The organism is Corallococcus sp. Z5C101001, from assembly GCF_007352635.1.
Taxonomy (GTDB): domain Bacteria; phylum Myxococcota; class Myxococcia; order Myxococcales; family Myxococcaceae; genus Corallococcus; species Corallococcus silvisoli.
The window spans coordinates 230,686-284,205 of sequence record NZ_VKLU01000012.1 but is presented as its reverse complement, the minus strand read 5'-3'; the positions used below and the strand labels follow the sequence as shown (position 1 = coordinate 284,205).

The following is a 53,520-nucleotide window of genomic DNA, read 5'->3' as shown; positions in this document are numbered from 1 at the left end:
CATCGACTCCGAGCACAAGAACACCTTCGACGACGTGGACCGCGCGGCGCTGGAGGACCTGATGACCTGGTTCCAGCACCGCGCATCCTGAGCAGGGCTCGGACCTCAGCGCTTCGCGAGCCGGGCGTAGGCCACGGCCAGCGCCCCCGCGAAGCGCGCGTTGTTCTCCAGCAGCGCCAGGTTCGTCTGGAGGCTCTTGCCGCCCGTGCGCTTCGCCATCTCCCCCAGCAGGAACGGCGTCACGGCCTTGCCACGCACGCCCTGCCGCTCCGCGTCCGCGAGCGCCGAGGCGATGTGCAGCTCCACGTCATTGCGCGGCAGCGCGGCCTCCACCGGCGGCGGCACGGTGTAGAGCACTCCGCCCTGGCCCAGCGTCTCGAAGCGAGCGTGCGCGATGCGCGCGGCGGCCTCCGCGTCATCCGCGCGGTGCTCCAGCGAGAGGCCGGACTCGCGGCTGTAGAAGGACGGGAGCTCGTGGGTGCCCACGCCGATGACGGGCACACCCGCCGTCTCCAGCAGCTCCATGGTCTTGGGCAGATCCAACACGGACTTGGCGCCGGCGCAGACCACGGCGACGGGGTAGCGCGACAGCGCGGCGATGTCCTGGGAGATGTCCCAGTGCTCGGAGGCCCCGCGGTGCACGCCGCCGATGCCGCCCGTGGAGAAGACGCGGATGCCCGCCGCCGCGGCCAGCTCGCAGGTGGCGCTCACGGTGGTGCCGCCGCTGGCGCGCGTGGCCACCGCCACGGCCAGGTCGCGCGAGCCCAGCTTGAGCAGCTTCTCCTTGCCCTCGGCCAGCCGGCGCAGCGTCGCGTCCTCCAGGCCGATCCACACCTCGCCATCCACGACGGCGATGGGCGCGGGCACGGCGCCCGCGCGGCGCACCGCCTCCTCGCAGGCGCGAGCCGCGGTCAGGTTGTTGGGGTACGGCAGGCCTTGCGCGACGACGCTCGTCTCCAGCGCCACCAGCGGCTGCCCGGAGTCCTTCGCGCGCCGCACCTCGTCCGAATAGCGGAAGTCCATGGGCAGGCATTTACGCCATGGGCGGGGCGCCCGGACAAGCGCGGGCGTGGGGAAACGTCGCCGGGGTCTCCGCCCGAGCCAGGGGCAGGAGCTCCGCGCCCGCCCGGCTCCTCTCCCTTCGTTGCAGCCCCGCCGGTTGCATCCGGAGTCGCGCCGCCCTATGCCCCGCGGCCGTGAGCACCTCGTCGCCCGCGGTCGCAGCGCCTGCCCGTCTCCTGTCCGCCTCCGACCTGGCGATGATCGCCGTGGTCGTCATCTGGGGGACGAACTACACCCTCGTGAAGGACGCACTGGACGGCATGCCGCCCCGGGCCTTCATGGCGTTGCGCTTCGCGCTCGCGGCGCTCGCGATGGGCGGAGTGCTCTGGGCGGTGGAGGGTCACAAGCCGCTGCCGTGGAAGGTGTTCCTGCGACTCACCGCGCTGGGGTTCGTGGGCAACACGCTGTACCAGCTGTGCTTCATCGAAGGCCTCGCGCGGACGACCGCGGCCAACAGCGGCATGCTCACCGCGGTGAGCCCGGTGGTGACGGCGGCCCTGGGCGCGGCGCTGGGCATCGAACGGCTGCGGCGCCCGGTCGTGATCGGGCTCTCGCTCGCGGTGGTGGGGACGCTGCTGGTGGTGGGAGCGCGGGGCCCGGACCTGGGCGCGGCGACGTGGACGGGCAACGCGCTGATCGTCGGAAGCTCGCTCTGCTGGTCCATCTACACGGTGGGGACGCGAGCGGTGGGCGCGGAGGTCTCCCCGCTGCGCATCACCGCCATCACCATGCTCACGGGAGCGCCGGGCGTGGTGCTGGCGGGGGCCTCCCAGGTCATCGCGATGGACGCATCCCGAGTGAGCGCCGCGGGCTGGCTGGCGCTCGTGTATTCGGCGCTGGTGCCGCTGGTGCTCGCGTACTTCGTCTGGTTCCGCAGCGTGCAGCAGGTGGGCACCAACCGCACGACGCTCTACGGCACCGGCATCCCCGTGGTCGCGGCCCTCACCGCCTGGGCCGTCCGGGGCGAGCGCCCCACCCTGCTCCAGGCGCTCGGAACGGCGCTCATCCTCGCGGGCGTGCTGCTCAGCCGCCGCAAGGACGCGGCCATCACCAAGGCCTAACCTCGGCCCCCCCGCTCCAGCGTCAGCCCGTACTCCTCCATCTTCCGGTCGAGCGTGGGCCGGCTGATGCCCAGGAGCTCCGCCGCGCGGACCTTCTTCCAGCCGGACTCGCGCAGCGCCTCCGCGATGGCGTCGCGCTCCAGCCGGGCCACCTGCTCCTGCAGCGTGCGCGGCGCCCGCCCCACCGCGCCCTCGCGGACCTCCGGCGGAAGCTGCGGGATGCCCACGTGCCCCGCCGCGTAGACGCGCCCCAGCCGCTCCGCGACCAGCTCCAGCTCGCGCACGTTCTGCGGCCACGGGTACTCCGCCAGCAGACGCCGGGCCTCCGGTCCCAGCACCGGCGCCTCCCGCCCGCATTGCCGGGCGCCACGCAACGCGAAGTGCTCCAGCAACACCGGCACATCGCCCCGGCGCTCGCGCAACGGAGGAACCTCCATCTCGAAGCCCGCGAGCCCCCGCGCGAGCGCGGCGTCGAACTCCCCTCGAGCCATCAGCCGGGACACCGGCGCGGCGCTGGTCGCGACGATCCGCACATCCACGGGCTCCTCGCCTCCCTGCCGGGCCGGCGCCGCACGCCGAGCGAGCATCCGCGCCAGCCGCTCCGCCGCGGGCTTCGGGAGTGCATCGACGTGGCGCAAGAGCAGCGTGCCCGCATCCGCGCGCAGCACCGCGGACGTCACTGGAGGCTGTCCGGGCGCCCCGGCGCGGCCGAAGAGCGCCACCTCCACCGCCTCCAGGGGCTGGCGGCACTCCACCACCACCCAGGGCCCCAGCGCGCGCGGTGAACGGCCATGGAGATGGTGCGACAGCAGCGCCTTGCCCGTCCCCGGCTCGCCATGGAGGACCACCGGCGCGGCACTGCCCGCCGCCCGCCGCGCCTCGTCCAGCACGCCGCGAAACCCGCGGGAGGTGCCCAGCGGCGCCACCCACGGGAGCTCCGTGGCCTCCGCCTCGCCACGCGAGCGCACCGCCGTATAGGCCTCGCCTCCCAGGCGCCCCAGCGACGCGAGCAGCTGGCCCTCGCCCTCGGTGAACGGCGACTCCTCGCGCTCCACGTACAGCACGCCGAAGGGCATGCCACCCGACGCCACCAGCGGCGAGCACATCGCCGTGTCCGTGCGTCCCAGCTCCTTGCGCTCCAGCGCGACCTGCAACAGCGCGCGAGGCACCTCCACGGACGCGGCCCCGGACACCGCCGCCGTGCGCAGCCCCTCCGGTCCGCTCAACAGCGCCGCGGAGCGATCCGCGTTGAGCGCGTGCGCGGTCTCCTCCGCCAGGCGCCGAAGCACCATCGCCTCGCTGGTGGCCCCCAGCAACGCCGTCCCCGCCGAGTACATCGCCGCGGCCGCGCCCACGTGCGGCAGCACCTCTTCGATGGGGACGTGTCCCGGTGGCTCCTGGGCGGACGCGCCGGAGGGCTCGTCGACGATGGACACCGGCGGCGGCTCGAACACCGCGATGGTGCCGCCCACGCGCATCCGGTCGCCCGGCCGCAGCACCGCCTCTTCCTGGAGCGCCAGCCGCTGGCCGTTGAGCAGCGTGCCGTTGGTGGAGCCCAGGTCGCGCAGCCGCACCTGCCCCGCGAGCGTGTCCAGGAACACCTGCGCGTGCCGGCGCGACACCTGGTCGTCTTCCAGCGGGATGTCACACGAGGGGCTGCGCCCGAGGGTCAGCTGAGAGACGACGTCGTACCGGCGCCCCGCGGACGGGCCCGTGAGCAGCAGGAGTGCCGGCATGCGGACCGCAAGCCTAGCAGCGCCCCTCGGGGCGCCCGCAAGACGCGGGCGGCTACATGGGGCGTTCGGCGGTCAGCAGGGCCCGCAGCTCGCCTTCGTTGAGCGCGCGGCCTTCCCGGGCGATGGCCAGGGCGTTGATCTGCTTCTCCTCGACCTCCACGTGGGCGCCCTTGCGCCACTCCGTGGTGTGCACCGCGCCATCGACCAGGCGGCCCACCACGGATCCCTCATCCCGGGCCACCGCCTCCAGCCACAGGTTCTCCACCACCACCTCGCCCTCCGGGTGCGTCTCGAAGGGGGCGCGCACCAGGAACGTCAGGGGCTCCATCAACCCCTTGCGCTGGAAGCGCGCCAGGAACGCCGGCAGCAGCGCCTGCGCCTCCTCGTGCATGGCCTGGGTCTGCTCCGCGGGCTCCTTGGCGAACCGCTCCCGGTACGTCGCCAGCAACTCCGCCGTGTTGTGCCGCCCCAGCGGCGACACCACGGTGAGGAACAGCCCCTCGTGGCCCTCGAAGGCGTCCAGCGGCACGCCCAGCAGGTTGGCGCGAGCCTCCTCGGACGGCACCAGCGTGAAGCTCTGACCCTCGCTGGTGGACACCTCCGCGCGCAGCGCCGGCCCCTGCGCGAACGCCAGGTCCGTGCACAGCTCGTGAAGGAAGCTCTCCGCGGCCAGCAGGTCGCCCTCGCCCAGGTGGAAGATCTCCACGTCGCGTGCGCCGAACTTCTCCATGCCGTGCGAGTGCACCCACAGTGGAGTCTCACCCTCGGCCAGTTCAATCGCGTGCAGGTGCACGTGGTCGCGGATGTCGAAGTCCAGCTCGGTGATTTCGACCACGTCCTCGGGTTCGTGCAGCTTGAACGCCGTCACGTCCACGAGCACGCCCTGCGTCTGCTCCATCAGCGTGCGCACGGTCCACAGCGCCTCGAAGACGGGCAGCGTGGGCTGCGTGCCCCCCGGCTCCAGCAGGAAGGCGTAGCAGGCCTGGGCCTTCTCCACGCGCGCGAAGGCCTCCGGGCTGCCGCTGAACAGCTCCGGGTTCACGCGCGGACGGCCGTCGCTCAGGGGCTTGAGCACCACCTTCACTTCCGAACCATCCGCGCGCACGGTGAAGCCCCAGGCGCCCTCGTGCGGCACGAACTCCACCTCGTCCGTCGCGAACGCCGCCCGCAGGGTCTCCAGCGATGGCGGCTCCGGCGGCTCGGTGGCCAGGACGTAGACCTCCTTCACAGGTGCTTCTCGATCTGCCGGAACAGGTCCACGCGGTCCACCAGGTTGGTGAGGTAGTCCAGCTTGTCCGTCCCCAGCACCAGCACCGGCGACAGCGAGTAGCCCTCGAACCACTCCTCGTAGAGGGCGTTGAGGCGCTTGAGGTACGCGGTCGGGATGTCCTTCTCCATGGACCGGCCCCGCAGGCGGATGCGCTCCTTGAGCGTGGCCACCGGACACCGCAGGTAGATCATCAGGTCCGGCGGCGTGAGCGACTGGGACAGGGTCTGATACAGCTCCCAGTAGGTCCCCCAGTCGCGCTTGTCGATGAGCCGCTGCCGGTGGAGGTTCTTGGCGAAGATCTCCGCGTCCTCGTAGAGCGTGCGATCCTGGAGCACCGTGCCCGGCGTGCGCTCCAGTTCCCGCTGCAGGCGGAACTTGTGCGTCAGGAAGAAGAGCTGCGAGCGGAACGCCCACGTCTTCATGTCCTTGTAGAAATCCGCGAGATAGGGGTTCTGGTCATTGGGCTCGAAGGACGGCGTGAGGCCGTACTTCCGGCACAGGAAGGACGTGAGCTCCGTCTTTCCGGCCCCGATGTTGCCCGCGATGGCGATGAACTTTTTCCTGGCCACGCCACCCTTGCTTGTAACCCCAGCGAGCGGCATTCACCAGAAACAATGGCGAGGGGAGCCATGGTAGATAAAGTGCATGCCCCCGCCCCGGTCCGCACGTCCAGGAGCCCGCGCCGCCGCCGTCGCCGCGCTGCCTGGCTGCTGCCCGACCGGTGGGAGGCACCCCCGGGGCCTGTCCGGCGCTCGAGCCCCCCGGTAGGAGGAAAGGCGACGCATGCTGCGCAAGCTGTGGTGCATTGTCGTGGTCACGGTGTGGTCGGCGGTCTGTTTCCCCCTCGCCATCCTCGCCATGCTGGTGACGCTCAACTCCTCGCGCTCCGTGTGGGTCGTCCGGACGCTCTGGTCGCCCGTCCTGTTGTGGGCCGGTGGCGCGCAGCTGGAGGTCATCGGCGGGGAGAACGTGGATCCGAAGCGGCCCACCATCTACGTGGGCAACCACCAGTCCACGCTGGACATCCCGGCGCACTTCGTGGCCGTGGCGGTGGACTTCCGCTTCGTCGCCAAGAGCCAGCTGCGCTTCGTGCCCCTCATCGGCTGGTATCTCTGGCTGGCGGGCCACATCTTCATCGACCGAGGGGACCGCTCCTCCGCCATCGCCTCGCTGGAGAAAGCCGCCCGGAAGATCCGCTCGGGCACCAGCATCTTCCTGTACCCGGAGGGCACGCGCTCCGAGGACGGCAGCGTGCTGCCCTTCAAGAAGGGCCCCTTCGCGCTCGCGCTCAAGGCGCGGGTCCCCATCTGCCCCGTCACCATCGAGGGCACCTCCACCGTCATGCCCAAGAACTCGTGGAACATCAGGCCGGGCCCGGTGCGCGTGAAGATTGGCCGCCCCATCGACACCACCGGCTTCGCGGACAATGACCGGGAGGGCCTGGCTCGCGCCGTCCGCGCGCAGATCCTCGCCGACAGCCTCTCCCTGGGCGGCAAGGGCGGCGACCCGGACCTGGCCGTCGCCGCGCCCCACCGCGAGGGCGCCGCGCGGCACGACGCCTCCATCTCCTCCAAGGCCTCCTGAGCTCCCCGTGCCCCTGCTGACGCCGCCCCTGAAGCGCCTCCCCAAGCTCCGCCGCGCCTCCGCCGTCCTCCTGGGGCTCGGACTGGGACTGCTCGCCACTGGCTGCGGCCACGGCAACGCCTCGGCCCCCGCGCTGTCGCCCCAGGCCCAGGCCCGCGCCTACCTGGATGGGAACCAGCCGGAGGAGGCGGTGACGCTCCTGAGGCAGCTGCACGCGCGGACGCCGGACGACGTGGACGTGGCCCGGGCCCTCACGGAGGCCCAGGTGAAGGCGGGCCACGCGGACGCCTGGACGGAGGAGCTGCGCCAGGCCATCGCCAAGAACGAGCGGGCGGTGGACCAGTACATGCTGGGCCTGACGCTCTTCTCGAGGGCACGGGACGCGGGCGCCCCCACGGTGGCGGCCTTCGAGCGCGCCATCGTCATGTCCCCCACCACCGCTGAGTTCCACTACCGGCTGGGCGTCGCGCGCCTGGAGTCGGAGCAGTACGCCGCCGCGCTGGGCCCGCTGCGCAAGGCCGCGGAGCTGGCCCCGGAGCGCGCGGGATGGAGGCTGCCGCTCGCCAAGGCCCTGGCCCGCACCGGAGATGCACCGGGCGCCGTGGAGGCCCTGGGCACCGTCGTGCGCGGCAACCCCACCCAGGGGGAGGTCGCTACCGCGCGCGCGCTGATGAACCAGCTGGCGGACCCCTTCCAGGACTTCCCCAAGGTGGCGAGCGCGAAGCTCGAGGAGGGCATGCGCTACCTGCACGAGCTGGACGCGCCCCAGCATGCGCTCATCGCCTTCGAGGAGATCCTCCACGACTACCCGGACCTGGCGGTGGTGCACGCCCTGCTGGGGCTGGCCTACCAGCGCCTGGACGACGCCGGCCGCGCCGTGGACGAGTTCAAGCAGGCCATCGAACGCGCCCCCCGGGACGGCAAGAACCAGCTCTACCTGGGCGAGCTGTACATGTCGCGCCAGCGCACGGACGCGGCGCGCGCCGCCTTCGAGAAGGCCGTGGCGCTCAACCCGCTGTTGGATCTCGCCTGGTTCCGCCTGGGTGACCTGCGCCTCGACGCCCGCGAGCTGGCCACCGCGAAGGACGCCTTCCGGGTGGCGGTGACGCTGCAGCCGGACTCGGCGCCCGCCCGGGGCAAGCTGTCGCTCGTTTACCAGCTGGAAGGTGACTTCGCGGCCGCGCAGCGGGAGCTGAAGATCGTGGCGGAGAAGGACCCGGAGAACACCGAGTTCGCCCTCCGCCTGGGTCTGCTCTACACCGACGAGGCCCAGAAGGCCCGCCGCCCCGAGGAGCGCCAGAAGGCCGCGAACGAGGCGGAGCGCTGGCTGGGCAAGGTGCTGGAGACCCAGCCCGACAACGCGGTGGCCAGCAAGGCGCTGCAGGTCCTCAAGGGCCAGTAGCCACCGGAGCACCGCGCCTTCTACACTCCGCTTCCGATGAGCGACGCACGCAAACCCGCCCCCCCGAGCACCTCGCAGCCCAGGGCGCCGTCCAATCCCGGCCCCCAGCCCCGCGCGGCCACGAGTTCTGGCATGCGCGCCGTGAGCGCCGCGCGCACGGCCCCCTTGGAGAAGCCGAAGGTGGAGGGCCCGCTGGGCAAGCGCGTCGCGGCGGAGACCTCCAACGTCCTGCTCAACACCTTCTCCATCCTCAAGGAGCAGCTGGCGGACTTCCGCGCGAGCAACCGCTTCTTCAAGTACAAGGCCGGCATCGTCGCGGGCTGGGTGGTGCTGTCCGTCGCCAGTTTCGCCATCGCATGTCCCGGACGCTCGCTGGAGACAGGTGACATGGACGCGCGCCTGGTGCTCAGCGACAAGCTGGACCGGCCCTCCGTGACCATCTGGAACGAGAGCAAGGACGTCTGGCGCGACGTCACCATCATCGTGAACGAGCAGTACCGGGCGGCGGTGGCGGAGGTGCAGCCGGGGAACTTCGTCACCATCACCCCCAAGCAGCTGCTGGGCGCGGACGGCGTCACCGCGCCGGCGGACCTGCGCTTCCAGTCGCTGAAGATGCGAAGCCCAAGCGACAACGCCGACCTCACGCCCTCCCTCCAGGAGGAGTGGCAGCGGCTGCTCGCGCCGAAGAAGTAGCCCCGGCTTCCACCTAGGGGCCTCCTGCGGCCCCAGGAAACACGAAGGGCGCCATCCCCTGCGGGAAGGCGCCCTGGGTGCTGCTTCAGCCCGACCGGGCCTCCCCCACAGGAGAGGCCCGCTCAGGGGAACGGCTCAACCCTCGGACTTCGCCTCGGCGGGAGCCTCGGTCTCAGCGGCGGCCGGAGCCTTCGCGGGCCGATCCACCAGCTCGATGAGGGCCATCTCCGCGGCGTCGCCCCGACGGAAGCCCAGGCGCACGATGCGGGTGTAGCCACCCGGACGGGCGGCGTAACGCTCCTTGTACTCGCTGAACACCTTCTGGAGGACCGTGCGGTCCTTCACGGTGCGAGCAGCAAGGCGCACGTTGGACAGCCCACCGCGCTTGGCCAGCGTGATGATGCGCTCCGCCAGCGGACGGACTTCCTTCGCCTTGGGAACGGTGGTGCGGATGGCCCCGTGCTCCAGGAGCGACGTGACCATGTTGTTGAGCATCGCGAGCCGGTGGCTCGTGGTGCGGTGCAGCTTCCTTTGTCCGACCTTGTGGCGCATGCGCGTGCTCCGGGGCCTCTGATGAGAACCCCACCACTCCGGCCGTATCAGGTACCGGGTGGGAAGGACGGCCCCGACACCAGGGGCCGCCGTTGAATCGGGCCCTGTGTACCAGGGCCCCCTGCCTCGCGCCACCGTGAAGCCGTGTCGGTGGGATGCGAGGCAGGTGCTGCGGGGACAACGGGAAGGCTAGGCCTTCGGCGCGGCGGGAGCCGGCGCGTTCTTCGGCGGCCAGTTCTCCAGCTTCATGCCCAGCGAGAGCCCCATCTCCGCGAGGATCTCCTTGATCTCCTTCAAGGACTTGCGGCCGAAGTTCTTCGTCTTGAGCATCTCCGCCTCGGTGCGCTGAACCAGGTCACCGATGGACTTGATGTTCGCCTGCTGCAGGCAGTTGGCCGAACGCACCGACAGCTCCAGCTCGTCCACCGAACGGAACAGGTTCTCGTTGAGCTTCGCCTCTTCCTTCGGCGCCTCGGCGACGACCGGCTCCTCGGTCTCGTCGAAGTTCACGAACACCGTGAGCTGCTCCTTGATGATCTTCGCCGCGTACGCCACCGCGTCCTGCGGCACCACGGAGCCGTCCGTCCAGACCTCGAGCGACAGCTTGTCGAAGTCCGTGACCTGGCCGACGCGCGCGTTGGTGACCTGGTAGTTCACCTTGCGGATGGGCGAGAACAGCGAGTCGATGGGGATGGTCCCGATGGGCGCGCCCGCCACCTTGTTGGTGGACGCCGGCACGTAGCCCCGGCCGCGGCGGCACGTCAGCTCCATGCGCACCTTGCCGCCCTCGGACACGGTGCAGATGTGGTGACCCGGGTTGAGGATCTCCACGTCCTGGTCCGCGATGAGGTCGCCCGCCTTCACTTCCTTGGGCCCTTCCACCTCGATGCGAAGCGTCTTCGTCTCGTTCGTGTGCATCCGGAGGAGGACCTCCTTCAGGTTCAACACGACGTCCGTGACGTCCTCGGCCACCTCGGGGATGGTCGTGAACTCGTGGTCCACGCCTTCAATCTTCACGGAGGTGATGGCCGCGCCCTGCAGCGACGACAGCAGCACCCGCCGCAGCGAGTTGCCCAGCGTCGTCCCGAAGCCGCGCTCCAGCGGCTCCGCCACGAACTTGCCGTACGTGGGGCTCAGCGAGTCCTGGTCCACTTCCATGCGGCGCGGCTTGATGAGGTCGCGCCAGTTCTTCGCAACAAACGTGTCGGCCATGGGGACTGCTCCTCGGAGCGTGCGCCATCACCCACATCCCCGCCAAAGTGGCGGGAGGACGGGCACGCGGGGAACTGCGTAACACCGCCGCCCGGTGCGCGCAGGACGCGCCCTCCAGACGACAAAGCAACGACGCCCCGGCCTCGTCGGCCAGGGCGTCCACTGCGGGAGGAGCCCGCGCGAAGCGGGCCCGGCACCCAGGACTACTTCGAGTACAACTCGACGATCAGCTGCTCCTGGATCGGCATGGTCAGGTCCTCGCGGTTCGGGACCGTCTTCACCGTGCCCTTGAACGCCTTCTTGTCCAGGTCGATCCACTGCGGAACGCCACGGCGATCCACGGTCTCCAGCGCCTCGGAGATGCGCAGCACCTTGCGGCTCTTCTCCACCACTTCCACGGCGCTGCCCGGCTTCACGGAGAACGACGGGATGTTCACCCGGCGACCGTTGACCTGGAAGTGACCGTGACGCACCAGCTGGCGCGCCTCGTTGCGCGTGTCCGCGAAACCCATGCGGAACACCACGTTGTCCAGGCGGAGCTCCAGCTGCTGCAGCAGGTTCTCACCCGTCTTGCCCTTGGCCGCGGACGCGCGGTGGTAGTACCCGCGGAACTGGTTCTCGAGCAGGCCGTACATGCGCTTGACCTTCTGCTTCTCGCGCAGCTGCACGCCGTAGCCGGAGAACTTCACGCGGCCCTGGCCGTGCTGACCGGGGGGATAGGGGCGGCGCTCGATGGCGCACTTGTCCGTGTAGCAACGGTCGCCCTTGAGGTACATCTTCAGGTTCTCGCGCCGGCAGATACGGCAGGCGCTCGCGGTATAACGAGCCACGGAAACTCTCCTTGCAGATGGTCTGGAGCCGGGCCCGCGAAGACGCGGGGCCCCGGCCCGAAGCGGTGATTAGACGCGGCGGCGCTTGGGCTGACGGCAGCCGTTGTGCGGGATGGGCGTCACGTCGCGGATGAGGCTGATCTTCAGACCGGCGGCGGCCAGCGCGCGCAGGGCCGACTCACGGCCCGCGCCCGGGCCCTTCACGAACACCGTCACGGTCTTCAGGCCGTGCTCCATCGCCTTCGCCGCGGCGTCGCCAGCGGCCACCTGCGCCGCGAACGGCGTGGACTTGCGGCTGCCCTTGAAGCCGCGCGCCCCGGCCGACGACCAGGAGATCACGTTCCCGGACACGTCCGTGATCGTGATGATGGTGTTGTTGAACGTGGACTGGATGTGGACCACGCCGTTGAGGATGTTCTTCTTGCCCTTGCGCTTGTTCTTCTTCGCCGCAGGGGTCTCGCCACCCTCGGCACCGGCCGGCGCCGCGGCGGTATTGATCTCGTCAGCCATGTGAATCGCTGCTCCTGGGAGTAGGTGATCAACGCCCGCGCCTCAGCGATGAGGCGGCGGGCGCCAGAGGGTTTAGCGGGCCGGAGCGGCCGGCTTCGCGCGAACGATGCCGCGCTTGGGACCCTTGCGGGTACGCGCGTTGGTGTGGGTGCGCTGACCGCGGACCGGAAGACCCTTGCGGTGACGCAGGCCCCGGTAGCAACCCAGGTCCATCAACCGCTTGATGTTCATGGTCACTTCGCGCCGGAGGTCACCCTCGACCTTGTAGTTGGCCTCGATGATCTCGCGGATCTTTCGAGCCTGGTCCTCGGTGAGGTCCTTGGTCCGGGTGGTGAGATCGATGCCCGCCGCCTCGATGATGTCGTGCGCGGTCTTGTTACCGATCCCGTAGATGTACTGGAGCGAGATCACCGCACGCTTGTTGGGCGGCAGATCGATGCCGGCGATACGAGCCATCTTCGGTCTTCCTTCGTTGTGGAGTTGGTCTGAGGCTTAGAGAGTCCCTGGGGACTCTCAGCCCTGGCGCTGCTTGTGCCGGGGGTTGGAAGCGCAAATGACGCGCACGATACCCTTACGGCGGACAACCTTGCACTTGTCGCAGATCTTCTTGACGGACGCCCGAACCTTCATGGAGCGAACTTCCTTCCTTCAGCGGAGAAAAGCACAACAGCCGGACCGCACAGGCGGCCGGCCCGAATTACTTGGCCCGGTACGTGATCCGTCCACGGGTCAGGTCATACGGCGACAACTCGACCTTCACCTTGTCGCCCGGGAGGATACGGATGAAGTGCATCCGCATCTTGCCCGAGATGTGCGCGAGGACCTTGTGGCCGTTGTCCAGCACCACGCGGAACATCGCGTTCGGTAGGGGCTCCATAACGGTCCCCTCGACTTCGATGGAATCATCCTTCGGCAAGCGTCAACCTTCTTCCCGGACCACGAACCTTCTGGAAGCGCGGCGGGATAACACTTTGGTCCGTAAGTAGCAAGCGCCGCGCGATCTGAAATCTGGACCTCTATCAACACCCTCTGACATCACCCTATTTCACCCCGGGTCTTGGGCCCTCAGGAGCACCGAGTCAAGACTTCCGGTCCCCGCTCGGAGATCAGGATGGTGTGCTCGAAGTGCGCGGACAACTTGCCGTCCACGGTGACGGCCGTCCACTCGTCCTCCAGCACCTCCACGTCCGCCGTCCCCAGGTTCACCATCGGTTCCACCGCCAGGACCATGCCCGGCCGCAGCTTCATCCCCGCCCCTGCCTGTCCGTAGTTGGGCACCTGAGGGGGTTCATGCAGCTTCCGTCCGATACCGTGTCCCACGAAATCCCGGACCACGGAGAAGCCCCGGGCCTCCACGTGGCGCTGCACGGCATGGCCAATGTCGCCAATCCGGTTGCCCGGCCGCATCACCCGGATGGCCTTCTCCAGGGACTGCCGGGTGGCATCCACCAGGGCCTGGGCTTCGGGAGCCACCTTCCCCACCGTCACTGTCCGCGCCGAGTCTCCAAAATAGCCCCGGTAAGCCACCCCGAAGTCCAGCTTCAGCAGGTCGCCGTCCGCCAACCGGCGCTTCCGGTCGGGGAGGCCGTGGACGACCTCGTGGTTCACCGAAGCACAGAGGACGGCCGGGAAGCCGTGGTGGCCCTTGAACGCCGGCCGGGCCCCCTTCTGAGCGATCAGCTTCTCCGCCAGCGCGTCGAGCTCCCAGGTGGACACCCCAGGCGCCACGGCCTTCTCCAATGCGTCCAGTATCTCACAGACGATCCGCCCCGCTTCCCGCATCAGGGCGATCTCATCCGGGCTCTTGATCTCCAGCGGATTCATGCGCCCCCTGCCGGTCTGCTGCTTCGGGAACTCGCGACCGGAGGGGCGGCAGTCCGCACCGCCCCTGTCCCGCGGCCTGCCGCGGACTCAGGCAGGACGGCCAGCGGCCTTCTTGATCTCCTCGTAGATGCCCTCGGGAGAACCCACGCCATCCACGCTCTTGAGCAGCCCCTTCTTCCCGTAGAAGTCCTTCAGCGGTGACGTCTCCGCGTCGTACTTCTGCAGGCGCCGCTCGATGACGTCGGGCTTGTCGTCGTCGCGCTGGACGAGCTCGGCACCGCACTTGTCGCAGAGACCCGCGCGCTTCGGGGGGCTCTGGGTGACGTGGTACACGGACCCGTCATTGGGGCACACGCGGCGGCCCGACCCACGCTCCACGAGCGTTGAGTGCGGCACCTCCAGCGAGACCACCGCATCCAGTTGGCGGCCCAACCGGGTGAGCATCTGGTCCAGCGCGTCCGCCTGGCCCGGGGTGCGCGGGAAGCCGTCCAGGACGAAGCCCTTGGCCACGTCCGGCTCCTTCAGCCGCTCCTCCACGATGCCGATGACGACGTCGTCGGGAACATACTGTCCCGCGGCCATCAAGGGACCCGCCACCTTGCCCAGCGGCGTGCCATCCTTCACGGCCTTGCGCAGAATGTCCCCGGTGGAGATCTGCGGGATCTGGAAGTCCGCGTAGAGCTTCTTCGCCTGGGTTCCCTTCCCGGCGTTCGGCGGCCCCAAGAGGATGAGGTTCATGTCGCTCCTTTGCACCTGCGTCCACCCTTGAACGACGAGGCGCCCCTCCCCACCATTGGGGAGAGGCGCCCGGAACACTACCGATCCACGTCAGGCCGCCACACGAACCCGACCGCGGATGCGCGGACCGCGCGGACCCGCGAAGCCTTCGTAGTTGCGGCTGATGAGGTGACCCTCGATCTGCTGCACCGTGTCCAGCGCCACGCCCACCACGATGAGCAGCGCCGTGCCACCGAAGGTGAAGCGCACACCCAGCACGCTGCTGATGACCGACGGAATCACGCAGATGATGGCCAGGTAGATGGCGCCACCGAACGTGAGGCGGTTGAGCACGCGCTCGATGAACTCCGCCGTCTGGCGGCCCGGACGAATGCCCGGGATGTAGCCGCCCTGCTTCTTGATGTTGTCCGCCACGTCATCCGGCCGGAAGGTCAACGCCGTGTAGAAGTAGGAGAAGAACACCACCAGCAGCACGAAGAGCCCGTTGTAGACCCAGAGGTTGCCCTCGATGCTGCGCTGGAAGCCCTGCAGGAACGGGAACCACGCGCCCAGCGTCGCGGGGAACGACAGCACCGCGCCGGCGAAGATGGGGGGAATCACGCCCGAGGCGTTCACCTTCATGGGGAAGTAGGTCGCCTGGCCCGCGAACATGCGCCGGCCCGCCATGCGCTTGGCGTACTGGATGGGCACACGCCGCATGCCCCGCTCCACGTAGACCACCACCCCAATGATGAGGAGCATGAAGAACAGCAGGCCCAGTACCGCCGCCACGTTCACCACTTCCTGCGTCGTCAGGTCCAGGAGCGTCTTCGCGCCGGGCAGCACTCGCGCCACGATGCCCGCGAAGATGATGAGCGAGATGCCGTTGCCGATGCCGCGCTCGGTGATGCGCTCACCCAGCCACATGATGAAGGCCGTGCCCGCCGTCAGGCTGACCACCGTCATGAAGGTGAACCAGACGTTGTCGTTGGGCACGACGACCTGGTTGAAGCCGCCCTGTCCCGCGTCCGAGCGGCCCAGCGAGGCCAGCCACCGCGAGATGCCCACGCCCTGCACGACCGACAGCACGATGCTGCCGTAGCGCGTGTATTGGTTGATCTTCTGGCGGCCCGCGGCGCCTTCCTTCTGCAGGCGCTCCAGGCTGGGCACCACCACCGCCAGGAGCTGGATGATGATGGAGGCGCTCACGTACGGCATGATGCCCAGACCGAAAATGGACATCTGCTCCAGCGCGCCGCCGGAGAAGAGATTGAACAGCGACACCAGGCCGCCCGATTGTTTCTGGGCGTCCATGAACGCGTTCATCGCGGAGCGGTCCACGCCCGGCGTGTTGATGAAGATGCCGATGCGGTAGACGGACAGCAGCACGAGCGTGTACGCAAGCCGGCTGCGCAGCTCCGCGATGCGGAAGACGTTGGCGAAGGCGTTCAAGGCCACGGTAATGCCATCCTCTTCAAGAGGTTCTGCCAGCAACAACAAACGCCCCTCTCCGGTTCCGGAAAGGGGCGCGGAAGCCTACACAAGGCTGGGGGCGCGCACCACATCGCCGTGATGCGCGCCGTTCACGCCTACGCCCGGGGCTGGCGAGGAGCCTTGACGCCCTTGCCGGCGTGGGCCTTGGAGGCCGACTCCGGCTTGTGCGCCACCAGCGGAAGCTCTTCCACCGAGCCGCCCGCCTTCTCGATGTTCTCGCGAGCCGCCGCGGACACCTTGTTCACGCGCACGGTGAGCTTCTTGGCGAGCTCCCCGTGGGCCAGAACCTTCACGCCGTCATAACGGCCCTTGACCAGGCCCGCATCCTTCAGCGCGGCCTCGTCCACCGTGGCACCCGCGTCGAACAGGTGCTCCAGGTCGCCCAGGTTCACCACCGCGTAGGTGGTGCGGTTGGGCGGATTGAAGCCGAACTTCGGCAGGCGACGCTGCAGCGGGCTCTGACCGCCTTCGAAGCCCTCGAACCGCATGTTGCCAGAGCGGGCCTTCTGGCCCTTGCCACCGCGACCGGCCGTCTTGCCCAGGCCGCTACCCTGGCCACGGCCAACGCGCTTCTTGCGGTGCCAGGAGCCCTGGGGACGCTTCAGGTTTGTCAGGATGCTCATGTTGGATCCTCGTTCCTCAGGCCTGGGCCTTGGCGGCCAGGCGCTCCAGGGCGCGGTCCCGGGCGACAATCTTCCGGGGCTTGCGGCGCTTGGACGCCGGGGCCTCCTGGCTGACCGTCTCCAGGGAGACCAGGTGCTTCACCTTGAACACCATGCCGCGCACCGCCGGGGTGTCCTTCAACAGCCGCTCGTCGCCGAACTTCTTCAGACCGAGGCCCTTGATGGTGGCCAGCATGTCCTCGGAAGAACCCGAGAAGCTCTTCGTCAGCTTAACCTTGAGCGCCATGACTTAGCCCCTCGCCTCGCCCGCGAGCTTCTGGGTCTCGACGTCCTTGCCACGCAGCCGAGCGACCTGCTCCGCGCTGCGCAGGAGCTTCAGGCCCGCGACCGTGGCCTTCAGCACGTTGTGCGGATTCCGCGACCCCTGGCTCTTGGTCAGGATGTTGCGGATGCCCGCCGCCTCCAGGACCGCGCGCACCGCACCACCGGCGATGACGCCCGTACCTTCGCTGGCCGGCTTCAGGAGCACCCAGCCGGCACCGAAGTGCCCCAGGATCTCATGCGGAATGGTGTGACCCATGCGCGGAACGCGGAACAGGTTCTTCTTCGCGTTCTCGCCGCCCTTGCGGATGGCCTCGGGGACTTCGTTGGCCTTGCCCAGGCCCACGCCCACGTGCCCGTTGCCATCGCCCACCACGACGAGCGCGGCGAACGAGAAACGGCGGCCACCCTTCACCACCTTGGCCACGCGGTTGATGTTCACCACGCGGTCGGTCAGGTCCAGATCGTTCGGATTGATCGGAGTTGCCACTTGAGGAATTCCTTTCTGGTACCTAGAACTTCAGGCCGGCCTCGCGCGCGGCGTCAGCCACGGCAGCGATGCGCCCATGGTAGGGGAAGCCGTTGCGGTCGAACACCACCGCATCGACGTTGGCGGCCTTGCACTTCTCCGCGATGAGGGAGCCCACGCGCTTCGCGTCGGCCTTCTTGTCGCCCTCGTCCTTGCCCTTCAGCTCCTTGGACAGGGACGACGCATACGCCAGCGTGCGGCCGGTGGAGTCGTCCACCACCTGCGCGTAGATGTGCTTGAGGCTCTTGTACACCGTAAGCCGCGGGCGCTCGGTGGTTCCCGAGAGCTTCTTGCGGATGCGGTTCTTCCTCTTGAGGCGCTGATCGACAGTCTTGGACATGGCTGCTTCCTTTTCCGTCCGGCGGCGATGCGGCCTTCCGCCGCCGGATGAGTCCGCCAGGCATCAAGGCCCGGCGGGGTTGAATGCTCGGCGAAGACGCGGCGACGACTAGGTCGTACCGGTCTTGCCCTCCTTGCGACGGATGCGCTCCTCGGCGTACTTGATGCCCTTGCCCTTGTAGGGCTCCGGCGGACGCAGCGAGCGGATGTTGACCGCCGTGGCGCCCAGGACTTCCTTGTCCGCCGAGCGGAGCGTGAGCCCCACCGTGGGAAGGCTGTCCTCGGTACGGGAGGTCTTGTCGACTTCCGCCGTCACACCCTCCGGCAGGTTGAACACCACCGGGTGGGAGTAGCCGAGCGAGAAGTGGATGGCCTTGCCCTTCACTTCCGCGCGGAAACCGACGCCGCGGATGTCCAGGCGCTTCTCGAAGCCCGTGGACACACCCTTCGCCGCGTTCGCGAGGATGGTGCGCGTCAGGCCGTGGAGGCTGCGGGCCTCGCGAGAGTCATCCTCGCGCTGCACCGTCACCTGGCCGTCCTTCACCTCCACCTTCACCTTGGCGGGGAGCTTGACGGACAGCTTGCCCTTGGGCCCATCGAAGTTGACCTGCTGGTTGGCGACGTTCACCTTCGTCTTGTCGCCAAGCTTGATCGCCAGTTTTCCAATCCGACTCATGATTGCCTCGTGCTGTCGTCGCTCGGGGCGCGCTCCTCGCGGGGCGCTTCACCCGGGCTCCTGGCTAGTAGACCGTGCAGAGCAGCTCGCCGCCGACCTTCTGCTTCCGGGCCTCGGTGTCCACCAGGATGCCGCGCGAGGTGGAGAGAATGGAGATGCCCATGCCGCCGAGCACCGGCTGGATGTCGCGAACCGCGACATAGCGGCGCAGGCCGGGCTTGGACACGCGGCGCAGGCCGGTGATGGCGGGGCTGCGATCCGGGCCGTACTTCAGCTGAACGGTGATCTCGTTCTGCGGCGCGACCTCGTGGATGGCGAAATCCCCGATGTAGCCCTCGTCCTTGAGGACCTTGATGATCTCCACCTTGAGCTTCGAGTGGGGGATGACGACCTTGTCGTGCCGCGCACGCGAGGCGTTGCGCAGGCGGGTCAGCATGTCGCCGACGGGATCATTGACCGGCATGAAGCACCTTCAAGCAAAGCGGCGTCCCCTTCCGGGTGACCCGCGTTCGCAACCACCACGCCTGCCGGGCCCATCCCGGGGGTTCGCGGTGACTGCCACTTCCCTTCTACTTCAGCGGAACCGCCGCCCTGCCCTCTTCAAGGCAGGGACAGCGTCCCGGGTCCAGCGTCTACCAGGACGACTTGGTGACGCCGGTGATCTCACCGCGCAGCGCGCGGTGGCGCAGGCAGATACGGCACATCTTGAACTTGCGCAGGAAGGCGCGAGGACGACCGCACAGACCGCAGCGGTTGTACTGACGCACGGGGAACTTCAGCTTGCGCTTCGCCTGGGCAATCTTGGAGAGCTTGGCCATGATCGATGGGAGTCCTGGGCTCGGTCCTACTGACGGAACGGCATGCCGAAGTGACGCATCAGCGCCAGTCCCTGCTCGTCGTTCGGGGCGGTGGTGACGAAGCTGATGTTGAGCCCCTTCACCTTCTCGATCTGATCGTAGTTGATTTCAGGGAAGATGATCTGCTCGCGCACGCCGAGCGTGTAGTTGCCCTTCCCGTCAAAAGCCTTCGGGGACACGCCCTTGAAGTCACGCACGCGCGGCAGCGCGACGGTGATGAGGCGGTCCATGAACTCGAACATGCGGTCGCCGCGCAGCGTGACCGCGGCACCGATGGCCTGGCCCTGGCGCAGCTTGAAGTTCGCGATGGACTTGCGCGCGCGCGTCACGACCGGCTTCTGACCGGTGATGGCAGCCAGCTGGTCCACCGCCGACTCCAGGATCTTGTTGTTGGCGAGCGCCTCGCCCAGACCCATGTTGACGACGATCTTCTCCAGCCGCGGCACTTCCATGGGGTTCTTGAGCCCCAGTTCCTTCATGAGCGCGGGGACGCCTTCCGCACGGAAGCGGTCCTTGAGGCGCGCCGAGCGGGCCTTCAGGCCCTCCTCGATGTTCGCGGCGAAGCCAACCTTCTTGGCTTCTTCCTTGCCGCGCTTCTTGCTCTTCTTTTCCTTCTGCTCGGCCTTCTTCTCGTCAGCCATCTGTCATTCCCCTGCTTCGGGGCGCCGTCATGGACCCAGCGCGTCCGATCAGTCCTGCGTCTAGAACGTGGAAACACCCGGAGGGCTCAACCATTTCAGCCCTCTGGACGTGCACGCCCGCTTGCCCCACCACTGGGTGGGGCAAGGGGCGCGCATACATGCCCGAACCTGGACCCCTAGTCAATCAGGGCGTCACACTGCTTGCAGAACCGCTTGGAGGATTCCCCCTCCTTGCGGATGCCGACGCGGGTCGGCTTGTCACACTTGGCGCACACCACCTGGACGTTCGAGAGCGCGATGGTGCCCGGCTTCTCGATGATGCCGCCCTCGGGGCTCTGCGGCGTCTTGCGCATGTGGCGCTTGACCAGGCGCAGGCCTTCGACCGTCACCCGGCCCGCCTCGCGGTCAACCTTCAGCACCTTGCCGCGCTTCGTCGCCGGCGTCTTCTCCGAGCGCTCGGACCCGGAGATGACCTGGATCGTGTCACCGACTTTCAGCTTCTGCATGGCTTCCTCACTCTGGCTGTTCGCCGTCAGGCCTGCGTCCTCTTAGAGGACCTCGGGCGCCAGCGAGATGATCTTCATGAACTTGCGGGCACGCAGCTCACGGGCGACCGGCCCAAAGATGCGCGTCCCGATGGGCTCCAGGTCCTTGTTGATGAGGACCGCCGAGTTGCCGTCGAACTTGATGTAGCTGCCATCCGCACGACCCACCTCGCGACGGGTGCGGACGATGACGGCCTTCGCGACGTCACCCTTCTTCACCTTGGAGTTGGGCAGGGCCTCGCGGATCGACACGACGATCACGTCGCCGATGGAGGCGTACTTGCGCTTGGAGCCGCCGAGAACCTTGATGCAAAACACCTTCTTGGCGCCCGAGTTGTCGGCCACATCGAGCACACTCTGCATCTGAATCATGTGAAGTCTCCTCTTGCTCGAACCCGTCCACGCGCTTCATGGCGCACGGACGCGGTGTGGCCTACCTAGACGTTCTTGCTCTTCTCCAACACCTCGACCACGCGCCAACGCTTGTCCTTCGAAGCGGGCTTGGTCTCGGCGATGCGCACCCGGTCACCTTCGTTGATGGTGACCTTCTTCGGGTAGTCGTGATCCTCGACGTGCGCCTTGTACTTCTCGCGCAGGCTCATGATCTTCCCGTACTTCGGGTGGGGAGCACGACGCTGGACGGTGACGACCACCGTCTTCTGCATCTTGTTGGAGGTGACGATGCCCACGCGGGTCTTGGGACGACCCCGGGTGGAGGTCTCGGCAGCGGGCGTTTCGGTCGCTTCAGCCATGTTGGTTCTCACTGTCTGTCATGCACCCGGGCCCTCTGCCCGGATGGCCACGGACACCCGGGTGAGCCCGGATGCCCGCGGATGCACTTCTACAACTACCCCGCCTTGGCCGCCCGGGCCTTCTCGCCCAGGACGGTGAGGATGCGGGCCAGATCGCGGCGGTGCTGCACGCCCTCGGCGGGGCTGTCCAGCGAGCCGGTCCGACGCTTGAGCCGATCCTGGACCAGCGTGTCGCGCAGCTCCTTCGCGCGATTCTGCAGGTCGTCCGTCGACAGTTCCTTCAGTTCCTTCGCAGTCGCCATCTTGGTCTCCTCGGCGCGGGATGCGGGCGCCCTCCCCTGTCACCAGGTGGAGCGCCCGTCCCGGCGGTGCGTGACTACAGCGAGAGCTCGCTGCGGCGCACGATCTTGGTGAGCACCGGCAGCTTCGCCTGCGCCAGCTTCAGCGCACCGGTGGCGATCTCCTGCGTCATGCCCTCCATCTCGTAGAGGACGCGTCCCGGCTTCACCACCGCGACGTAGTACTCCACGCCGCCCTTACCGGTACCCATACGGGTTTCGGCGGGCTTCTTCGTGATGGGCTTGTCCGGGAAGATCCGGATCCAGATCTTGCCGCCGCGCTTCACGTGACGGGTCATCGCGATACGAGCCGCCTCGATCTGGCGCGAGGTGATCCAGCCCGGCTGGAGGCTCACCAGGCCGAACTCACCGTAGGTGAGGTCGCTGCCGCGGTGGGCCGAGCCGAACATGCGGCCCTTCTGCATCTTTCGGTATTTGGTTCGAGCAGGCTGAAGCATCGTCGCAGTCCTTCGTGCCTCGCGTGCAGGGCGGGCTTTTAGACCCGCCCCGCAGGGGGCGTCTTACCGGTTGGTGGGCATGGGGGCCTGGCCACCCTTGCCCGGGAGGACCTCGCCCTTGCAGATCCAGACCTTGCAGCCAATCTTGCCGTAGGTCGTCTTGGCCTCGGCGAAGCCGAAGTCGATGTCCGCGCGGAGGGTGTGCAGGGGCACGCGGCCCTCGCGGTACCACTCGTAGCGGGCCATCTCGGCGCCACCCAGACGGCCCGAGCAGGCGACGCGGATGCCCTTGGCCCCGAACTTCATCGCGGTCTGCAGCGCCTTCTTCATGGCGCGGCGGAAGGCGATGCGGCGCTCGAGCTGCGTGGCGATGTTCTCCGCCACGAGCTGCGCGTCGGTCTCGGCCTTGCGGACCTCGACGATGTTCAGGAAGACCTCGTTCTTGGTGAACTGCTGCAGGTCCTTCTTGACGGTCTCGATGCCAGCGCCGCGCTTGCCGATGACGATGCCCGGACGCGCGGTGTGGACGTTGACCTTCACCTTGTTGGCGGCGCGCTCAATCTCCACCTTCGAGACGCCCGCGTGGTTCAGCGACTTCTTCACGAACTCGCGGATGCGAATGTCCTCGTGGAGCCACTGGGCGTAGTTCTTGTGCTCGAACCACTTGGAGTCCCAGGTCTTGATGACGCCGAGCCGGAACCCGATCGGATGTACTTTCTGTCCCAAACTGATTCTCCTTGGTGCGTCCGGGCGGGGCCCGACGGGTCCTACTTCTTGGCCTCGGCCAGCACGACGTGGACGTGGGCAGACTTCTTCTGGATGGGCGTCGCGCGCCCCATGGCGCGCGGCATGAACCGGCGCTGGGTGGCGGCCTGGTCCACGGAGATGGTCTTGACGTAGAGGGTATCCACGTCGACCTGCCCCTTGGACAGGTCCGTCGCGTTAGCGACGGCGCTCTTGATGAGCTTCTCCACCGGCCGCGCGGCAGCGCGCGGGGTGAACTTCAGGATGTTCAGGGCGGCCTCGACAGGCTTGCCCCGGATGAGCGCCGCGACGAGGGACAGCTTGCGCGGGCTCATGCGCAGGTGACGCAGATGTGCAGTCGACTCCATGGTCATCTCCTCAGGCTCTCAGGCGTGCGTGCGGGCTACTTGCCCGGGGCCTTGGCGACCTTCTTCTCCGCCGAGTGCCCACCGAAGGTACGCGTCGGGGCGAACTCGCCGAGCTTGTGGCCCACCATGTTCTCCGTGACGAACACCGGAATGAACTTCTTGCCGTTGTGAACGGCGAAGGTGTGACCCACGAACTCAGGGAGAATCGTGGAGCGCCGGGACCAGGTCTTGACGACCGCCTTCTTGTTCGCAGCGATCATCCCCTCGATCTTCTTGAGGAGGTGATCGTCAACGAACGGACCCTTCTTGATCGAACGAGCCATGTTTCAAATCCTCTTACTGGCTGCGCGCGCCCTGGCGGCGGCCGCTCACGATGAACTTGTCGGTGCGCTTGTTGGTGCGCGTGGTGAGGCCCTTGGTCTTCTTGCCCCACGGAGACACCGGGTGCGGGTTACCCTGGCCGGACTTACCCTCACCACCGCCGTGCGGGTGGTCAACAGGGTTCATCGCCAGACCGCGGACGGTGGGACGAATGCCCAGCCAGCGGCTCTTACCCGCCTTGCCGATACGGATGATTTCGTGCTCGATGTTGCCCACCTGACCCACGGTGGCGCGGCACTCGATGAGCACCTTGCGCACGGCGCCCGAGGGCATACGGACCTGGGCGTAGCGCTCCTCCTTCGCCATCAACTGGCCGGAGGTGCCCGCGGAGCGGATGACCTGGGCGCCACGGCCCGGCTTCAGCTCCACGTTGTGGATGACCGTACCCACCGGGATGTTCTGCAGCGGAAGGCTGTTGCCCGGCCGGATGTCGGCGGTGGCGCCGGCGAACACGGTGTCGCCCACGCTCAGGCCCACGGGGGCCAGGATGTAGCGCTTCTCGCCGTCCGCGTAGTGCAGGAGGGCGATGTTGGCGGTGCGGTTCGGGTCGTACTCGACCGCGACGACCTTGGCCGGCACGCCATCCTTGTCCCGGCGCTTGAAGTCGATGGTGCGGTAACGACGCTTGTGCCCACCACCCTGGTGACGACGGGTGATGTGGCCGTGGACGTTGCGGCCACCGGAGCGCTTGAGCGGCTCGGTGAGAGACTTCTCCGGCGAGTCCTTGGTGATGTCCGCGAAGTCGGACACCGTCATCAGACGGCGGGCGGCGCTGGTCGGCTTGTACTTCTTGATGCCCATGGTGTGTTCCTCGTCTCAGGCTGATCTGTCGCCAGTGGCGTCAGACCGCCCCCCCTTCGAAGAGTTCGATCTTGTCACCTTCCTTGAGGGTGACGACCGCCTTCTTGAAGTTGGGGCGCTGGCCGATGCTCTTGCCCACCCGCTTCGTCTTGCCACGCACGATGTTGGTGCGAACACCCTCCACCGTGACCTTGAACAGGGACTGGACCGCGCGGGACACGTCGTGCTTCGTGGCCTTGCGGTCCACGATGAACGAGTACTGGCGGAACTTCTCCCGGGCCTTGTCCAGCTTCTCCGTGATGAGCGGGCCCTTGATGACGTCGTTCAGGTTCATGACAGGGACCCCTCGAGCGCCTTCGCGGCGGCGGAAGTCAGGACGAGGTGCGAGTGCTTGAGCACGGACTCGAGGTTGAAGCCCTCGGGCGGCAGCACGTCGAACTTCGCCAGGTTGCGCACGCTGCGGTGCAGGTTGGTGTTACCGCGCTCGTCGACGACCAGCGCGTTCTGGAGCTTCAGGCGCCGGGTGAGCACCTCGAAGGCCTGCTTCGACTTCGGGGCGTCCAGCTTGAAGCCGTCCAGGATGATGAGCTGCTTCTCCTTGGCGCGCAGGGACAGCACGGCGCGCAGGGCACCGCGGCGGACCTTGCGGGGCGGCCGGTAGAAGTAGTCACGGGCCTTGGGGGCCATCGCCTTGCCGCCGCCCACCCAGTGGGAAGCGCGGATCGAGCCCTGACGGGCGCGGCCGGTGCCCTTCTGCTTCCAGGGCTTCTTGCCGCCACCGCTGACGAGCGAGGTGTTCTTCACCCCGACCGTGCCGCGGCGCCGGTTGATCTGCTGCATCTTGGCCACTTCGTAGAACAGGTGATTGTTCTGCTCGGCAGCGAAGATCTCGTCGGAGAGCTCGATCTCCGACACCTTCTTCAAATCCAGGTCGACTACGTCAAACTTCGCCATGGCACTTTCCTCGGGGGTCAGAGTGAAACCACTCCGACGCCATCCCGCTTCCTAGGACTTGATCTCGACGTCAACGCCGGCAGACAGATCCAGCTTCATCAGCGCGTCCAGCGTCTGCTGGGTCGGCTCGAGGATATCGAGCAGGCGCTTGTGCGTGCGGATCTCAAACTGCTCGCGGCTCTTCTTGTCCACGTGCGGCGAACGCAACACGGTGAACTTGTTGATGCGCGTCGGCAGGGGGATCGGACCGGCCACCTTGGCGCCCGTGCGCTTGGCCGTCTCGACGATCTCCCCAGCACTCTGGTCCAGGAGCTTCGAGTCGTACGCCTTCAGCCGGATGCGGATCTTCTGTGTCGCCATTCGCAAGAACCTCTTTGAACGACCTCTGAACCGTGAGGCGGTACGCCCGTCAACGCCTGGATTTCAGAGAACCGTTTCTTCGGAACGAAGGGGCGCGGTGTGTACCACCACACCCCAGGGGTTGCAACTGGATTTCCACCTGCTCCCCGGAACGACCCCCAAAGGGCCCTCCGGAGAGCCGGTGGCCTGAGAGCTACGCGATGATTTCAGCCACGACGCCCGCGCCCACCGTGCGGCCGCCTTCACGAACAGCGAACCGGAGCTCCTTCTCCATCGCGACCGGGGTGATCAGCTCCACCTCGATGGCGATGTTGTCGCCCGGCATGACCATCTCGACGTTGTCCGGCAGCTTCACCGTGCCCGTCACGTCCGTCGTGCGGAAGTAGAACTGGGGCCGGTAGCCCTTGAAGAACGGCGTGTGACGACCGCCCTCTTCCTTCGACAGCACGTAAATCTGCGCCTTGAACTTCGTGTGCGGCGTGATGCTGCCCGGCTTCGCCAACACCTGCCCGCGCTCCATGTCCTCGCGCTTGAGGCCACGAACCAGCGCGCCGATGTTATCGCCCGCGCGGCCCTCGTCCAACAGCTTGCGGAACATCTCCACGCCCGTCACCACCGTCTTCTGCGTCGCGCGCAGGCCGACGACTTCCACTTCCTCGCCCACCTTGATGATTCCGCGCTCCACGCGGCCCGTCGCCACGGTGCCACGGCCGGCGATGGAGAACACGTCCTCCACCGGCATCAGGAAGGGCTTGTCCGTCGCGCGCTGCGGCGTCGGGATGTAGCTGTCCACCGCCTCCATCAGCTTCAGGATGGCCGGCTCGCCGATGTCCGACGTGTCGCCCTCCAGAGCCTTCACCGCGGAGCCGGGGACGATGGGGATGGTGTCCCCGGGGAACTCGTACTTCTTCAGGAGGTCACGCACCTCCATCTCCACGAGCTCGCGCAGCTCGGGGTCGTCCAGCAGGTCCACCTTGTTCAGGAAGACCACGATGTACGGCACGCCGACCTGGCGCGCCAGCAGGATGTGCTCGCGCGTCTGCGGCATCGGGCCGTCCGCCGCCGACACCACCAGGATGGCGCCGTCCATCTGCGCCGCGCCCGTGATCATGTTCTTCACGTAGTCGGCGTGTCCCGGACAGTCCACGTGCGCGTAGTGCCGGTTCTTCGTCTTATACTCCACGTGCGCCGTGGAGATGGTGATGCCGCGCTCGCGCTCTTCCGGCGCCTTGTCGATCTGGTCGTACGCCAGGAACGTGGCGCCGCCCGTCTTCGCCAGCACCTTCGTGATGGCCGCCGTCAGCGACGTCTTGCCGTGGTCCACGTGCCCAATCGTTCCGATGTTCACGTGGGGCAGGCTGCGATCGAACTTTTCCTTGGACATGAACCGCTCCTCACGACGTCGCCGGTGCAACTCCGGCGGTCTAGGACTTCGAGAGAACTTCCGAGGGGTGCTGCGTGTGCTTCAAAGCCGCTGGAAGGTCAACACAATTCGCCCGGCGGCCTCCCCACCTGGCGGGAAGTCAGTAGCTCGGGTTGAGCGCTGACTTGGGCGCCGGGGCGTAGTGCTTGAACTGCATGGTGTAGGTCGCCCTTCCCTGGCTCTTGCTCCGCAGGTCGGTCGAGTACCCGAACATGGCGGCCAGGGGCACCTCCGCCTGGATGGCCTGCACGCCGCCAGGCCGGGGGGTCATGCCCAGGATCTTCCCGCGCCGGCCGTTCAGGTCGCCAATGACGTCGCCCATGGCCATCTCCGGGGTGACGACCTCCGTGGCCATGATGGGCTCCAGGAGGACCGGGGTGGCCGCGCGGACCGCGTCCTTGAAGGCCATGGAGCCGGCGATCTTGAACGCCATCTCCGACGAGTCCACGTCGTGCATGGAGCCGTCGTAGGCCTCCACCTTCACGTCCACCATGGGGTAGCCCGCCACGGGGCCGTTCTGCATGGCCTCCTTCGCGCCGTCGCGCGCGGCGTCCACGAACTCCTTCGACACGGCACCGCCGGTGATGCTGTTGACGAACTCGAAGCCCTTGCCGGGCTCGTTGGGCGACACGCGCAGGTTGATGTGGCCGTACTGGCCCTTGCCCCCCGCCTGGCGGATGTACTTGCCCTCGGCCGTCTTCGTCGCCGTCACCGTCTCGCGGTAGGCCACCTGCGGCTTGCCGATGTTCGCGTCCACCTTGAACTCACGCAGGAGCCGGTCGACGATGATCTCCAGGTGCAGCTCGCCCATGCCGGCGATGAGCGTCTGGCCCGTCTCCTCGTTGGTGCGCACGCGGAAGGACGGGTCCTCCATGGCCAGCCGCTGCAGCGCCTGGATGATCTTGTCCTGGTCCGCGGTGGACTTCGGCTCGATGGCGATGTCGATGACCGGCTCGGGGAACTCCATCCGCTCCAGGACAATCTGCTGCTTGTCGTCGCAGAGCGTGTCGCCCGTGCTCGCGAGCTTCAGGCCCACCACCGCGCAGATGTCACCGGCGTAGCACTCGGTGAGCTCGTCCTTCTTGTCCGCGCGCATCTGCACGAGCCGGCTGACGCGCTCGCGCTTGCCCTTCACGGAGTTCCACACCGCCGTGCCCGCCTCCAGCTTCCCCGAGTAGACGCGCAGGAACGTCAGCGTCTGCGAGGAGAAGGACGGGTCGTTCATGATCTTGAACGCCAGCGCGCTGAAGGGCGCGTCGTCGCGCGTCTCGCGGATGGCGTCCTCGCCCTTGGGCGTCTTGCCGTGCACCGGCGGGATGTCCAGCGGGCTGGGCAGGTAGTCCACCACCGCGTCCAGCAGCGGCTGCACGCCCTTGTGCCGGAACGCCGAGCCGCAGAATACGGGGAACAGCTTCAGCCCCACGCAGCCCTTGCGGATGGCGCCGCGCACCTCGTCCTCGGTCAGCTCGTGGCCCTCGAGGAACTTCTCCGTCAGCGCGTCGTCCTGCTCCGCCGCGGCCTCCAGCAGCTCCCCGCGCGCGGCGTCCGCAGCCGCGCGGTAGTCCTCCGGGATGTCCACGACGTCGAAGCGGCTGCCCTGCTCCTGCTCCTGGAACACGAGCGCCTTCATCCGGACCAGGTCGATGACGCCCTTGAGCTTGTCCTCGCTGCCCAGCGGCAGCTGCATGCGCACGGGGCGCGCGCCCAGCTTCTCGCGGATGGTGCCGACGGACATCTCGAAGTCCGCGCCCACCCGGTCCATCTTGTTGATGAAGCAGATGCGCGGGACCTTGTAGCGGTCCGCCTGGCGCCACACCGTCTCCGACTGCGGCTCCACGCCGTTCACCGCGTCGAACACGGCGATGGCGCCGTCGAGCACGCGCAGCGAGCGCTCCACCTCGATGGTGAAGTCCACGTGCCCCGGCGTGTCGATGATGTTCACGCGGTAGCGCTGACCCGACCGCTCCCAGAAGGCGCTGATGGCGGCGGACGTGATGGTGATGCCGCGCTCGCGCTCCTGAACCATCCAGTCCGTCGTGGTGGTGCCTTCGTGCACCTCGCCCATCTTGTGGATGGCGCCTGTGTAGAACAGGATCCGCTCGGTGGTGGTCGTCTTGCCGGCATCGATGTGCGCCATGATGCCGATGTTGCGATAGCGCTCGAGGGGGAACTCACGGGCCATGATTCAGTTCCTTCCTGGAAGGGCGGGATGGACCGAAGCGGCCCGCGTCACCCACCCACCGGACATCTCAAAGATCCTGCCAGCCTGACAAACAAAACCGCCCGGACGCCAAGCAGCGCATCCGGGCGGCGACCGCGAAGCCCCTGACGGGACCTACCAGCGGTAGTGCGCGAAGGCCTTGTTCGCCTCCGCCATCTTGTGCGTGTCTTCACGCTTCTTCACCGCGTTGCCGCGGTTGTTGGCGGCGTCCATGATCTCGCCGGCCAGCTTCTCCTGCATGGTCTTCTCACCGCGCGCCTTGGCGTAGGAGATGATCCAGCGCATGCCCAGCGCGACGCGGCGATCCTGACGGACCTCCACGGGCACCTGGTAGGTGGCGCCACCGACGCGGCGGCTCTTCACCTCGAGCACGGGCTTGACGTTGTCCAGGGCCTTCTTGAACGTCTTGAGGGGGTCTTCCTTCGCGCGCTCCTCCATGAGGGCGAAGGCGCCGTAGCAAACGCCCTCCGCGATGGACTTCTTCCCCTTGCGCATCAGGTCGTTGACGAACTTGGTGACGAGCCGGTCCTGGAACTTCGGGTCCGGGAGGATCTTCCGCTTGGCGACTACGCGACGACGAGGCATCTCTTCTCTTCCCTTACGCCCCACTCCCCTCACCCGAGGGAAGCCTTGAACGGGGCTTCAAGAATGGCTTGTGACTTCCAGGGACACTCCCCAGGGTGTGGGGCCAGCGTCCGACACTGCTTCAATGACAGCGAAGGTGTTCCGCGCCAACGACGCGCGGGGACCGACTAGCTGGGACGCTTCGCGCCGTACTTCGAACGGCTCTGCTTGCGACCGGCAACGCCCACGGAGTCCAGCGTGCCGCGGATGATGTGGTAGCGAACGCCCGGGAGGTCCTTCACACGGCCACCGCGGATCATGACCACCGAGTGCTCCTGGAGGTTGTGACCCACGCCGGGGATGTACGAGGTGACCTCGATGCCGTTGGTCAGACGCACGCGGGCCACCTTGCGGAGGGCCGAGTTCGGCTTCTTCGGGGTCGTGGTGTAGACGCGCGTGCACACACCGCGCTTCTGGGGGCACTCCTTCAGGGCAGGGCTCTTGCCCTTGATGTTGAGCTTCTCGCGGCCCTTGCGGACGAGCTGGCTGATGGTCGGCACTGAAACCTCTTCTTCGTGGGAACCCCGCGTCCGGCTACACGAATGCGGAGCATATCTACCTACAGGCTACACAAAAGGCCCGCGAGTATAGGGAGGGCCCCCCGGGTGTCAAGCATGGCCTGCCCCTGGGCCTGAACCGGCCAGAGGACCCGGGCGTATTTCCCCGACACCCGAAAAACCTGGGACTGCGACGACGGCCGGACGCTCTACTCCCTTACGCCCCTAGAAGTCGAGGACCATCACGATCGCGTCCTCACCCTCGTCCGCGTAGTAGTTCGGGCGGACTCCGACAGGCCGGAAGCCCAGCGAGCGGTAGAGGTTGAGGGCGGACTCGTTGCCCCGGCGCACCTCCAAGGTGGCCAGGGAGCAGCGGCGCGCGACGCCCCGGCGCAGGACCTCCTCCATCACGGTGCGGGCGACGCCCCGCCGGCGATGGACCGGGGCGGTGGCGACGTTGAGGACATGGACCTCGTCGTGGACGATCCAGAAGATGGCGAGCCCCAGGAGGGCCACGCCGCCCTCGGGCAGCGGCTCCTCCACCAGGAGGATGGTGGACCAGTCGTGCTGGAGCTCGCGTCCGAGCAGCTCCGTGGACCAGGGGTTCTTGAAGGACGCCTTCTCCAGCGCCATCACCGCCGGCATGTCGTCCAGGGTCATCTGCCGGATGACGAAACCCTGCGCCTTTTCGGGAGTCCCGTCCTCCCGCAGCCGTCTCATCGCCGTGCCTCCCGCGCGAAGGGCGCCACCCGCCGCACCTGCGCCGACTTGCGTACTTCAGCCAGGGCCTGGGCCGCCAGCGTGCCATATCGCGCCCGGACCAGCTCCTCGCGGATCGCCGTGCGCGCCGCCTGGTCGAACTCACCGGGGTACAGGTCCCGGTGCGCGTCATAATGGTGGCGCACCTCCGCCTCGCTCACCTGTGCCTTCAACCGAACCCGGCTGTCCAGGATTCGCTCCGCCCGGAGTCCGCGTGCCAGCACGCCCAGGAGCGCGTCGCGCCCCACGTCATGCCGGGTCAGGAAACGCTGGAGCCCCGCCTCCCCTCCCAGCCGCGCCCGGAACGCGTCCAGGCGAGCCTCCACCTCCGCGGGTTCGGCCGGAAAGGCCTGGAGCCGGTCCGCGCTGAGGACCTGGAGGCGCTGGTTGATGGACAGCTCGAGGGCTCCCTGGAGCGTCTGCTCGTCCAGCGGCAGGGCGGCGGCCTGGACGGCGCCCCGCTGGATCAGCGCCACCCGCGCCTCCATCTCCAGTTCGCTCTGGGTGAGGACCTGGCCCTCGATGACCGCCACGACGCGGTCCATCATCCGGCCCTCTTCCACGGTGGAGGGGACCAGGGGCTGAGCGGCCCTGCCGGCCCCGAAGGAGGTGCCCAGCAGCCCGTACATCAGCCATAAGGGGGCCGCCCGGCGGGCGCGCGGTGCTGGCATGGCCTTCCTCATCTTCCGGCGACTGTAACCATCGCGGCCCTGTCCCGACATCCCATGCTGGCGCTCACCGCCCCGCTGGTTACGTTCTTCCTTGTCGGGTACTGCACGGCAAAAAACCTATGGCGGACGACTACTACCAGATTCTGGGCGTGCCACGGACAGCCTCCGCGGACGAGCTCAAGAAGGCCTTCCGGAAGCTGGCACGCCAGCACCACCCGGACGTCAACCCCGGAGACAAGGGAGCGGAGGAGAAGTTCAAGCGCGTCAACACCGCCTTCGAAGTGCTGGGCGACCCGAAGAAGCGCGCCCTCTACGACGAGTTCGGCGAGGACGCGGAGAAGATCGGCTTCGACGAGAAGAAGGCCGCGGCCTACCGCCAGTACCGCGCGGCCCAGGCAGCCGGCGGGAGTGGGGGCGGTGGCATCCCCTTCAGCACCGAGGGCGTGGACCTGGGGGACCTCTTCAACGACATCTTCGGGCGCTCGGGCGGGGGAGGCGGGGGTGGGGGCGCCGGCGGCTTCGACATCAACGACCTCTTCGGCCGGGGCCGGGGCGGCAGCCGGGCGACGGCGGCCGAGCGGGGCGACGACCTCACGACCCGCGTGCAGATCTCCCTGGCGGAGGCCGTCTCCGGCACCGAGCGCACCCTCTCCCTCCAGCGCCCGGGCCGCTGCTCGCGGTGCCATGGCGAGGGCAACACCGGGAAGCTGGTGACGTGCCCCACCTGCAACGGCACGGGCCGTTCGCGGCGAGGCGGGGCCGTGTTCGGTGGCTCGGGCGTGTGCCCCACCTGCCGGGGCAGTGGGAAGGCACCAGAGCCCTGCCCCCAGTGTGGCGGCAGCGGCATCAAGGAAGAGACGACCCGGCTGACGGTGAAGATCCCGGCGGGCGTGCTGACGGGCTCCAAGGTGCGGCTGGCCGGCCAGGGCGCGGCGGGCGTCCATGGCGGCCCTCCCGGGGACCTCTACATCGAGACGGAGGTGGCCGAGCACCCGCTGGTGCGCCGCGAAGGCGATGACCTCTACCTGGACCTGCCGGTGACGGTGGCGGAGGCGATGCTGGGCGGCGAGGTGCGCGTGCCCACGTTCCAGGGCGAGGTGACGCTGAAGGTGCCCCCGGGTTCGCAGTCCGGTCGGAAGATGCGGCTCAAGGGGCGCGGCGTGCCGTCGCTCCGGGGAGGAACACCGGGCGACATGTACCTGCTCCTCCAGGTCAAGGTCCCCGAGGAGGCCACCGACGAGGTCCGGGCCGCCGCGGAAACGTTGTCTCGTGGCTACCGGGGCGACGTGCGCCGGGAGCTGACGTTGTAGTTGTCGTTGCCACTTGTCCTCGAAGGCGCACCGTCCTACATGGCGCCTCCACCTTCCGAATCCGGAGCGGGTACGTACCTATGGGTCTCTTCGATTTCCTCACGGGCGGCTCGGGCCCCGAAAAAGCCCTCAAGCTCAAGTCCAAGGTGACCCAGAAGTACGGGGAGCCATCCACGCGGCAGAAGGCCCTTCAGCAGCTGGGGGAGATGAAGTACCCCGAGGCCGTCACGGTGCTGCTCAGCCGGTTCACCATCACCGTGGACCCGCTCACCACCGACGCGGATGAGAAGGAGCACACCTACGAGCTCATCAAGCACTTCGGCCAGGATGCCGTCGCGCCGGTGAGCGCCTTCCTCAAGCAGGGCGATCAGGCCACCTCCTGGGCGCTGCGCATCCTGCAGGAGCTGCTGCCCGAGGACGCGCTGATGGGCGTCATCGCCGACACGCTCCAACACCTGTCTTCCCGCTACACGCGCGACCCGGAGAAGAAGGTCGTCCTGCTCCACCACGTGCTGGGCAAGCAGGATCCGCGCGTGGCCCCGGCCGTCCTCCCCTTCCTGGAGGACATGTCCGACGACGTGAAGATCGCCGCCATCAACGTCCTGGGCCCCCTGAAGCACGAGCCGGCGCGCGAGCCCCTGCTCAAGCTGCTCACTTCCGAGGAGACCGCGCGCCGCGTGCAGACGGCGGCGCTGGGCGCCCTGGCGGAGAGCGGCTTCGTGGTGCAGGGCTTCCAGGAGAAGGTGCAGGCCGCCCTCGTGGATCCCTACAGCCTGGACAAGGACGGCCGAATCCAGCGCCGGCCCTGAAGCAAATCCAGAAGTCCTTGGATTCAAGCCCCGGCGGGAAGCAGGCCGCCGGGCATGGGGGGATGGAAGGCTGTCGGGCAGATGACACGGGCCCGGTCGGCGGAGGACGCCTGGCTTCGGTGCGGTTCCCTCCCACGTGAGACATGAAGCAGGATTCACGCGTGCCATCGAAGAAGAAGGGTCCGCAGCTCGCAGAGGTCGTCCCGCTGCGCCCCGCCACCACCGTGAAGAAGGCCCCGCCGAAACGAGCGGTGAAGCCCCCGCCTCCCGTGGACACGGACGCGGCCGCGCAGGCCCTGCTGGAGATGGGTCGCCAGCTCACCGACAACGCGGGCCCCACGGAGGCCCTGCGCGCCCAGCTCCAGACGCTCCACGCGCTGCTCAAGCCGAAGGTCTGCTACGTCGCGCGCCACTTCCCGTCGCGCAACCAGCTGCATGTGGAGCACGTGCGGGGCCGCTACGACGAGCGCGTCACCGCCGCCGTCCCCGGTGAGGGCGTGGTGGGCCGGTGTTTCACCGACAAGGTGCTCCTGCGCGAGGACGACACTGTCGCCGTGCCCCTGGAGGGGCCGCAGGGCGTGACGGGCGTGCTCGTGGTGCTGGGGGCCCGGAGGAAGGCGTCCGACGTCCTGATGCAGTCGCTGGCGTCGCAGCTCACCGCCGCCTACGAGGTGGCCCGGCTGCGCGACGACAGCGCCCGGCGCAACAAGGACCTGCAGACGGCCATCGCGGGGCTCAAGAGCCTGGAGCAGAACCGCGAGGAGCTGCTCGGCAATGTGTCCCATGACCTGAAGAACCCGCTCACCACCATCAAGGCCTACCTGGCCATGCTGGGCCGGGAGAAGCTGGGCACGCTGACGGACGGACAGCGCCGCGCGGTGCAGATCTGCGATCGCAACGCGGACCGGCTCCTCCAGCAGGTGAACGACCTGGTGCTGATGTCCCGGCTCTCATCCGGGAAGATGCAGCTCAACCAGCGCCCCTTCGGCCTCAAGGCCGTGGCGGAAGAGGTGGTGCGGGGGCTGGGCGCGGTCGCCGAGCACAGCCGCGTGCGCGTGGTGATCCCGCCCTGTCCGGAGGTGTTCGTCCGGGGCGACCGCGAGCGCATCTCCGAGGCCATCCACAACCTCGTCGAGAACGGCATCCACCACAGCGAGACGGACGACGTCGTCGAGGTGAGTGTCGCCTCCAGCGAGGGCCTGGGCACCCTGACCGTGAAGGACTCCGGCCAGGGCATGACGGCCGAGGCGCTGGAGCACGTCTTCGACTCGTTCTACCGCGCGCAGCCGGGCATGCCGCGCCCCCCCGGCGCGGGCCTGGGCCTGCCCCTGGTCGCGAAGATCGTCGCCCTGCACGGCGGCCGCGTGGACGCCTCCAGCATCCTGGGCGAGGGCAGCACCTTCCAGATCGTCCTGCCCCTGTTCGCGAGCGCGGTGAGCGCCCCGGACATCAACCAGGCCGCGCCCAAGGCGGGCGGCATCCTCCTGGTGGAGGACGACGTGGACTGCCGCGAGGTGCTGGAGCAGGTGCTGGAACAGGAGGGCTACCGGGTGATGGCCACGTCCGGCGCCGCCGAGGCACGCTCCATCCTGTCCCACATCCGGCCGGCCATGGTGCTGCTGGACCTGCGGCTTTCCGGCGAGGACGGCCGGTCCGTGCTCCACTACATCCGCACCACGGAGTCCCTGGCGGACGTGGTCGTCTACATCATCTCCGGGGCCAGCGATGTCGCGTCCCTCACCTCGGGTGAAGGGCCGGACCGCATCGACGGCTACTTCGAAAAGCCGCTGAAGCTGCCCAAGCTGCTGGACACCGTGGCCTCGGTGGTGCGCCCCAAGAGCCGCGGCCCCGCGGTGCCCTGAACGGCGCCCCGAGCACCTTCCGCGCAGAAGAGGTGGCCGGAAGATGCCCCGCCTTGGCTAGTATCCGCGCGGTCCATGAGCACATCCGTCTATTCCCGCTACCGCGCAGCGTTCGCCCAGGCCCTGGCCGGGGCCCTGGGTGTCCCCGCCGCTGACATCGAGCCCCAGGTCAAGCCCGCGGACCCCGCGCACGGCGACCTGAGCTTCGCCACCTTCCCCCTCGCCAAGGCGCAGAAGAAGGCGCCGCCCGCCATCGCCGCGTCGCTCGCGCAGACGATCCAGGTGCCCGGCCTGGAGGTGAAGGCCGTCGGCCCGTACGTCAACGCGCGCTTCCTTCCCCTCCCCTTCACCCAGGAGGTCATCGACAGCGTGCGCCTCGCGGGCGTCGCGTATGGCAGCGACGCGGAGGACGGCAAGGGCAAGACGGTGGTCATCGACTACTCGTCGCCCAACATCGCCAAGCCCATTGGCTTCCACCACATCCGCACCACGTTCCTGGGCCACTGCATCGCGAACCTCTACCGCGCGCTGGGCTGGCGCGTGGAGGGCATCAACTACCTGGGTGACTGGGGCAAGCAGTTCGGCCTCGTGGCCGTGGGCTTCCAGGAGTACGGCGATCCGGCGCGCATCGACGACATGGCGCACCTGGTCCAGGTCTACGTCCAGGCCAACAAGCGCGCCGGGGAAGACCCCGCCTTCGACGAGAAGGCCCGCGAGTTCTTCCGCCGCATGGAGGCAGGCGAGCCGGAGGCGATGAAGCTCTGGAACCAGTTCCGCGAGACGAGCCTCAAGGGCTTCAAGCACGTGTACGCGCGCATGGGCATCGACTTCGAGCACATCGAAGGCGAGAGCCGCTACCAGGGGCGGATGGACGCGGTCATCGAGCAGATCGCCCAGAAGCCCGGCGTGAAGGAGTCCCAGGGCGCGCTCATCGTGGACATGCCCTACGCGGACGGGGAGCCGCCCGTGCTCCTCAAGAAGAACGATGGCAGCACGCTCTACGCCACGCGCGACCTGGCCGCCGCCGAGGACCGCCACGCGCGCTTCAACTTCGACAAGTCGCTCTACGTCGTCGCGCAGGACCAGGCGCTGCACTTCCGGCAGGTGTTCCGCACCCTGAAGGAGATGGGGCAGCCGTGGGCGGACCGGTGCATCCACGTGCCGTTCGGCCGCATCCACGGCATGAGCACGCGCAAGGGCCAAGTGGTGGAGCTGTCGCAGGTCCTGGACGAGGCGAAGGAGCGCGTGCTCGAGCGCGTGAAGGAGAACATCGCCCAGGGCAACCTGGAGACGGCTGACGCCGACGCGCTGTCGGAGCAGATCGGCCTGGGCGCCATCGTCTTCGGCGACCTGAAGCACAACCGCGCCAGCGACTACACCTTCGACTGGGACGAGGTGACGAGCCTGGAGGGGCACACCGGCCCGTACCTCCAGTACGCGCACGCCCGGAGCGCCAACGTGCTGCGCAAGGGCGGCGGCGTGCCGGCGAGCTATGATCCCGCGCTGCTGACCCTTCCGGAGGAGCAGGCCCTGGTGCGTGAGCTGACGCGGCTGCCAGACGTGGTGAAGGCGGCGGCGGAGCAGTACGAGCCCAGCCTGGTCGCGCGCCTGCTGCTGGACGTGGCGTCGGCGTACAGCCGCTACTACACGGCCGGAAACAAGGAGAAGGAGAAGCGCATCCTCGTGGAGGGGAATGACGCAGTGCGCGCGGCCCGCCTGGCCCTCACGGACGCGACGCGCATCACCCTGGCCGCGGGCCTGACACTGCTCGGGATCCCGACGCCGGAAAACATGTAGCCTGGGGGGCTGCCGTGGACACCGCGCTGGCGCAGACCGTGACGCAAGGAGAGGCCTTGAAGGAGGAATTCGGTCCCATGTCCCGGGTGCTCGGGGCACGGTACTTCGACGGGGTGCATTTCCCCCCCGAGGCCGAGAACGAGCTGCGTGCGCTCAGCGCCCGGGGTTTCGTGGTGCACGTCATGCGCACCACCGCCTGGATCAACTTCCTCTACATCGCGTGGGCGATGGTCCGCCGGGCCATGCCGCCCATCCGCGCGGTGGTGAACCTGCGGCCGTGGTTCACCCGGCCCTGGCGCCAGACGGCCCAGGGCGGCGCGGTGGAGGAGCGCTTCCGCTACGCCGGCGAGCAGGGCGGCAGCGGGCTGGTGTTCCTGCGCCGCACGGCGCTCCTGCACGCCTCCGGCAAGGAGACGCGCGAGGACCCCTTCCCCGCCCTGGTGCGGCTGGCGCGCAGCTCCGAGCGGCCGGTGTTCCTGGTGCCGGAGCTGTTCGTCTGGGAGAAGCGCGCCGCGAAGCTCAAGCCGGGCTGGCGGGACGTGGTGTTCGGCAGCCCCGAGGCGCCGGGCTTCGTGCACTCCATGGTGGCGTTCTTCCGCAACTACAAGCGCGCGCAGTTCCGCGTGGGAGAGCCCATCGACCTGCGCCGCTTCATCGAGGAGAACCCGCAGGCCACCGACGAGGTGCTGGCGCGCAAGGTGCGAAGCGCGCTGCACGTGTATCTGGCCCGGGAGACGCGCGCGGTGTTCGGCCCGCCGCAGAAGCCCACGGACCGGCTCATCGAGGAGACGCTGCGCGACCGCCAGCTGCGCAAGGTGCTGGACGAGCACGCCGCCGCCACCGGCCGCAAGCCCGCGAGCGTGCAGCGCGAGGCGAAGCGCAACCTGGAGGCCATCGCGGCCAAGCCCAACCCCTCCGTGCTGGCCCTCATCGCGCCGGTGCTGGAGTGGGTGTTCAACCGCATCTACGACGGCATCGGCGTGGACGAGGCGGGCCTGCACCGCGCGCTCAAGGCGGCGGGCAAGGCCCCGGTGGTGCTCTGCCCCAGCCACAAGAGTCACGTGGACTACCTGGTGATGAGCTGGGTGCTCTGGAACCGGGGCTACACGGCGCCGCTGGTGGCCGCGGGCGCGAACCTGTCCTTCTGGCCCCTGGGCCCGATGTTCCGCCGCTGCGGCGCGTTCTTCCTGCGCCGCTCGTTCAAGGGCGACAAGGTCTACGCCGCGTCCTTCAAGGCGTACATCAAGAAGCTGGTGCACGACGGCATCCACCAGGAGTTCTTCCCCGAGGGGGGACGCTCGCGCACGGGCAAGCTGCTCACGCCCAAGCTGGGCATGCTCACGTGGCAGGTGGAGGCGGTGCTGGACGGCGCGCGCAACGACCTCTACTTCGTGCCCGTCTCCATCGACTACGAGAAGGTGGTGGAGTCCGGCAGCTATTCGAAGGAGCTTGCCGGTGGCGAGAAGAAGCCGGAGGACCTGAAGGCCCTGCTGAGCACGCCCAAGGTGCTGGCGGCGCGCTACGGCCGCATCCACCTCACCTTCGACGAGCCCCTGTCGCTGGTGGAGTTCATGAAGGCGCGTGGCCTGTCGCCCCAGGAGGGGGTGACGGACGAGCAGAAGAAGGGCCTGGTCCGCGCGCTGGGCAACCGCGTGATGTACGGCATCAGCAAGGTATCCACCGTCACGCCGCATGCGCTGGTGAGCGCGTCGCTGCTGGCCCACCGCCGGCGCGGACTCACCCAGCGCGAGCTCACCGACCGGATCAGCCTCTTGCGCCGCATCGCCTCCGAGGACGGCGCGCGGCTGTCCAAGGAGCTGGCCAACGCGCCGAGCAACCCGGAGACGCTGGGCCCCATCCAGGACGCGATGCGTGAGTTCATCTCCGACGAGATGGTGCGCACGCAGGAGGCGCGAGGCGAGGTCAGCTATCAGGTGGAGGACTCGCGCCGTCCGGAGATGTCCTTCTACAAGAACACGCTGATGAACCTGGTGGCCGCGCGCAGCCTGGTGGCCAACGCGCTGCTCGCGGGCACGCCCGCGCCCTACGACACCGTGAAGGCCCGCGCGCTGTTCCTGTCGCGCCTCTTCAAGGTGGAGTTCATCTACCGGGTGGGCGCGTCCTTCGACACCATCTTCGGCGAGTGCGTGGAGCGGCTCGTGCGCATGGGCCTGGTCATCCAGGAGGGCGACGCGCTCACGCGCGCGCCGGAGGCCCACGCCCAGCCGGACCTGGAGTTCCTCGCGGACCTCTTGCGCGACTTCCTGGAGGCCTACCTGCTGGCGGCCATGACGCTGCCCGACGTGGCCGCGGGCGTGGCCACCGACCGCAAGTCCTTCGTCAAGCTGGCGCTGGAGACGGGGCGCGGCGAGTACAACGCCGGCCGCATCACCGCCGCCGAGTCGCTGGCGAAGACGACGCTCGAGAACGCGGTGGAGTACCTGCTGGATCAGCGAATCCTCGTGGAAGAGGACAAGAAGCTGCGCATGGGCGACCCTGCCACGGCGGCGGAGCTGCCCCGGAAGAACCCGCTCGCGGACGAGATCCGCGGCTACCTCCACCGGGGCTGAAGTCCCCCGACAACCCGAAGCGAACGCGGCACCCGAGCCTCCGCCCTGGCGGAAGGGGCAGGAGACGACACGGTGGACGAAGCCTCTCCTCCCAGCGAACCTCGGTCACCGGAGCCTCCCGCGGTGGCCCCCCTGGACGCGCCCCACCCCGTGCTCGCCGCGGCGGTGGCCTTCGGCATGTTCATCACGCTGGGGGCGGTCACCCAGTTGCTCAACCCCGCCTTCGGCGTGTGGTTCACGGAGGTGTTCATCTTCCTGGGACTCGCGTGGGTGGTCCTGCGCCAGGCGGGGTTCCGGCCAACCGTGTACACCGGCCTCACGCCGTTCCTGGGGCCTCCGGCGCTGTTCGGCTTCCTGCTGGGCGTGGCGAACTTCTTCGCCGTGGTGGTGCCCATCCAGTTCCTGGCCCAGTGGGTGGCCCCCGCATGGGTGCGGGAGATGTTCGACGCCTCGCGCCTCTTCGAGGGGCAGACGCCCGTGGAGCTGGCCCTGCTCCTGGGCGGCGTCTCCGTGGCCGCGCCGCTGTGCGAGGAGTTCTTCTTCCGCGGCCTCTTCCAGCGCGCACTGACTCCGCCGGCCCCCGCGTCGCCCTGGCGTGCGTTGATCATCACCTCCGCGGTGTTCAGCGCATTCCACCTGGATCCCGTGGGCTTCCTCGCGCGGGTGGAGCTGGGACTGCTGTTCGGCTGGCTCTTCCTGCGCACCGGTTCGCTGTGGCCCGGCATCGCCGCGCACGCGGCCAACAACATCGTCTCATCGGCGCTGTTCCTCGCCGCGACGCACTCGGGGCTGGCGAAGGACGCGGGGACGGATGACGTGACGGACTGGCGGGCCGTGCTGGGGCTGGCGCTCGTGGGGTGGTCCGCGCTGCTGGGCCTGCGCGCCGCGTCCCAACACTTTCCCTCCATCTGGGGACGCGGAGCCCCAGCGGGGGACGAGGAGGTGCGCGCGACGAAGTCCGTGCCCCTCTTCGCCGTGCAGATCCTGCCGTGGGTGCTGCTGGCCACGCTGTCCCTGGTGGGACTGGCCGTGGTGGATGGTCGTGGCGTATCGCTGAGCGTCTACGACGTCCAACACCCGGTGACGCCGCTGAAGAAGGACGCCGATCCGGCCCTCCAGGCCGAGCGCAAGGCCCTGCAGCAGCTGCGAGTGGCCGTGCGCAAGGGCCAGGCCCCCATGGAACGCTACGAAGAGGAGCGGCTTCGGCAGTCGGAGGCGTATGGGCCTCCCGACAAGAAGAAGCCCTCGCGCTGAGGCCCGGGAGGAGTCCCCCCGGGCGTCACGTCAGTCCGCCTTGTACGTGGTGACGTGGAACACCGGCCCCACCATGGCGGCGGTGACGGTGTCCCGTTGGATGCTGCCCTCGGCGGAGATGCGCTGACCGTCCTTCTTGATCTTCCGGTCGCCGCCGGCCAGCTGGTACGTCTTGCCGTCATCGGCCTTGAGGACCCACACACCGCCCTCGAGGTCCTGGTACTGCACCGTGCCGGAGAGCTTCACGCGTCCTCCCGCTTGAGCATCGCGCGAGCGATAACGAGGCACACCACCGTGTTGAAGCCCAGCCACGGCTTCGCCAGGAAGGTGAAGGGCATCCACGCCAGCGCCGGAGCGCCCACCCACGCCGCGTAGGCCAGGAAGCCCGCGAACCCGAGCGCCAGTCCGCCCACCGCCGGACGGAAGCCCCGCCACGCGATGGCCGGCAGCGACAGCACCAGGGGAATGAGCGCGCTGTAGAACAGCGGGCTCACCGTGTTCCGGCCGAAGATGATGCGCTGCCAGTCCGGGATGGGCAGCGACACCACGCTCACCACCTCACCAGCCGCCCCCGAAGCGCCCGTGAACCAGGTGCGCAGGAAGAAGAAGCCCACCGTGGAGAGGACCAGCGGCACGAGGAACGCCGGGCGGAAGAGCACGTTGAGGTAGCCCGGACGCTCGCGGCCGCGCAGCGTGAGCAGCACCAGCGCGAGCAGCGCCGCGGCCCACCCCAGCGAGGGCCAGCGGGGCGAGCCGCCCGTGAACACCTGCATCGACGCGCTGGCGTTGAGCACACCGTGGCCATACTGCTCCGACCAGGCCCGGTCCCCCGACCCCTTCGCGCCGGCGTAGAGCGCCTGCTCCACCTCGTCCGGAGTGGTGGCGCCCGCGCCGTAGAGCATCGCCGCGACGGCGGCCACGTGCGGGGCGGCCATGCTGGTGCCCTGGTACCAGGCGTAGACGGAGCGCGACGGGTCGCGCGGGTCGATGGTGTTCTGCAGGATGCCGCCCGAGTCCCCCTGGCGCTTGTCACCACCGGGCGCCGCGATGTCCAACTCCTTGCCGTAGGACGAATAGGGGGCGCGCGTGCCGTCCGGCCCCACCGCGCCCACCGCCACCACGCCCGGGTACGCCGCGGGGAACTCCACCCGGCCGCGCCCGGTGTTGCCCGCCGCGGCCACCACGGTGACGCCCTTCTTGCGCGCGTACTCCACCGCGTTCGCCATGACCTGGGAGTAGAGGCCACCGCCCAGCGACATGTTGATGACCTTCGCGTCGTGGTCCGCCGCGAAGCGGATGGCGTCCGCGATGTCCGCCGTCGTGCCACTGCCGAAGTGGTTCAGCACCTTCAGGGGCATCAACGTCGCGTCGAACGCCACGCCCGCCACGCCCTCGCCGTTGTTGGTCGCCTGCGCGATGGTGCCCGCCACGTGCGTGCCGTGGCCGTGGTCGTCGTTGGCGTGCTCGTCGTCGTTGACGAAGTCATAGCCCTTCACGAACGACACGCCCTTCAGGTCCGGCACCTGCTTGAAGTCGCCGTAGTCCTCGTAGGCGATGCCCGTGTCGATGACCGCCACCACCACGCCCTTGCCTCGGTTGCCGTCCCAGGCCTTCGGCATGTCGATCATCCGGAGGTTCCACTGGGACTCATACTGGGGGTCGTTCGGCGTGTAGCTCGTGCGCACCTGCATGAGCGGCTCGGCGGACTCCACCGCGGGGTTCTGGCGGATGCGCTGGAGCACGTCCTCCACGTTGCCCACGCCCACCGCCAGCGTGATGCCATTGCTGGGGCCCTCCAGGGAGTTGAACTCCAGGTCCACCCCCCACTCCTGCTCCCAGGCGTCGAACTGGGCCTTGGTGGTGCCGTCCTTGAAGTCCACCACGATGGCGTTCGACACGACGTCGACGGAGCCCTCCGCCACGGCCCGGGCCACCTCCGCCTCGGCGGCGGCCACGTCCTGCCCGGCCGGGACCTCCGGCTCCCGCGACGCGGAAGCACACGCCGAGGCCGACAGGGCCAGCGCCGCGAGAACCACGTTCCATCGCTTCATCCGCATCGGGATACTCCTTGAACGATGACGCCTCGAAGACCCACTACGAACGAATGGCGGGACGATTGGGTCTGCCCCACCAGTCTGTCCGTCCCCCGGCCGGCCATGCAAGGCGGCCGGGGTGAAGAAACGTGAAGAAGTCCGGAGGTTTGCACCCCCGCCCTACCCCCCCGCCAGCCGCTGGAGCCACGCCGCCGCCGCCCGGCCCACCTGCGGAAGGTTGCGGTGGAACGTGGCCCCCGCATCGTCGATGACCTCTAAATCCCCGCCGGCCTCGGCGACAGCGGCGGCCAGCGCCGCACGGGGCAGCCGGGTGTCCTGCGCCCCGACAATCACCAGCAGCGGACACGACAGTCGCACGAGCGACAACGGGTCCACATCCGGCGCCACCAGACACAGTCCGCCCACCGCCGGGTGCCGCTCCTGGAGCGCCAGCGCCACCCGCGCCCCGCCATGCAGCGACGCCACCGCGAGCGCGGCCGTCCCCGCGTTCTCCAGCGCCACCCGCATCGCGGCTTCCGCGTCCTCCACCAGCGCCCCGCCGGAGCCCCGGACGCCCTGGCTGGCCCCCACCCCCCGGTGGTTGAAGCGCAGCGTGGGAAAGCCCGCCCGCGCCACCGCGAAGGCCACCTCCGCCGCCACGACGTGATCCATCCCGCCCCCCTCCTCCGGCCGAGGCGGGAGGATGAGCAGCGGCGGCGCGCGCTGGCCCCGGTGCACCGTGCCCTCCATCACCGAGCCCTCGGTGCCTACCGGGATGAGCGTGGACCGCTCCAGGAACTGACCTTTCTGGACCATGCCCCCACCATAATCCGCCCTCCCGGAACACCAGGGCCGCTTCACTCGGGCCGTCCCCTCTCGGACGCCCGGCTACGCAGCGCGTTACGCACATTCCGTGACCTGCTCGCAACTTTTCAACGGTTCGGCTGAGAATGGATCAACGCAACATACTGTCCTTCCCCCCCTTCAAAAATCCGCAGGAGCCTCAAGCCATGGGAACCATCGGGAGCGGTCGCAACTCCATCAACACGGCCACGCGCACCACGACGACGACGCCGACCACCACCGCGACCCCCGCGGCGAAGCCGGCCGCCGCCGTGACGGCCAAGCCGGCCAACCAGGTGAAGGACGGCTTCGACGCGCGCGCGACGAACAGCGCGGTCCGCACCGCCGCCCCCACGGGCGTGTTCACCGCGCCGGCGGGCGCCAAGGACAAGGTGTTCGACGGCAAGCTGGTGGGCAAGGGCGGCCAGGCGTTCGACGCCAGCACCCCGCTGAGCCAGGTCCCGGCCTATGAGCCGAAGGGCGGCGTGAAGACGCCCGGCACCATCATCTACGTGAACGGGATGATGACGGACAAGGCGGGCCAGGAGACCACGCTGCAGGCCATCGCGGACAAGACGGGCCAGAAGACCATCGGCATCCACAACTCCACCGAGGGCTTCTTCAAGGACCTGGGCCAGTGCATCACGGACAAGATGGACAAGGGCAAGAACCCGGCCGTGGATACGCTGGCGGACTCCCTCTACAACGAGCTGAAGGCGGGCCGTGACGTGAGCCTGATGGCCCACAGCCAGGGCGGCCTCATCACCTCGCGCGCGCTGAACGACGTGGCCAAGCGGCTGCGCATCGAAGACGGGTTGTCCCCCGCGCAGGTGCAGGAGAAGCTGGGCAAGGTCTCCGTGGAGACCTTCGGCGCCGCGGCGGCGACCTACCCGGACGGCCCCAAGTACGTCCACTACGTCAACGACAAGGACCCCGTGCCGGGCATCTTCGGCCTGGGCACCAGCGGCAAGGGCCCCCTGGACCTCATCCGCCACGCCGGCAAGGACGCGAAGATCCACTACTTCTCCGAGAAGAGCATCTTCTCCGGCGCGCACAACATCAACGACACCTACCTGAACAAGCGCGTCCCGTTCGACCAGGCCCGCGCCGGCAATTTCTAAGTAGGCAGGCTGTGCTATGACTGCACGTATGACGCTCGAAGATGCCCAGCGACTGGTGCAGTCATTCATCCGGGCCCACGGAGGCGATGAGAAGGCCTCCGGGCTCAACGCGAAGGGATTTGGCGGCGCCGCGCTCGGCGAAGCGCAGGTCTACTTCGAACACGTGAAGGACTCAGGGGCGCTGAAGGTCAGCGCCCTCATCTACCGCTTCCGCGACGCGCCCCGCCCGGGCGTCATCGACGGCTTCCGTGACGAGGAGAAGCGCGGCACGGACGCCGGCGGCGGCAAGGTGGACTACGAGACCGAGAACAAGAGCCTCTTCCTGAGCCGCACGTACGGTGTGTTGCCGGCGGAGCAGCAGTTCAAGGAAGACGTCGACCGGCTCGTGGAGGCCAGCCTCGTGTGGGGCGATGAGGTCTTCAACCGCGTCGCGGATCGCGTCGTCCCCGCGAAGTGATCAGCTCCTTCTCCAACAAGCTGCAGTGGCTCCTGTCCTCCATGGGCCTGGCGCGTCCAGCGCCGCCCGCGGGAGGACCGATGACCCGCGAGGCAGCCCGGCAGCTGGTGAAGTGGTACCTCCAGTCGCAGGGCGCCGGCGTCACCGAGGGGCTCAACGCGGAAGGCCTGGGCGGCATGATGGCCGGCGAGGGTCAGTACGCCTTCGAGCACATCGAGTCCCCGCCTTCGCTCAAGTGCAGCGCCCTCATCTACCGGTTCCGAGAGCCGCCCAAGCCCGGCATCATCGAGGGCTTCCGGCAGCAGCAGGAAGAGGGCACGGACACCGGCGGTGGCAGCGTCGACTTCGAGCCGGGCAGTGGCTGCCTCTTCCTCAGCCGCACCTATGAAGTGATGCCGGATGGCCGCGAGTTCACGCGCGACCTGGACCGGCTGGGCAAGGCCAGCGTCGTCTGGGGCAAGGACGTGCTGGACCGCGTGGCCCACCAGGTCTTCGGGACCTGAGCCCCGCGCGGCTTCCGAGGGCGCGCCGCGCATCCGGCGCGCCCCGAAGCCAGGCCTCCCTCTACACCGACTGCATCACGTAGAACTTGAGGTACTTCCCTTCCGGGAACTGCAGGCGCACGGGGTGGTCCGGCGGCTGGTAGCGCTCCTCCACCAGCGCCAGGTCCACGCCGGCCTTGAAGCCCGCCTCCCGCACGGCGCCCATGAACATGTCCCCCGTCACGCGCGCGGAGCACGACGCCGTGGCCAGCAGCCCTCCGGGGCGCAGCAGCGCCAGGGCCTGCCGGTTGAGGGACGCGTAGCCGTCCACCGCCGCCTCCACCGCGCGCTGGCTCTTCGCGAAGGCGGGGGGGTCCAGGATGATGAGGTCGAAGGTGCGGCCCTCCTCCTTGAACGACTGGATGAGGGCGAAGACGTCCGCCGCCAGGAAGTCGTGCTTCGCCGCCGGCAGCCCGTTGCGCGTGAAGTTCTCACGGGCCAGGGCGATGGCCTCCGGGTCCTGATCCACGGAGAAGACGCTGTTCGCCCCGCCCAGCGCGGCGTTCACGGAGAAGCCGCCGCTGAAGCTGAAGCAGTTGAGCACGTCCCTGCCCTGCCCCAGCCGCCGGATGAGGTGGCGATTCTCACGCTGGTCCAGGAAGAAGCCCGTCTTCTGCCCCTTCCACGCGTCCACCAGGAAGATGGCGCCGCGCTCACGGATGGGGATGAGCTCCGGAGCCTCCTCGCCCCAGAGCATCTTCCCGCTCCCGCGCCCGTCATCCTCCTCCACGTCGTCGCGTCCCACCTCGTCGCGGCCGAGGATGCCCTTCAGGCCCGGCACCCCCGCCTTCAGCGCCTCCACGATGAGGGGGCGGTACGGGGTGAGCCCCGCCGAGTACAGCTTCATCACCGCCCAGCCCGCGTACAGGTCCACCACCACGCCGGGGAGCCCGTCGCCCTCGCCATGGATGAGGCGGTAGCTGTCCGTGTCCTTCAGGTCGATGAGCGCCGTGCGCGCGGCCAGCGAGCGCTGCACCCGCTGCGTGATGAAGCGCGCGTCCACCGTCTCGCGCGAGTCCCGCGTGAGGACCCGGACCGCGATGGCCGAGTGTGGGTCGTAGTATCCGCGCGCGACGAACTTCCCGTTCTCCGTCAGGTCCACCACGCTGCCGGGCGGGATCCGCGGCAGGTGCTCCAGCGCCTTGCGGAACACCCACGGGTGGCCCGCGCGCAGGTGACGCCCCAGGCCCCGGGCCAGCTCCAGCTTCACGACATTCACGTTGAGACTCCTCGACTGCGGACCGCCCGGCGGCGGGCGAGGAGGGCTCGCGCCAGCTCCTCGAAGCCCCGCCCCTCGGGCGCCCGGGTGATGAAGGCCGGCGGCGCGTCGATGCGGTCCAGCACCGCGCGCACGTTGGCCACGCCCACGCCCAGCTTGAACGCCTGGAACATCGGAGCGTCGTTGAAAGAATCCCCCGCGTAGACGTACCGGCCGTCCGCGGGCTGCAGTTTTTCGCCCCACGCCACCCGCGCGAAGCGGCGCGAAGCGGAGAGCTTGTCGAAGCGGCCCAGCCAGCAGTTGACGTGCACCGACGAGCGCACCGCCGTCACGCCCCGGGCCCGGAGCAGCGCTTCGATGCGGCCCGCGCCCGCGTCTCCCAGCCGGGCCTCCTCGTTGTAATCCACCGCCAGGTCCACTTCCGTGTAGCGGCTGTCCACCGAAAGCCGCGCCCCCGGCACCTGGGCGAGCACGCGCCGCACCTCTTCCTCCAGGCGCTTGCGGTTCGCCACGCGCTGGGCGGGCGGCTCCAGGTACACCTTGCGCAGCTGTCCCCGCGAGCCCTTGAGGAAGAACAGCCCGCCGTTCTCCACGATGACGCCCTCCACCGGGAGCTGACGGGCCCACGCCTCGCCCCACCCCGCTGGCCTGCCGCTCACCAGCACGACGCGCAGCCCGGCGGCGGTCAGCTGCTCGAGCGCCCGCACCGTCTGGCTGCGCAGCTTGTGGCCGGTCGTCAGCGTGCCATCCACGTCGGTGAAGACGCCGTGCACCCCCGACAGGTCCGCCTTCCGCAGGGGGCGCGGCTCCACGTCCTTCTTCGCGGAGTCCTTCACATCACGTCCAGTTGCGCGAGCTGGGACTGGAAGGACTCGATGGTGGCGAGCAGCTCGGGCCCCGTGAGCGTCGCGAGCTTCAGCTTGCGCGCCTTGCGCAGGAACGCGTCCATGGTCGCGTCCCGGCCGTAGAGCGATTGGGCGCTGGCCGCGGCCTCCGCCAGGGCCTTGGCGGACGCGACCGGATCCTTGTTCGACTGGCTCAGGGCGCGCTCCAGCCGCACGCCGCACGCGGCCCACACCTCGCGGTCGTGGAGGATGAGCAGCTGGCGCTGGTTCATCGCGGACAGCCCGCGCACCAGCGCGTCCAGCCCCTCCGTCACCGTCACCAGCGCCTGCCGCTCCGGGGCCGTCTGGAGCGCGAGCGCCCCTATCTCCGCGCGGGCCTCGACGATGTGGCGCTTATCCTGCGCGCGCAGGTTCCGGTACGCGGCGGTGCGGCCGAAGGCATCCAGCTCCGTCTGGAGCTGCTGCGCGTTCCAGAGCACCTCTTCCGGCTTCGCGTCACGCACCTTGCCGAGCCGCGCCGCGACGATGCGCGACAGGTCGGAGGTGATGGCCCGCACGGTGACGGCCGCCTTCACCTCCGCCTCGTAGCCGGGGACCACCTGGGCGCGTGACACCTCGCCGAAGCTGCTCGCGGACTCGAAGACGAGCTGGCTCATCTGTTCGCGGTAGTCCGAGCGGAAGCGCTGGATCTCCGCCAGCAGCTGCCAGCGGTCGCTCACCACGGACGGGTTGCGCATGGCCTCGCCCAGCTGGGTGATGCTCTGGGCCAGCCGCGTCATCCCCTCCTGGAGCAGGCCCGGCACGTCCGCGGCGCCCTTGCGCGACGCGGAGGGCTCCGGCGGGGGCGCGCCGGGGAACTGCTCCCGGATGACGTTGAGCAGCCCGTTGACGTCCATCACCGTGTCGCGGATGACGGGCGCCATCTCCTCCCACAGTGACAGGTCTGGGCTGGCGTCGACGACGGGCGTCTCGTACTTCACCAGGTCCAGGTCGCTCAGCCGGGAGATGGCCTGGGCCGCGGCGAGATACACCGCGCGCAGCCGCGCGGCGAAGGCGCGGTCGGGCAGCGACTGGAGGATTTGTTCGAGCCTCGGGGTGAGGGAGGCCGGCGGGGGATTCTCGGCGGCAGCGGACACGTTGCCCCCACTCTACCGCTCGACATCGCGTCCGGGGAGTTCTAGCAATCGTTCCGGGCCGGAAGCTTGGCCGGGGAGTCCACGGAAATGATCCAGGTCTGTCTGTGGGAGGACGGCAAGGCGGTCTCAGGCGGCGAGGAGCTGCTCGACCGGCCGGGGCCCAAGTGGATCGACGTCCTGGAGCCGACCGCGGAGCTGATGGGCCGCCTGGCTGAACGCTTCCAGCTCCACCGGCTCGCCGTGGAGGACTGCCTCCACCTGGACCAGCGGCCCAAGCTGGAGGAGTACCCGCACCACCAGTTCATCGTGCTGCAGGGCTTCAGCTGCGGGACGGAGGTCACCGAGCTCACGCTGCATGAACAGCACTTCTTCCTGGCGCAGGACTGGCTCATCAGCGTGCACGCGCTCAAGCTGCCCAGCCACGATGCCGTCGTGCGGCGCGTGAAGGAAGACCCCGCCGGCACGCTGGGCCGGGGCGTGGACGTCGTCCTCTACCTGCTCACGGATGCGCTCGTGGACGCGCAGTTCCCCATCCTGGATGACTTCAGCGACGAGCTGGACGACCTGGAGGACGCCATCTTCGCGGAGCCCTCCCCGGAGCAGCTCCAGCGCATCTTCCAGCTCAAGCGCGCGCTGGTGACGCTGCGCCGGGTGCTCTCCCCCCAGCGCGACGTGGTGGGCATGCTGTCGCGCCGGGGCATCCCGCAGATTCAAGAGAAGACCACGCTGTACTTCCGCGACGTCTATGACCACCTGGTGCGGCTGTACGAGCAGATCGACTCCAGCCGCGACGTGGTGGGCAACGTGATGGACGGCTACCTGTCCATGGTGGCCAACCGCACCAACGACATCAGCAAGCAGCTGACCATCTTCGCGACCCTCTTCCTGCCCCTGTCCTTCATCGTGGGGTTCTTCGGGCAGAACTTCGACCAGTTGACGGGCCGGGGCTGGTACGCCGCCATGTGGGCGACAATGGTGGGCTTCCCCGTGGGGCTCGTCGCCTGGTTCAAGTACAAGAAGTGGATCTGACCCCGCACCCGAACGGGTCACGCCGGGAGGACGCATGCTGACGGTCGCCGTGGATGGAATCCCGCTGCACTACCGGGACGTGGGCCAGGGCTTGCCGGTGCTGCTCCTGCATGCCTTCTCGCTGGATGGCTCCTCGTTCGACCTCCAGGTGGCGGCGCTGTCCGGGCGCTACCGCTTCATCGTGCCGGACCTGCGCGGCTTCGGACAAAGCCCGCTGGGCGAGGGCCCCCTGGAGATGCGCAGGCTGGCGCTGGACGCGCTGGCGCTGCTGGACGCGCTGAACATCGACTCGGCGGTGGTGGGCGGCGTGTCCATGGGGGGCTACGCGTCGCTGGCCCTGCTGCGCGAGGACCCGGGCCGGGTGCGCGGACTGGTGCTCGCGGACACGCAGTGCAACGCGGACGACGCCGCGGGACGCGACAAGCGCGAGGCCACCGCACAGCAGGCCCTGAAGGAAGGCTCTGCGTCCGTCATCCACGGGCTCGTCCCGCTGCTGCTGCACGCGGGGCCGGAGTCACCGGTGGGGCGCGAGGCCACAAGGCTGGGACTCTCCACCACGCCGCAAGCCATCGCCGCCGCGCAGCGGGGCATGGCGTCGCGGCTGGACAGCAAGGATCTGCTGGCGCGCTTCGCGGGGCCCACGCTGGTCGTGGTGGGCGAGCACGACGTCCTCACCCCCGTGGCGAAGGCGAAGCAGATGGCGGACCTGGTACGGGGAGCGAGGCTGGAGATCATCCCTGGCGCCGGACACCTGGCCAACCAGGAACGCCCCGAGGCCTTCAATACGGTGCTGGACACGTTCCTCGCGTCGCTGGCCTGATGGGCGTCCCCGTCTTTCGCCAGGGAAGTGCGCGATGAAGAAGTCCTCCCCTCCGGACCCCATGTACCTGCCCGACGTCGAGTCGCACGAATCCGACGGGCACTACGGGAGGATGATCGCCATGGCGCGCGGCGCGGGCTTCGCGCCGCCGGGAATCTGGCACCTGTTCGCCTTCAAGCCGCGCATGACGGACGCGCTGTCCGCCTTCACCCACGAGGTGATGCGCGGCCCCTCGCCGCTGTCCGCCGGGCTGAGGGAGCTCATCGCCGCGTATACGTCGCGGCGCAACGCCTGCGTGTTTTGAACGGGCTCTCACGCCGCGGTCGCGGCGGAATTGCTGGGCGGCCCCGAGCGCGTCCAGGCGGTGTTGGATGATGTGACGACGGCCCCCATTCCGGAGGCCGAGAAGGCGTTGTTCGCCTTCGTGGACAAGCTCAACGACGCGCCAGGAGACGTGCGCCGCGAGGACGTGGAGCGCTTGAAGGCGGCCGGCTGGTCGGACGAGGCCATCTACGACGCGGTGTCCGTCTGCGCCCTCTTCAACTTCTACAACCGGTGGATTGACGGCACCGGTGTCCAGGGCCTGTCACCGGACCTGTACGCGAAGTCCGCGAAGCGGATGGCGGCGGGGGGCTACCTGCCCGCGCCGCCGCCCGCGGACGCACCGAAGCCGCCCTCCGATGGGGAGCCGGAGCGCTGACGCTCCGGGCCGGAGCGCTCACGGCTGGCAGATGACCTGACCCTCCTGCACCGAGCAGGACGAGCAGTCCGCCGTCTTCACCAGCACCCCCTGCTGGCAGGTGAGCAGCGCCGTGCCGCCGTTCGGGCTGCACACGCCCTTGCCCTCCGCGTCCTGGGCGCACGCGTCGTTCTCCTGGTTGAGGGACGTGTCACACCGCACACTGTCCGCCAGTTCACGGCAGCCCAGCGGCCCGCGGCAGGCCAGCGCGCGCCACTTCCCGCCGCGGCACTCCAGCGCCTGAGCGTCGTCCTGACACACGAAGTCCCTGCCGCCACACGAGTCCCCGGCGCCCGGCCCGCCACAGCCGGAAAGAAGGGAGAAGCCGACGAGGGACAGGAGCACGAAGAGCAAACGGTTCATGAGTGCCAGCGACTCTTCGCGACCGTTTTTTCGCTGTCAACCGCCGCTAAGCGTCTCGCGGAAGTAACGCCGGAAGTTGCCACCCAGCACACGTTCCACCCACGCCTCCGGGTGCCGCTTGAGCAGGGCTTCGGTGAGCAGGGGAAGGTCCGTCACGTCCCGCATCCCCCGGGGCAACGCCACCATGCCGTCGTAGTCCGAGCCCACGCCCACCCCCTCCTCGCCCATGACGTTGACCGCGTGCTCCACGTGTCGGACCACGTCGTCCATCGTGTCGCCGCCCAGGTACACCGGCGCCAGGATGATGCCCACCACGCCGCCGCGCTGGGCGATGGTGCGCAACGCCGCGTCGGACAGGTTGCGCCAGCCGCCGCCCGCCGCGCGCACGCCCGTGTGCGAACAGAAGTAGCGCACGGTGGGGTGCGCGAAGAGGTCCGTCAGCGTCTGCTCGGAGGCGTGCGCCACGTCCACGCTCATCCCCAGGCGGGCCATCTCTTCCATCACCTGGTGCCCCAGCGGCGTCAGCCCCCGGTTGCCCATCATCGGGAACGAGGAACCGCCCAGGTCGTTGTTGGACAGGTGCGTGAGCCCCATGAAGCGCACCCCGCGCCGATACAGCTCCTCGAGCCGCGACACCTGTCCTTCGATGGCGTGGCCCCCCTCCACGCCCAGCACCGCCGACAGCCGCCCGTGGGCGAGGTTGTCCTCCAGCCCCGCCCCGGTGGTGGCGACGCGCACGGTGTCCCCGGAGCGGGCGCAGAAGGCGTCCAGCCGCTCGATCTGCCAGAGCGCGCGGGTCCACTCGGAGCCGCGCGCCTCGCGGGGCCACTTGCGCCATGCGGCGAACAGCGGGAAGCCGCCAATGAAGGGGAAGCCCCGGGTCACCAGCGTGAAGCACTGCAGCTTCACCCCCGCCTCGCGCAGGCGGGGGAAGTCCACGTG

66 protein-coding genes (2 of these 66 cut by a window edge) are annotated in these 53,520 nt (G+C 68.7%); 18 read left to right on the top strand and 48 right to left on the bottom strand.

What is annotated here, in order from left to right; all coding sequences use genetic code 11:
• Positions 1–91: the end of a GAF domain-containing protein gene (locus tag FOF48_RS26685; protein ID WP_143905943.1), read on the top strand. Its footprint begins 404 nt before the window's first position; only the last 91 of its 495 coding nucleotides appear in the window; the start codon falls outside the window, past its left edge; its stop codon occupies positions 89–91.
• 14 nt (positions 92–105) lie between these two features.
• Here the strand turns inward: FOF48_RS26685 and FOF48_RS26680 are convergent, their stop codons facing one another.
• Complete coding sequence (locus FOF48_RS26680) at positions 106–1,023, bottom strand: pseudouridine-5'-phosphate glycosidase (RefSeq protein ID WP_143905941.1); 918 nt, start codon at positions 1,021–1,023, stop codon at positions 106–108.
• Positions 1,024–1,196: 173 nt separating this feature from the next.
• Here FOF48_RS26680 and FOF48_RS26675 point away from each other — a divergent pair, with 173 nt between their 5' ends.
• Positions 1,197–2,123: a DMT family transporter gene (locus FOF48_RS26675; protein ID WP_143905939.1), complete on the top strand. Its 927-nt coding sequence runs from the start codon at positions 1,197–1,199 to the stop codon at positions 2,121–2,123.
• Here the strand turns inward: FOF48_RS26675 and FOF48_RS26670 are convergent.
• Genes FOF48_RS26670 through FOF48_RS26660 form a run of 3 tightly spaced genes read right to left on the bottom strand, consistent with a single transcriptional unit; the run spans position 2,120 to position 5,698 of the window.
• Entirely contained in the window at positions 2,120–3,859 is a 1,740-nt protein-coding gene (locus tag FOF48_RS26670; protein ID WP_143905937.1) for an FHA domain-containing protein, read from the bottom strand. The genes FOF48_RS26675 and FOF48_RS26670 overlap by 4 nt on opposite strands.
• A gap of 52 nt (positions 3,860–3,911) precedes the next feature.
• On the bottom strand, positions 3,912–5,087 hold the full coding sequence (locus FOF48_RS26665) for a DUF2314 domain-containing protein (protein WP_143905935.1): 1,176 nt from the start codon (positions 5,085–5,087) through the stop codon (positions 3,912–3,914).
• On the bottom strand, positions 5,084–5,698 hold the full coding sequence (locus FOF48_RS26660; protein ID WP_143905933.1) for a deoxynucleoside kinase: 615 nt from the start codon (positions 5,696–5,698) through the stop codon (positions 5,084–5,086). The genes FOF48_RS26665 and FOF48_RS26660 overlap by 4 nt, the downstream gene beginning before the upstream one ends.
• Positions 5,699–5,912: 214 nt before the next feature.
• Between FOF48_RS26660 and FOF48_RS26655 the strand changes: the two genes are divergently transcribed.
• The 3 genes from FOF48_RS26655 to FOF48_RS26645 all read left to right on the top strand — a co-directional run bounded on the left by FOF48_RS26655 (position 5,913) and on the right by FOF48_RS26645 (position 8,808).
• Positions 5,913–6,713 (top strand): 1-acyl-sn-glycerol-3-phosphate acyltransferase, encoded by an 801-nt coding sequence (locus tag FOF48_RS26655; RefSeq protein ID WP_186002081.1) that lies wholly within the window; start codon positions 5,913–5,915, stop codon positions 6,711–6,713.
• A 16-nt stretch (positions 6,714–6,729) separates the two neighbouring features.
• Positions 6,730–8,115: a lipopolysaccharide assembly protein LapB gene (locus FOF48_RS26650; RefSeq protein ID WP_255442727.1), complete on the top strand. Its 1,386-nt coding sequence runs from the start codon at positions 6,730–6,732 to the stop codon at positions 8,113–8,115.
• Between the two features lie 132 nt (positions 8,116–8,247).
• Complete coding sequence (locus FOF48_RS26645; protein ID WP_235685959.1) at positions 8,248–8,808, top strand: hypothetical protein; 561 nt, start codon at positions 8,248–8,250, stop codon at positions 8,806–8,808.
• A gap of 135 nt (positions 8,809–8,943) precedes the next feature.
• Here FOF48_RS26645 and rplQ read toward each other — a convergent pair whose 3' ends face one another.
• The 36 genes from rplQ to FOF48_RS26465 all read right to left on the bottom strand — a co-directional run bounded on the left by rplQ (position 8,944) and on the right by FOF48_RS26465 (position 31,829).
• On the bottom strand, positions 8,944–9,360 hold the full coding sequence (gene rplQ / locus FOF48_RS26640) for a 50S ribosomal protein L17 (protein WP_143905930.1): 417 nt from the start codon (positions 9,358–9,360) through the stop codon (positions 8,944–8,946).
• Positions 9,361–9,549: 189 nt separating this feature from the next.
• Complete coding sequence (locus FOF48_RS26635) at positions 9,550–10,572, bottom strand: DNA-directed RNA polymerase subunit alpha (protein ID WP_120523529.1); 1,023 nt, start codon at positions 10,570–10,572, stop codon at positions 9,550–9,552.
• Between the two features lie 203 nt (positions 10,573–10,775).
• Positions 10,776–11,402 (bottom strand): 30S ribosomal protein S4, encoded by a 627-nt coding sequence (rpsD, locus tag FOF48_RS26630; protein ID WP_120523530.1) that lies wholly within the window; start codon positions 11,400–11,402, stop codon positions 10,776–10,778.
• 69 nt (positions 11,403–11,471) lie between these two features.
• Positions 11,472–11,912, bottom strand: coding sequence for a 30S ribosomal protein S11 (gene rpsK / locus FOF48_RS26625; RefSeq protein WP_120523531.1), 441 nt, complete (start codon positions 11,910–11,912; stop codon positions 11,472–11,474).
• Positions 11,913–11,984: 72 nt separating this feature from the next.
• Positions 11,985–12,368 (bottom strand): 30S ribosomal protein S13, encoded by a 384-nt coding sequence (gene rpsM / locus FOF48_RS26620; protein WP_014395883.1) that lies wholly within the window; start codon positions 12,366–12,368, stop codon positions 11,985–11,987.
• 57 nt (positions 12,369–12,425) lie between these two features.
• Positions 12,426–12,542, bottom strand: coding sequence for a 50S ribosomal protein L36 (gene rpmJ, locus FOF48_RS26615; RefSeq protein ID WP_002633586.1), 117 nt, complete (start codon positions 12,540–12,542; stop codon positions 12,426–12,428).
• Between the two features lie 67 nt (positions 12,543–12,609).
• Positions 12,610–12,828 carry a translation initiation factor IF-1 gene (gene infA, locus FOF48_RS26610; RefSeq protein ID WP_002614803.1) on the bottom strand — a complete coding sequence of 73 codons (219 nt, stop codon included), beginning with the start codon at positions 12,826–12,828 and terminating at the stop codon, positions 12,610–12,612.
• Positions 12,829–12,977: 149 nt separating this feature from the next.
• Positions 12,978–13,736, bottom strand: a complete 759-nt coding sequence (gene map / locus FOF48_RS26605; RefSeq protein ID WP_143905929.1) for a type I methionyl aminopeptidase — start codon at positions 13,734–13,736, stop codon at positions 12,978–12,980.
• An 87-nt stretch (positions 13,737–13,823) separates the two neighbouring features.
• Complete coding sequence (locus tag FOF48_RS26600; protein ID WP_143905927.1) at positions 13,824–14,474, bottom strand: adenylate kinase; 651 nt, start codon at positions 14,472–14,474, stop codon at positions 13,824–13,826.
• A 90-nt stretch (positions 14,475–14,564) separates the two neighbouring features.
• Positions 14,565–15,911, bottom strand: coding sequence for a preprotein translocase subunit SecY (gene secY / locus FOF48_RS26595; protein ID WP_143905925.1), 1,347 nt, complete (start codon positions 15,909–15,911; stop codon positions 14,565–14,567).
• A gap of 131 nt (positions 15,912–16,042) precedes the next feature.
• The gene (gene rplO, locus FOF48_RS26590; RefSeq protein WP_143905923.1) at positions 16,043–16,570 is read right to left on the bottom strand and encodes a 50S ribosomal protein L15; all 528 of its coding nucleotides are present in this window, start codon (positions 16,568–16,570) and stop codon (positions 16,043–16,045) included.
• Between the two features lie 16 nt (positions 16,571–16,586).
• A complete protein-coding gene (rpmD, locus tag FOF48_RS26585) occupies positions 16,587–16,856 on the bottom strand; it encodes a 50S ribosomal protein L30 (protein ID WP_143905921.1) in 270 nt (89 codons plus the stop codon).
• A gap of 3 nt (positions 16,857–16,859) precedes the next feature.
• A complete protein-coding gene (gene rpsE, locus FOF48_RS26580; protein ID WP_014395877.1) occupies positions 16,860–17,381 on the bottom strand; it encodes a 30S ribosomal protein S5 in 522 nt (173 codons plus the stop codon).
• A 22-nt stretch (positions 17,382–17,403) separates the two neighbouring features.
• Positions 17,404–17,760, bottom strand: coding sequence for a 50S ribosomal protein L18 (gene rplR / locus FOF48_RS26575; RefSeq protein ID WP_143905919.1), 357 nt, complete (start codon positions 17,758–17,760; stop codon positions 17,404–17,406).
• Between the two features lie 108 nt (positions 17,761–17,868).
• Positions 17,869–18,435 (bottom strand): 50S ribosomal protein L6, encoded by a 567-nt coding sequence (gene rplF / locus FOF48_RS26570; protein WP_143905917.1) that lies wholly within the window; start codon positions 18,433–18,435, stop codon positions 17,869–17,871.
• 64 nt (positions 18,436–18,499) lie between these two features.
• Positions 18,500–18,898, bottom strand: a complete 399-nt coding sequence (gene rpsH / locus FOF48_RS26565; protein ID WP_143905915.1) for a 30S ribosomal protein S8 — start codon at positions 18,896–18,898, stop codon at positions 18,500–18,502.
• A 169-nt stretch (positions 18,899–19,067) separates the two neighbouring features.
• Positions 19,068–19,253, bottom strand: a complete 186-nt coding sequence (locus tag FOF48_RS26560; RefSeq protein ID WP_014395873.1) for a type Z 30S ribosomal protein S14 — start codon at positions 19,251–19,253, stop codon at positions 19,068–19,070.
• A gap of 26 nt (positions 19,254–19,279) precedes the next feature.
• Positions 19,280–19,933: a 50S ribosomal protein L5 gene (gene rplE, locus FOF48_RS26555; protein WP_143905913.1), complete on the bottom strand. Its 654-nt coding sequence runs from the start codon at positions 19,931–19,933 to the stop codon at positions 19,280–19,282.
• Positions 19,934–20,109: 176 nt separating this feature from the next.
• Complete coding sequence (rplX, locus tag FOF48_RS26550; RefSeq protein ID WP_120523543.1) at positions 20,110–20,439, bottom strand: 50S ribosomal protein L24; 330 nt, start codon at positions 20,437–20,439, stop codon at positions 20,110–20,112.
• 42 nt (positions 20,440–20,481) lie between these two features.
• Entirely contained in the window at positions 20,482–20,850 is a 369-nt protein-coding gene (rplN, locus tag FOF48_RS26545; RefSeq protein WP_014395870.1) for a 50S ribosomal protein L14, read from the bottom strand.
• 65 nt (positions 20,851–20,915) lie between these two features.
• Entirely contained in the window at positions 20,916–21,242 is a 327-nt protein-coding gene (gene rpsQ, locus FOF48_RS26540; protein ID WP_169821648.1) for a 30S ribosomal protein S17, read from the bottom strand.
• Positions 21,243–21,325: 83 nt separating this feature from the next.
• Positions 21,326–21,532, bottom strand: coding sequence for a 50S ribosomal protein L29 (gene rpmC, locus FOF48_RS26535; protein WP_014395868.1), 207 nt, complete (start codon positions 21,530–21,532; stop codon positions 21,326–21,328).
• Positions 21,533–21,606: 74 nt separating this feature from the next.
• Positions 21,607–22,026, bottom strand: coding sequence for a 50S ribosomal protein L16 (gene rplP / locus FOF48_RS26530; RefSeq protein WP_014395867.1), 420 nt, complete (start codon positions 22,024–22,026; stop codon positions 21,607–21,609).
• Positions 22,027–22,089: 63 nt separating this feature from the next.
• A complete protein-coding gene (rpsC, locus tag FOF48_RS26525; protein WP_120523546.1) occupies positions 22,090–22,752 on the bottom strand; it encodes a 30S ribosomal protein S3 in 663 nt (220 codons plus the stop codon).
• Positions 22,753–22,793: 41 nt separating this feature from the next.
• Complete coding sequence (gene rplV, locus FOF48_RS26520; RefSeq protein ID WP_014395865.1) at positions 22,794–23,138, bottom strand: 50S ribosomal protein L22; 345 nt, start codon at positions 23,136–23,138, stop codon at positions 22,794–22,796.
• Positions 23,139–23,173: 35 nt separating this feature from the next.
• Positions 23,174–23,461, bottom strand: a complete 288-nt coding sequence (rpsS, locus tag FOF48_RS26515; RefSeq protein WP_014395864.1) for a 30S ribosomal protein S19 — start codon at positions 23,459–23,461, stop codon at positions 23,174–23,176.
• 13 nt (positions 23,462–23,474) lie between these two features.
• Positions 23,475–24,320, bottom strand: a complete 846-nt coding sequence (rplB, locus tag FOF48_RS26510; protein ID WP_143905911.1) for a 50S ribosomal protein L2 — start codon at positions 24,318–24,320, stop codon at positions 23,475–23,477.
• A gap of 40 nt (positions 24,321–24,360) precedes the next feature.
• Positions 24,361–24,654, bottom strand: coding sequence for a 50S ribosomal protein L23 (locus FOF48_RS26505; RefSeq protein WP_120523548.1), 294 nt, complete (start codon positions 24,652–24,654; stop codon positions 24,361–24,363).
• The gene (gene rplD / locus FOF48_RS26500) at positions 24,651–25,274 is read right to left on the bottom strand and encodes a 50S ribosomal protein L4 (RefSeq protein WP_143905909.1); all 624 of its coding nucleotides are present in this window, start codon (positions 25,272–25,274) and stop codon (positions 24,651–24,653) included. Before rplD ends, FOF48_RS26505 begins: the two co-directional genes overlap by 4 nt.
• Positions 25,275–25,325: 51 nt before the next feature.
• A complete protein-coding gene (gene rpsJ / locus FOF48_RS26495; RefSeq protein WP_002633608.1) occupies positions 25,326–25,634 on the bottom strand; it encodes a 30S ribosomal protein S10 in 309 nt (102 codons plus the stop codon).
• Between the two features lie 193 nt (positions 25,635–25,827).
• Entirely contained in the window at positions 25,828–27,018 is a 1,191-nt protein-coding gene (gene tuf, locus FOF48_RS26490) for an elongation factor Tu (RefSeq protein ID WP_143905907.1), read from the bottom strand.
• A 139-nt stretch (positions 27,019–27,157) separates the two neighbouring features.
• Positions 27,158–29,239 carry an elongation factor G gene (gene fusA, locus FOF48_RS26485; RefSeq protein WP_143905905.1) on the bottom strand — a complete coding sequence of 694 codons (2,082 nt, stop codon included), beginning with the start codon at positions 29,237–29,239 and terminating at the stop codon, positions 27,158–27,160.
• Positions 29,240–29,392: 153 nt separating this feature from the next.
• Positions 29,393–29,863, bottom strand: coding sequence for a 30S ribosomal protein S7 (rpsG, locus tag FOF48_RS26480; RefSeq protein ID WP_014395858.1), 471 nt, complete (start codon positions 29,861–29,863; stop codon positions 29,393–29,395).
• A gap of 167 nt (positions 29,864–30,030) precedes the next feature.
• Complete coding sequence (rpsL, locus tag FOF48_RS26475) at positions 30,031–30,402, bottom strand: 30S ribosomal protein S12 (protein ID WP_014395857.1); 372 nt, start codon at positions 30,400–30,402, stop codon at positions 30,031–30,033.
• Positions 30,403–30,624: 222 nt separating this feature from the next.
• A complete protein-coding gene (gene rimI, locus FOF48_RS26470; protein WP_143905903.1) occupies positions 30,625–31,119 on the bottom strand; it encodes a ribosomal protein S18-alanine N-acetyltransferase in 495 nt (164 codons plus the stop codon).
• Entirely contained in the window at positions 31,116–31,829 is a 714-nt protein-coding gene (locus tag FOF48_RS26465; RefSeq protein ID WP_370456607.1) for a hypothetical protein, read from the bottom strand. The genes rimI and FOF48_RS26465 overlap by 4 nt, the downstream gene beginning before the upstream one ends.
• 119 nt (positions 31,830–31,948) lie before the next feature.
• On the opposite strand from FOF48_RS26465, the gene FOF48_RS26460 reads away from it, so the two are divergent.
• The 6 genes from FOF48_RS26460 to FOF48_RS26435 all read left to right on the top strand — a co-directional run bounded on the left by FOF48_RS26460 (position 31,949) and on the right by FOF48_RS26435 (position 41,431).
• The gene (locus FOF48_RS26460; protein WP_143905899.1) at positions 31,949–33,139 is read left to right on the top strand and encodes a DnaJ C-terminal domain-containing protein; all 1,191 of its coding nucleotides are present in this window, start codon (positions 31,949–31,951) and stop codon (positions 33,137–33,139) included.
• An 80-nt stretch (positions 33,140–33,219) separates the two neighbouring features.
• A complete protein-coding gene (locus tag FOF48_RS26455; RefSeq protein ID WP_143905898.1) occupies positions 33,220–33,948 on the top strand; it encodes a HEAT repeat domain-containing protein in 729 nt (242 codons plus the stop codon).
• 161 nt (positions 33,949–34,109) lie between these two features.
• Positions 34,110–35,810 carry a hybrid sensor histidine kinase/response regulator gene (locus FOF48_RS26450; protein WP_143905896.1) on the top strand — a complete coding sequence of 567 codons (1,701 nt, stop codon included), beginning with the start codon at positions 34,110–34,112 and terminating at the stop codon, positions 35,808–35,810.
• A gap of 75 nt (positions 35,811–35,885) precedes the next feature.
• Complete coding sequence (gene argS, locus FOF48_RS26445) at positions 35,886–37,607, top strand: arginine--tRNA ligase (protein ID WP_143905894.1); 1,722 nt, start codon at positions 35,886–35,888, stop codon at positions 37,605–37,607.
• Between the two features lie 14 nt (positions 37,608–37,621).
• Entirely contained in the window at positions 37,622–40,177 is a 2,556-nt protein-coding gene (locus FOF48_RS26440; RefSeq protein WP_143905893.1) for a 1-acyl-sn-glycerol-3-phosphate acyltransferase, read from the top strand.
• 72 nt (positions 40,178–40,249) lie between these two features.
• Complete coding sequence (locus FOF48_RS26435) at positions 40,250–41,431, top strand: type II CAAX endopeptidase family protein (RefSeq protein ID WP_304503237.1); 1,182 nt, start codon at positions 40,250–40,252, stop codon at positions 41,429–41,431.
• A gap of 30 nt (positions 41,432–41,461) precedes the next feature.
• Here the strand turns inward: FOF48_RS26435 and FOF48_RS26430 are convergent, their stop codons facing one another.
• From FOF48_RS26430 to FOF48_RS26420, 3 genes are all read right to left on the bottom strand, one after another.
• Positions 41,462–41,677, bottom strand: a complete 216-nt coding sequence (locus FOF48_RS26430) for a DUF5818 domain-containing protein (RefSeq protein WP_143905891.1) — start codon at positions 41,675–41,677, stop codon at positions 41,462–41,464.
• A complete protein-coding gene (locus tag FOF48_RS26425; RefSeq protein ID WP_143905889.1) occupies positions 41,674–43,488 on the bottom strand; it encodes a S8 family serine peptidase in 1,815 nt (604 codons plus the stop codon). Before FOF48_RS26425 ends, FOF48_RS26430 begins: the two co-directional genes overlap by 4 nt.
• Before the next feature lie 156 nt (positions 43,489–43,644).
• On the bottom strand, positions 43,645–44,280 hold the full coding sequence (locus tag FOF48_RS26420) for a serine aminopeptidase domain-containing protein (RefSeq protein WP_143905886.1): 636 nt from the start codon (positions 44,278–44,280) through the stop codon (positions 43,645–43,647).
• A 194-nt stretch (positions 44,281–44,474) separates the two neighbouring features.
• On the opposite strand from FOF48_RS26420, the gene FOF48_RS26415 reads away from it, so the two are divergent.
• The 3 genes from FOF48_RS26415 (at position 44,475) to FOF48_RS26405 (ending at position 46,388) form a co-directional block, all read left to right on the top strand.
• A complete protein-coding gene (locus FOF48_RS26415; protein ID WP_143905884.1) occupies positions 44,475–45,428 on the top strand; it encodes a hypothetical protein in 954 nt (317 codons plus the stop codon).
• Positions 45,429–45,456: 28 nt separating this feature from the next.
• Complete coding sequence (locus FOF48_RS26410) at positions 45,457–45,885, top strand: hypothetical protein (RefSeq protein ID WP_143905874.1); 429 nt, start codon at positions 45,457–45,459, stop codon at positions 45,883–45,885.
• 80 nt (positions 45,886–45,965) lie between these two features.
• Entirely contained in the window at positions 45,966–46,388 is a 423-nt protein-coding gene (locus tag FOF48_RS26405; RefSeq protein WP_235686013.1) for a hypothetical protein, read from the top strand.
• Between the two features lie 61 nt (positions 46,389–46,449).
• Here FOF48_RS26405 and FOF48_RS26400 read toward each other — a convergent pair whose 3' ends face one another.
• From FOF48_RS26400 to FOF48_RS26390, 3 genes are read right to left on the bottom strand one after another with little or no spacing between them, the layout of a single operon-like run.
• Positions 46,450–47,646: a class I SAM-dependent rRNA methyltransferase gene (locus FOF48_RS26400; protein WP_143905871.1), complete on the bottom strand. Its 1,197-nt coding sequence runs from the start codon at positions 47,644–47,646 to the stop codon at positions 46,450–46,452.
• The gene (locus tag FOF48_RS26395) at positions 47,643–48,482 is read right to left on the bottom strand and encodes an HAD-IIB family hydrolase (protein WP_143905869.1); all 840 of its coding nucleotides are present in this window, start codon (positions 48,480–48,482) and stop codon (positions 47,643–47,645) included. The genes FOF48_RS26400 and FOF48_RS26395 overlap by 4 nt, the downstream gene beginning before the upstream one ends.
• The gene (locus FOF48_RS26390) at positions 48,479–49,627 is read right to left on the bottom strand and encodes a hypothetical protein (protein ID WP_143905868.1); all 1,149 of its coding nucleotides are present in this window, start codon (positions 49,625–49,627) and stop codon (positions 48,479–48,481) included. Before FOF48_RS26390 ends, FOF48_RS26395 begins: the two co-directional genes overlap by 4 nt.
• A gap of 87 nt (positions 49,628–49,714) precedes the next feature.
• Between FOF48_RS26390 and FOF48_RS26385 the strand changes: the two genes are divergently transcribed.
• From FOF48_RS26385 to FOF48_RS26370, 4 genes are read left to right on the top strand one after another with little or no spacing between them, the layout of a single operon-like run.
• Positions 49,715–50,656: a magnesium transporter CorA family protein gene (locus FOF48_RS26385; protein WP_143905866.1), complete on the top strand. Its 942-nt coding sequence runs from the start codon at positions 49,715–49,717 to the stop codon at positions 50,654–50,656.
• 34 nt (positions 50,657–50,690) lie between these two features.
• Positions 50,691–51,476, top strand: a complete 786-nt coding sequence (locus FOF48_RS26380; RefSeq protein ID WP_143905864.1) for an alpha/beta fold hydrolase — start codon at positions 50,691–50,693, stop codon at positions 51,474–51,476.
• Positions 51,477–51,510: 34 nt separating this feature from the next.
• Positions 51,511–51,780, top strand: a complete 270-nt coding sequence (locus FOF48_RS26375) for a peroxidase (RefSeq protein WP_143905862.1) — start codon at positions 51,511–51,513, stop codon at positions 51,778–51,780.
• 30 nt (positions 51,781–51,810) lie between these two features.
• A complete protein-coding gene (locus FOF48_RS26370) occupies positions 51,811–52,176 on the top strand; it encodes a carboxymuconolactone decarboxylase family protein (RefSeq protein WP_143905860.1) in 366 nt (121 codons plus the stop codon).
• Between the two features lie 18 nt (positions 52,177–52,194).
• Here FOF48_RS26370 and FOF48_RS26365 read toward each other — a convergent pair whose 3' ends face one another.
• Positions 52,195–52,578, bottom strand: a complete 384-nt coding sequence (locus tag FOF48_RS26365) for a hypothetical protein (protein ID WP_143905858.1) — start codon at positions 52,576–52,578, stop codon at positions 52,195–52,197.
• A gap of 36 nt (positions 52,579–52,614) precedes the next feature.
• A protein-coding gene (locus tag FOF48_RS26360; RefSeq protein ID WP_143905856.1) for a dipeptidase crosses the window boundary here: on the bottom strand, positions 52,615–53,520 show its 3' portion. 102 nt of this gene lie beyond the right edge of the window; the window shows 906 of its 1,008 coding nt (coding positions 103–1,008); its start codon lies beyond the right edge, outside the window — the gene reads right to left on this strand; the stop codon is at positions 52,615–52,617.

What these genes read in the sequence shown, in the direction of transcription:
- rpmJ (WP_002633586.1), bottom strand. Translation starts at nt 12,542, where the DNA reads ATGAAGGTTCGGGCGTCCGTCAAGAAGATCTGCGACAAGTGCAAGGTT.
- FOF48_RS26505 (WP_120523548.1), bottom strand. Translation starts at nt 24,654, where the DNA reads ATGAACCTGAACGACGTCATCAAGGGCCCGCTCATCACGGAGAAGCTG.
- FOF48_RS26425 (WP_143905889.1), bottom strand. Translation starts at nt 43,488, where the DNA reads ATGCGGATGAAGCGATGGAACGTGGTTCTCGCGGCGCTGGCCCTGTCG.
- FOF48_RS26600 (WP_143905927.1), bottom strand. Translation starts at nt 14,474, where the DNA reads ATGAACCTCATCCTCTTGGGGCCGCCGAACGCCGGGAAGGGAACCCAG.
- FOF48_RS26645 (WP_235685959.1), top strand. Translation starts at nt 8,248, where the DNA reads ATGCGCGCCGTGAGCGCCGCGCGCACGGCCCCCTTGGAGAAGCCGAAG.
- rplX (WP_120523543.1), bottom strand. Translation starts at nt 20,439, where the DNA reads ATGCAGAAGCTGAAAGTCGGTGACACGATCCAGGTCATCTCCGGGTCC.
- FOF48_RS26460 (WP_143905899.1), top strand. Translation starts at nt 31,949, where the DNA reads ATGGCGGACGACTACTACCAGATTCTGGGCGTGCCACGGACAGCCTCC.
- rplD (WP_143905909.1), bottom strand. Translation starts at nt 25,274, where the DNA reads ATGGCGAAGTTTGACGTAGTCGACCTGGATTTGAAGAAGGTGTCGGAG.
- FOF48_RS26655 (WP_186002081.1), top strand. Translation starts at nt 5,913, where the DNA reads ATGCTGCGCAAGCTGTGGTGCATTGTCGTGGTCACGGTGTGGTCGGCG.
- fusA (WP_143905905.1), bottom strand. Translation starts at nt 29,239, where the DNA reads ATGGCCCGTGAGTTCCCCCTCGAGCGCTATCGCAACATCGGCATCATG.
- argS (WP_143905894.1), top strand. Translation starts at nt 35,886, where the DNA reads ATGAGCACATCCGTCTATTCCCGCTACCGCGCAGCGTTCGCCCAGGCC.
- FOF48_RS26365 (WP_143905858.1), bottom strand. Translation starts at nt 52,578, where the DNA reads ATGAACCGTTTGCTCTTCGTGCTCCTGTCCCTCGTCGGCTTCTCCCTT.
- rplF (WP_143905917.1), bottom strand. Translation starts at nt 18,435, where the DNA reads ATGAGTCGGATTGGAAAACTGGCGATCAAGCTTGGCGACAAGACGAAG.
- rpmD (WP_143905921.1), bottom strand. Translation starts at nt 16,856, where the DNA reads ATGGCGCTCAAGGTTAAGCTGACGAAGAGCTTCTCGGGTTCTTCCGAG.
- rpsS (WP_014395864.1), bottom strand. Translation starts at nt 23,461, where the DNA reads ATGGCTCGTTCGATCAAGAAGGGTCCGTTCGTTGACGATCACCTCCTC.
- FOF48_RS26560 (WP_014395873.1), bottom strand. Translation starts at nt 19,253, where the DNA reads ATGGCCAAGCTCTCCAAGATTGCCCAGGCGAAGCGCAAGCTGAAGTTC.
- FOF48_RS26415 (WP_143905884.1), top strand. Translation starts at nt 44,475, where the DNA reads ATGGGAACCATCGGGAGCGGTCGCAACTCCATCAACACGGCCACGCGC.
- rplN (WP_014395870.1), bottom strand. Translation starts at nt 20,850, where the DNA reads ATGATTCAGATGCAGAGTGTGCTCGATGTGGCCGACAACTCGGGCGCC.
- rpmC (WP_014395868.1), bottom strand. Translation starts at nt 21,532, where the DNA reads ATGGCGACTGCGAAGGAACTGAAGGAACTGTCGACGGACGACCTGCAG.
- FOF48_RS26635 (WP_120523529.1), bottom strand. Translation starts at nt 10,572, where the DNA reads ATGGCCGACACGTTTGTTGCGAAGAACTGGCGCGACCTCATCAAGCCG.
- FOF48_RS26680 (WP_143905941.1), bottom strand. Translation starts at nt 1,023, where the DNA reads ATGGACTTCCGCTATTCGGACGAGGTGCGGCGCGCGAAGGACTCCGGG.
- FOF48_RS26455 (WP_143905898.1), top strand. Translation starts at nt 33,220, where the DNA reads ATGGGTCTCTTCGATTTCCTCACGGGCGGCTCGGGCCCCGAAAAAGCC.
- tuf (WP_143905907.1), bottom strand. Translation starts at nt 27,018, where the DNA reads ATGTCCAAGGAAAAGTTCGATCGCAGCCTGCCCCACGTGAACATCGGA.
- rplO (WP_143905923.1), bottom strand. Translation starts at nt 16,570, where the DNA reads ATGAGCATCCTGACAAACCTGAAGCGTCCCCAGGGCTCCTGGCACCGC.
- map (WP_143905929.1), bottom strand. Translation starts at nt 13,736, where the DNA reads ATGAATCCGCTGGAGATCAAGAGCCCGGATGAGATCGCCCTGATGCGG.
- rpsH (WP_143905915.1), bottom strand. Translation starts at nt 18,898, where the DNA reads ATGCCGGTCAATGATCCCGTCGGCGACATGCTGACCCGCCTGCGCAAC.
- FOF48_RS26375 (WP_143905862.1), top strand. Translation starts at nt 51,511, where the DNA reads ATGAAGAAGTCCTCCCCTCCGGACCCCATGTACCTGCCCGACGTCGAG.
- rimI (WP_143905903.1), bottom strand. Translation starts at nt 31,119, where the DNA reads ATGAGACGGCTGCGGGAGGACGGGACTCCCGAAAAGGCGCAGGGTTTC.
- FOF48_RS26405 (WP_235686013.1), top strand. Translation starts at nt 45,966, where the DNA reads ATGACCCGCGAGGCAGCCCGGCAGCTGGTGAAGTGGTACCTCCAGTCG.
- rpsK (WP_120523531.1), bottom strand. Translation starts at nt 11,912, where the DNA reads ATGGCTGACGAGATCAATACCGCCGCGGCGCCGGCCGGTGCCGAGGGT.
- FOF48_RS26465 (WP_370456607.1), bottom strand. Translation starts at nt 31,829, where the DNA reads ATGCCAGCACCGCGCGCCCGCCGGGCGGCCCCCTTATGGCTGATGTAC.
- FOF48_RS26380 (WP_143905864.1), top strand. Translation starts at nt 50,691, where the DNA reads ATGCTGACGGTCGCCGTGGATGGAATCCCGCTGCACTACCGGGACGTG.
- rpsM (WP_014395883.1), bottom strand. Translation starts at nt 12,368, where the DNA reads ATGGCTCGTATCGCCGGCATCGATCTGCCGCCCAACAAGCGTGCGGTG.
- FOF48_RS26410 (WP_143905874.1), top strand. Translation starts at nt 45,457, where the DNA reads ATGACGCTCGAAGATGCCCAGCGACTGGTGCAGTCATTCATCCGGGCC.
- rplB (WP_143905911.1), bottom strand. Translation starts at nt 24,320, where the DNA reads ATGGGCATCAAGAAGTACAAGCCGACCAGCGCCGCCCGCCGTCTGATG.
- rplV (WP_014395865.1), bottom strand. Translation starts at nt 23,138, where the DNA reads ATGGAGTCGACTGCACATCTGCGTCACCTGCGCATGAGCCCGCGCAAG.
- rpsG (WP_014395858.1), bottom strand. Translation starts at nt 29,863, where the DNA reads ATGCCTCGTCGTCGCGTAGTCGCCAAGCGGAAGATCCTCCCGGACCCG.
- FOF48_RS26420 (WP_143905886.1), bottom strand. Translation starts at nt 44,280, where the DNA reads ATGGTCCAGAAAGGTCAGTTCCTGGAGCGGTCCACGCTCATCCCGGTA.
- rplE (WP_143905913.1), bottom strand. Translation starts at nt 19,933, where the DNA reads ATGGCTGACGAGAAGAAGGCCGAGCAGAAGGAAAAGAAGAGCAAGAAG.
- rplQ (WP_143905930.1), bottom strand. Translation starts at nt 9,360, where the DNA reads ATGCGCCACAAGGTCGGACAAAGGAAGCTGCACCGCACCACGAGCCAC.
- rplP (WP_014395867.1), bottom strand. Translation starts at nt 22,026, where the DNA reads ATGCTTCAGCCTGCTCGAACCAAATACCGAAAGATGCAGAAGGGCCGC.
- rplR (WP_143905919.1), bottom strand. Translation starts at nt 17,760, where the DNA reads ATGTCCAAGACTGTCGATCAGCGCCTCAAGAGGAAGAACCGCATCCGC.
- FOF48_RS26385 (WP_143905866.1), top strand. Translation starts at nt 49,715, where the DNA reads ATGATCCAGGTCTGTCTGTGGGAGGACGGCAAGGCGGTCTCAGGCGGC.
- rpsJ (WP_002633608.1), bottom strand. Translation starts at nt 25,634, where the DNA reads ATGGCGACACAGAAGATCCGCATCCGGCTGAAGGCGTACGACTCGAAG.
- FOF48_RS26670 (WP_143905937.1), bottom strand. Translation starts at nt 3,859, where the DNA reads ATGCCGGCACTCCTGCTGCTCACGGGCCCGTCCGCGGGGCGCCGGTAC.